This is a genomic window from Virgisporangium aurantiacum (genome assembly GCF_016863635.1).
Lineage (GTDB): Bacteria > Actinomycetota > Actinomycetes > Mycobacteriales > Micromonosporaceae > Virgisporangium > Virgisporangium aurantiacum.
Map to the genome: position 1 here is coordinate 1 of NZ_BOPG01000072.1, position 56,485 is coordinate 56,485.

Here is a 56,485-nt window from a genome sequence, read left to right on the forward strand (position 1 = left end):
GGATCTCGGCCAACCCGGAACGGGCGTGCGAATCACCGGCGGAACGAGCCTGCCAAGCCTCGTTGCCAACCAGCCAGTCGAACGACTCGGTTTGGATGGCGAGGAGGTTGGGTACCTCGAGGTGCTCGGTGATGCGGCCGAAGGAAACCCGGCGTGGAGCGAATGCGCTAGACGAACTGATGGTCTTCGCAGGGCGGGAAGCTGCCAAGATGCGTCCTTCCGAGGACCGGTGATGCTACGACCGTTTCGCGTGCATACCGACGGCCCCTGATGTGAGCAACCGTTGCTAAACGAATGCAGGCAGGGTTCTAGTCGGAAGACAGCGCAATCTAACACTGTAGCCGCGAAAGCCAGCGGTGTCCAGCCCGCGTGCACAGCGAGTTTGCCCGGACCTCTCAAGAGGCCCGCGGCACGCTCCGCAGAGCACAGAACCGCAGGTGGCGGCCCTGGTGCCTCCCCCCGCGGCAGCGGCTCCGGCTCACCGGCGGGACGCAACTCCGGGGGTCTTCCTCCGGCACCAGGTCTGGTGCCGGCCCCTCGTCGGAGGCGCTCCCGGCGGAGGCGGCTAGGCCGTCTTATCCGCGGCGTGGGTTGCTGTCCACGGTCGAGAGTAGTGCTGGTTCAGCGTGCCTAACCCGTGGTCACCCCGTCAAGGGTTACCGGCCGACCACGCCGCGCACGATCCGACTCCCGACCCACAAACTACATCAAATCGGACGGGTCGGCCAGGGTCCGCAGATGCACGAGGGGCGGGCAGCCGTACCGGCTGCCCGCCCCTGACGCGGTATGGCTACTTCAGGGTGACCTTGGCGCCCTCGGCCTCGAGCTTCTCCTTGGCCTTGTCGGCGGTCTCCTTGTTGACCTTCTCCAGGATCGCCTTCGGAGCGGCCTCGACCGTGTCCTTGGCCTCCTTCAGGCCCAGGCCGGTCAGCTCGCGCACGACCTTGATGACCTGGATCTTCTTGCCACCGTCGGACTCCAGGACGACGTCGAACTCGTCCTTCTCCTCCTCGACCGGGGCAGCGGTGGCACCGCCGCCACCGGCAGCGGCGATCGCAACCGGAGCGGCGGCCTTGACGTCGAACTGCTCCTCGAACGCCTTGATGAACTCCGAGAGCTCGATCAGCGTCATTTCCTTGAACGCGTCGAGCAGCTCGCTGCTGCTGAGCTTCGCCATGATATTTCCTCTTCTCGCGTCTGGTTCGGCTTATTCGGCCGCGGCCTCGGCACCCGCACCCTGCTTTTCCTGCAGAGCCGCGGCCAGCCTGGCCATCTGGGTGAGCGGGGCCTGGAAGGTGGCCGCCGCCTTGCTCAGGTTCGCCTTCATCGCGCCGGCGAGCTTCGCCAGCAGCACATCGCGGGACTCGAGGTCGGCGAGCTGGCGGACCTCGTCCGCCGACACCGACTTGCCCTCGAAGACACCGCCCTTGATCACCAGCAGCGGGTTTGTCTTCGCGAAGTCGCGCAGACTCTTGGCCGCCTCAACCGGGTCACCGGAGACGAAGGCGAGCGCGGTGGGACCAGTGAACAGCGTGTCGAGACCGGCGATGCCCGCCTCCGTTGCCGCACGCTTGGCCAGCGTGTTCTTCGCCACCGCGTAGGTGGTCTCGCGGCCAAGTGACCGCCTGAGCTCCTTGAGCTGCGCGACCGTGAGGCCGCGGTACTCCGTGATCAGCGCCGCCGACGAGTCGCGGAATTGATCGGTGAGCTCGGCAACGGCGGTGGCCTTGTCGGCCCGAACCGGCTTGTCCGTCATGTCCCTCCTCTCTCGTTACCTCGGGGCTGGTCTTCTCGAAAGACCCCGGACAAGAGAGACGCCCCGGCGCAGGGCGCACGGAGCATTCAGAGGCATGCGGACCGATGGGAACGCGAGCCGATGACGCTTCCGTCCATCCTGCGCGGGCCGCCCGCCTCAGCGGGACCTTCGAACAAAGTTGACCAGCGGTCTTCGGGTGGAACTTCGCGGCAAGGGTACGTGACGTGGTTGCCTGTCGCCAAATCGGTGGTCGGTTTTGGGCGGATCAACTTGCTCCGGCAGATTTTGGAGCGGTTATGCCTCCGCAAGTTGATCCGCCCAAAACCTCAGCCGACGGCGTCCGTTCGGCCAACCCCGTCACGTATGCCGGCTCAAACAGCGGAGAGGGGGAGGTCGGCATCGAGCCGACCTCCCCCTCCCGGTGGTTGCTGCCGCGTTCTTGCTCGCGGTTATGCGGGGGTTTCGTCGCCGCGGAGGTTGCGGGTCTGGTTGGGGTCGACCGGGATGCCGGGGCCCATCGTGGTGGTCAGGAAGACCTTCCGCAGGTACTTGCCCTTGGCCGCCGACGGCTTGATCCGCAGCACCTCGTCGAGCACCGCGGCGTAGTTGTCGATCAACTGCGTGTCGGTGAAGCTCGCCTTGCCGATGATCAGGTGCACGTTGGCGTGCTTGTCGTTCCGGAAGGTGATCTTGCCGCCCTTGATGTCGGACACGGCCTTGGTCACGTCCATCGTCACGGTGCCCGTCTTGGGGTTCGGCATCAGGCCGCGCGGGCCCAGAATCCGCGCGATCCGGCCGATCTTGGCCATCTGGTCGGGCGTGGCGATGGCGGCGTCGAAGTCGAGCCAGCCCTCCTGGATGCGGGCGACGAGCTCGTCGGTGCCCACGACGTCGGCACCGGCGGCCTCGGCCTCGGCGGCCTTCGCACCGGCGGCGAACACGATCACCCGGGCGGTCTTACCCGTGCCGTGCGGCAGGTTGACCGTGCCGCGCACCGTCTGGTCGGCCTTCCGCGGGTCGATGCCCAGCCGGAACGCCACCTCGACGGTGGGGTCGAACTTGACGGTGGTGGTGTCCTTGGCCAGCTTCACGGCGTCGGCCGGGCTGTAGAGGGCCGACCGGTCGATCTGCTCGGCGACCTTGCGGTAGTTCTTGCTGCGTTGCGCCATTCTTCAAGCTCCTGTGGTCACTGGCGGGCGCACGCGCGCCCTCCCACTGTGTGGTGGATCAGTCCTTGATCGTGATGCCCATCGAGCGCGCGGTACCCGAGATGATCTTCTCGGCGGCCTCGATGTCGTTGGCGTTGAGGTCGGCCATCTTCTTCTGCGCGATCTCGCGCAGCTGGTCTTTGCTGATCGCGCCGACCTTGGCCGACTGCGGCGTGCCAGAGCCCTTCTGAACGCCGGCGGCCTTGATCAGCAGCTGCGCTGCCGGCGGCGTCTTCAGGATGAACTGGAACGAGCGGTCTTCGAACACGCTGATCTGCGCGGGGACGATGTCGCCGCGCATGGACTCCGTCTGGGCGTTGTAGGCCTTGACGAACTCCATGATGTTCACGCCGTGCTGGCCCAGCGCCGGGCCGACCGGCGGTGCCGGAGTGGCCTGGCCTGCCGGCAGCTGAAGCGTGAAGGTCTTGACGAGCTTCTTCTTCGGAGGCATGGCTGTGTGACGTCTTTCCTTCTGGGCTGTTCAGCCCGGCGCGGGACGCGCCGGGCCGATGGAACTGCTGAACTCCAGGATCAGATCTTGGAGACCATGTTGAAGGTGAGCTCGACCGGGGTCTCGCGACCGAAGATCGAAACCTGCACCTTGAGCTTCTGCTGGTCGGCGTTGATCTCGGCGATCGTGCCGTGCAGCGAGGCGAACGCGCCCTCGGTGACGGTGACCGAGTCGCCCACCTCGAAGTCGAGAACCTTGATCTCGGCCTTCTTGGTGTCCTTCGCCGGCGCGGCCGGCGCGAGCCACTTGAGCACCTCGTCGAGCGACAGCGGTGCCGGCCGGTCGGCCCGGTCGGTGGCACCGACGAAGCCGGTGACCCCGGGCGTGTTGCGCACGCAGGAGTAGGACTCCGCGGTGAGCTCCATCCGGACCAGGATGTAGCCCGGGAAGACCTTGTTCTGGACCTGCTGCCGCTTGCCGCCCTTGACCTCTACCTCTTCCCGGGTGGGGACCTCCACCTGGTAGATGTAGTCCTCCATGTCGAGGCTGGTGATCCGGGTCTCGAGGTTGGTCTTGACCTTGTTCTCGTACCCCGCGTACGAGTGGATCACATACCAGTCGCCGGGGGCGAACCGCAGTGCCTGGCGCATCTCGGCGACCGGGTCGACCGGGGGCTCGTCGGACGCCGGCGGCGCCGCTTCGGGCCGTGCCGCTTCGGGCAGGGCCACCTCGACTTCGGGAAGGTCGACTTCGGGAAGGTCGGCCTCGGGGAGGGCGGCTTCCGGCAGTGTCGACTCGTCGGCGTCGTCGGCCCCGTCGGCCGTGTCAGTGTCACCCGACTCGGCGAGGTCGGCCAGCGGATCGTGGGTGGTGACGCCCGCGGCGCCGCCCGTTGGACGGTTGTCGTCGAACTCGTTGGTCTGTGTCATCTATGTCTACTCCGCCGCCGCACCACCGTCGCCGAAGACCCACAGCACACCCTTGGCGAAGACCCAGTCGAGCCCGGCGACGATCGTCAGCATCAATGCGACGAAGACCACGACCACGGCCGTGTACGTCAACAGCTCTTTCCGAGTCGGCCAGATGACCTTGCGGAGTTCGGCGACCACTTCCCGGAAAAAGTTAACAAAACGCCCAAAGATGTTCGGGCGGTCGCCCGACTTGGACTTCGTCGACTTCTTGTCGCCGGGGCGGCTGGACCGCCCCTTTGTTCCGGGCTTGGTGTTGGACTTGGCGTCTACCTTGTCCTTGCTCTTGGTCTTGGTCAGACTTGCGCCCCGGCCACGCGCGCCCGAGCGGGCGACGACCGGTTCGTCCTCGTCGTCGTCTTCATCGTCGTCTTCGTCGATGTCGAAGTCGTCGTCGTCATCATCCAGCTCGTCGTCGGCGAGATCCTCATCGACCGCGGCCTCATCGTCGAACTCGTCGAGGCGGTCGTCTTCGCCGCGCCGCTTCCTGTCGGCCAATTCAACCTCTCCGTGCCTCGCAGTGGATGTTCCGCCGGGGACCTCAGCGTGCAACGCAGGCCCGCAGGTTCGAACTTCGCGCAGGACGCGTGTAATTCATCGGCGCAGGGGCGACAGGACTCGAACCTGCAACCTGCGGTTTTGGAGACCGCTGCGCTGCCAATTGCGCCACACCCCTGTGTCGCGGACCGATCCGATCCGACCCCGGGCAGGCCGAGGAAGGGTCAATCAACCCACGGGCGACAAGTGTACGGGTTACCCCTCCAGATCCCCAACCGGGTCACCGTCAGCGATTACGGACGACCGCGCGGGCCGCTCCCAGCACCTTCTCGCCGCCGCTGATCGCCGTCACGTCGATCTTGAAATGGCCCTCGTCGGTCTCCGCCGTGACCTTCCCGGAGACCGTGACCTCGACGCCGGTGTCGTCGTCGGGAACGACCACCGGACGGGTGAACCGCACGCTCACGTCGACCACCGCGGCCGGGTCGCCGGTCCAGGTGGTGAGCGCCCGCCCCACCAGCGCCATCGTGAACATGCCGTGGGCGATGACCCCCGGCAGGCCGGCGCCGGTCGCGAGCCGGTCGCTCCAGTGGATCGGGTTGAAGTCGAGGGACGCGCCCGCGTACCGGACGAGGTTCGCCCGGGTGACCACGTACGTCTGCGCCGGAAGGCCGGCACCCACCTCCAGCGTCATCTCACGCCTCTCCACGAGCGACCAGCTTGGACCACGTGGTCACCACGGGCTCCCCGGCGGTGGTCGCGATGTCGGCCCGCAGCGCGATCGAATCGAGGCCGGCCCGGCTGGTCAACTTCTCGATCATGGTGACGCAGACCAGCTCGTCGCCGGCGCGGATCGGACGGACGTAGGCGAACCGCTGGTCGCCGTGCACCATGCGGGCGTAGTCGAAGTTCAGCCCGGGGTCGTCGCTGATCAGGCGGGTGGCCGGCATCGTGATCACGATCGGGAACGTGGGCGGGGCGATCACGTCGGGGTGCCCGAGGGCCTGTGCGGCAGCCGGGTCGTGGTACGCGGCGTCGGTGACGCCGATCGCCTCGGCGAACTCCCGGATCTTCTCCCGCCCCACCTGGTAGGGCTCGGTGGGAGGGAAGGTTCGGCCCTCGTAGGCCATGTTCAACGCCATGGCCACAAAAAGTACCGGCCGGCTCCCCGCTGTTCGCGGGTGGCCGGCCGGAACGTGATCTGCGGGTCAGCGGGTTTCGCGGTGCGCCGTGTGCTTCCCGCACTTCGGGCAGAACTTCTTCAGCTCCAGCCGGTCGGGATCGTTGCGGCGGTTCTTCTTCGTGATGTAGTTCCGGTTCTTGCATTCGACACACGCCATCGTGATCTTCGGACGGATGTCAGTCGACTTGGCCACGGTGGGGTGCCTCTCTACCTTCTAAACGGAACTGCCACGAATACGTGTAGCGGTGGCCGGACTTGAACCGGCGACACAGCGATTATGAGCCGCTTGCTCTGCCATCTGAGCTACACCGCCGAGCCCGATCATCAGAGCCCAACTTCGGGCTTGAACCCGGAGCCCCCTTACGGAATCGAACCGTAGACCTTCTCCTTACCATGGAGACGCTCTGCCGACTGAGCTAAGGGGGCGTCGTACGACCTACCCGGCGCACGCGCACGGGTAAGAGTACACGTCCTCCACCCCGGCACGAAATCGGCTTACCGGTACCTCACGGAACCGCCCGCAACCAGCGCACCTCGCCGCCCTTGGCGGGCTGCGCCTCGGTGCGCGCGGCCAGCCAGGCATGGAGCCGTTCGTCGGGCAGCGGCCGGCTGAACAGGAAGCCCTGGCCCAGGTCGCAGCCGATCTCCTCGAGCTTGGCCAGGGTCAACTCGCTCTCCACGCCCTCGGCGACCACGGCCAGGTTGAACCGGCGCGACAGGTCGACCACGGCCCGCACGATCGCCAGGTCGCCGGTGTCGGTGGCCATGCCCTGCACGAACAGCTTGTCGATCTTCACCTCGGTGATCGGCAGCCGGCGCAGCAGCGCCAGCGACGAGTACCCGGTGCCGAAGTCGTCGATCGACAGCCGCACGCCGATGAGACGCAGCCGGCGCAGCGCCTCCAGCGACCGCGTCTGGTCGCCGAGCAGCGCGTCTTCACCGATCTCCAGGGTCAGCCGGTCGGCGTCGACGCCGTACTCGTGCAGCAGGGCGGCCACCTGGTCGGGCCAGCGGGTGTCGGCGAGGTTGCGCGGCGAGACGTTCACGGAGACGCCGAGCGCGCGTCCCTCGTCGGCCCACTCCCGGCACCGGCGGAGCGCCTGCCGCAGCACCAGTTCGGTCAGCTGGGCGATCTGGCCGGTGTGCTCGGCCACCGCCACGAAGTCCTCCGGGCTGACCGGCCCGTACACCGGGTGCTCCCAGCGGGCCAGGCACTCCACCCCCACCACCCGCCGGTCGGCGAGGGCGACCTTGGGCTGGAAGTAGACCTCGACCTCGTTGTTCGACAGCCCGCGGCGCAGGTCGGCCGCGAGCCCGAGGCGGCGCACCGACCGCGACTCCAGGCCGGCGTTGTAGGTCTGCGAGCCGGCGGTGACCTTCGCCGCGTGGGTGGCGACGTCGGCCCGCTGGAGCAGGAGTTCGGGGTCGTCGCCGTGATCGGGGTGCACCGCGACGCCGACCGTGGTGTCGATGTCGACCGCCATCGTGTCGAAATGCATCGGCTCGCGCAGGCCGGTGCGGATCTCGTCGGCCAGCGCGAGCGCCGAGTCGATCCCCTTGACCCGCATGACCACGGCGAACTCGTCGCCGCCCACCCGGGCGACCAGCGCGGCCGCCGGCACGAGCGTGCGCAGCCGGTTGGCGACCTCGGTGAGCACCTCGTTGCCGGCCTTGTGCCCGAGGGACTCGTTGACGCTGCGCAGGCTGATCACGTCGAACTGGATGACGGCCACCGCCTCGCCCGGCGTGCGGGAGCTGATCACCTCGTTCAGGCCGCTGATCAGGCGCCGCCGGTTGGGCAGGCCGGTCAACGTGTCGTAGTTGGCGTCGTACCGCAGCCGGTCGACCAGCCGGGAGTTCTCCACGGCGACGCCGATGTGCGCCGCGAGCGTCTCGACCGCGCGGAGGTCGTCGGGGTTGAAATGCGACATCGTGCCCAGCCGGCCGGCCACCTCGATCGTGCCGATCACCGCGTTACCGGACCGCAACGGCACCACGATGACGTCCTTGGTGCCGAGGTCGGTCAGCTGGGTGCGCAGCTCGCGGGTGTCCTCCAGCCTGGGCAGCTTCTCGCCGATCGTCACCGGCTCGCCCGTGTCGAAGGCCCGGCGCCGCACGGCGGCGGGCGTCGGCGCCGAGTCGAGCAGGCCGCGGTAGTCGAGCGTGGCGGTGAGGAGCACCTCCGGGAACCGACCGCGCGCCGGCAGCCAGAGGGTGGCCGACTCGGCCTGCACCATGGCGCGCAGGCGCCCGAGCGCCACGTCGGCGAGGCGGCCCTCGGTGACGCTGGCAGAGGTGGCCCGGGTTATCTCGTGGATCTCGGTGAGGCTGTGATGCTGAGCCGCAAACCGCGCGTAGACGCGGTACACCATGGCCAGCCCGATGGCCAGGCCGGCGAGGAGCAGCCCGGACCACATCGTCTCGTTGAGCGCCAGCAGCGTGACCAGGCCGAGTGTGATGTTGACGCCGGTGGCGATCGCGTGCGGCACGAAGACCCGGACCAGCTGCGGCAGGTGCACCGTGCTCTGCACCAGGGCGGACACCGCCGTGAGGCCGACCGTGTTCATCACCATGTTCGACGCCACCGCCACGGCCAGCACCAGCCAGCCCCGTGGCGTGAGATCCCGCGACGTGCCGAACGCCGCGACCACCATGTTGGCGCAGGCCGTACCGGCGGCGGCCGACGCGACGTTGAAGGTGCCCTTGGTCCAGCCGAGCCGCCGCGCGTACTGGACGGCGACGGCGGCGACCACCCGGATCAGCAGAACGCCGAGCGGCGGTAAATAGAACAGGGCCAGGATGAATGGAAGTTCGGTGAGCGCGGCCGTGAAGTTCTGCCGGCGCACGGTGAGATGCAAAGGCACGAGCGCCGGAAGGAACAGGAGCACGCAGTACAGGCCCGCGACAAACGGGTCTCCGACGATCTCCGGACTTAACGGACCATCAAGATCACTCAGAACCGCGAGGGTGAGCGATGCCGCGAAGATGAACAGCGGGACTGTGACAAACCAGGCCCGCGCGGGGGATGCGGGCACGTCAGAACGAGGACGAGCCACCCACCCCTCCCGGAGAAGCCTAAATGCGGCCTAGCCGGGTCAGCGGACCACAGTGTGGTTGACCGGCGAGGTCCAATCGATGTCGGCGGCGTTCGAGGTCGCCATTGAACCGAAGATTCCGAGCGCTATGGCAGCAGCAGCGAGCCCAGCGACCACCAGCCGACGGATAGTACGTGGCTTCATACCGCAACTCCTGTGGCCAAGGTAAGTCCGTGGTAGTGGTATCCCCGATCGTGCCATAGGCAAAACCGCACAGGAAACCCCGGGCCGCGCGCCGACCGATCGATCCGCACACTTCGGCCTTTCGGTCAATTTGGTGACGGCGAACGGCGGATGTTTTCAACATCTGTGAGTACGGGCGGTGCCTGTGGGTCAGCGCGGTTCCCGAGTGACAACTTGATCACCGTATCAAGACGGGATCACCAGAAGATCGGGGCGCAGCCGGGCGAGCGACTCGCCCCGGTCGGTGAGCACCGGCCAACCACGCTCGGTAGCGAGCAGCACCACCATCGCCGCCAGGCGGTCGCCCGACGCACGGGAGACGAGACGGTCGAAAAGCGGCCCCTGCGCGACCGCGCCGTCGACCGCGACGACCATCGGCTCGGCCAGCAACGCGGCGAGCCTTGCCCGCGGGTTGAGCGCCGGCCGCCGCTGGGCGGCCGCCGCGAGAGCCGGCAACGGGACGAGCAACGTGCGACCCGTTCGCTCGGCCATCGCGCGCACGCTGGCGGCGTACTCGTTTCCCTCGACGAACGCGACCAGGGCGCTGATGTCGAGCACCCAACCGCCGATCGCCCCTGCTGGCGGCGCTTCCAGCACGCCACCACGAAGTACCAGTGAGATGACCCTGGCCCGACTCGATTGACCCGATGCCTCATTTATGGCCCGCCCGGCCCGCGTGTCCATTTCACTATTAGAACACGTGTTCGATCAGATACGGCATCCTCCGGCCGATGGAAAGGCGATGGCAATCGAGGCGGCGGGTGCGACCCGGTGGCGTCCCTACGGGGTCGGCGCCGCGCTCCTCGGTGCCGCCGTCGGCGCGGCCGCGCAGGTGGCTCTCCGGCGGCGCCGGCTCAACCGGGCCGCCCTCGACGCGGTTACGGACGGTGTTGTCATCGTCGACCGCCACGGCCGGGTGACCCGGACCAACCGGGCCGCCCGCGAACTGCTCGGGCTGCCCGACACGTCGTTGCGGGTCACCGACCTGCCGGCCGGGCTGGTGGACCCGGCGGTCGGCGAGATCACGGTGGTCGACCGCCAGCTCGGGCTCGCGTCACATCGTCTGCCCGACGGCGCCGGAACCGTCACCGTCATCTCCGACGTGACCGACCGCAAGCGCGCCGACCGGAACCTCGCCGCGCACATCGTGGCGCTCGAAGGCCAGCTCGCCCTGCTCGACCTGGCCCACGACGCCGTCCTGATCCGCGACGCCGAAGACCGGATCACCTACTGCAACCGGGCGGCCGAGACGCTGTACGGCCGCCCGCGCGCGGAGCTGCTCGGCATGCGCGCCGCCGCCCTGTTCGACCCGACCGCCGGCGACCGGAGCGAGGTCGACACCGCGCTGCTCGTCACCGGCCTGTGGACCGGCGAACTGCGCCACCGCCGGGCCGACGGCGGGACGGTCTTCGTGCACAGCCGGCAGGCGATGCGCCGGGACGCGAACGGCCGGCCGCACGCCGTCATCGAGATCAACAGCGACGTCACCGGCCACCGCCTGGCCGAGGCCAAGTTGCGGATGACCGAGGAACAGCAGCGCCTGCTCCTCGACGGCGCCCGTGACCATGCCGTCGTCAGCCTCGACCCGGATGGCGTCGTCACCAGCTGGAGCCCCAGCGCGGAACGGCTGTTCGGATTCACCGAGAGCGAGATCGTCGGGCAGCCGGCGACGGCGTTCTTCCGTCCCGAGGACGTCTCCGCCGGTCTGCTCGCCCGCATCCTCGCCGACGCCCGCGAGACCGGCCGCGTCGAGACCGCGGGACCGCGGGTGCGGCAGGACGGCTCGACGTTCTGGGCCACCACCGTGGTCACCGCGGCCGTCGCCGAGGACGGCACGCTGCGCGGGTTCGTCAACGTGATCCGCGACGACACGCCCCGGCGCGAGGTCGAGGAGCAGGCCGTCGTGCTCGACACCGAACTCCGCGAACTCGACCGGATGCGGAACGACCTCATCGCGACCGTCTCGCACGAGCTGCGCACCCCGCTCACCAGCATCCGCGGGTACACGGAGCTGCTGCTGGAGGAGGAGGCCGGCGAACTCGGCTCGATCCAGCGCCGGATGCTCGACGTGATCGACACCAACGGCGCGCGCCTGCTGTCGCTGGTGGAGGACCTGCTGTCGTTCGCGAAGGTCGACACCGGCGAGTTCGCGCTGTCTCCCGAACTGGTCGACATGGCCGACCTGCTGGCGTCCGTCGACACCACCGTGCGGCCGGCGCTGCCGACCGGGCTGCTGCTCGACCTGGTGATCTCCGCCGCGGTGCCACCGGTACCGGCCGACCCGACGCACATCAACCGGGCCGTGCTGAGCCTGCTGAGCAACGCGGTGAAGTTCTCCCCCGCCGGCGGGGTCATCACACTGACCGGCGAGTACGACGAGAACGAGGTGCGCCTGTCGGTGCGCGACACCGGCATCGGCATCCCGCCGGAGGAGCAGGCACGGCTGTTCCAGCGCTTCTTCCGCTCGACGCTGGCCCGCGAAAAGCACATTCAGGGGACCGGGCTGGGGCTCGCCCTGGTGAAGACGATCGCCGAGGCGCACGGCGGGCGGGTCACGCTGGAGTCGGAGGTCGGCAAGGGCACGTGCGTCACGCTGCACCTCCCCCGCGCTCTTCCACGTGATTGACGTCCGCGAGGACGCCGTAGTGGTCGCTGAGCCGGACGCCGTCCACCGGTGCGGTGCCGATTCTCCGCGCCGCCGTCACCTCCAGATCGGGTGACACGAACACGTAGTCGATGCGCCCGGCCGTCCAGGTGTCGCCCGGGCCGGAACCGGCGCGCTCCCACGCGTCCACAAAGATCTTTCTGATGAGGCGGATGCTCGCGCTGCCCGGCGTGGCGTTGAGATCACCGGCGACGATGGTTCTTCCGCTGCCGCGGATGCGCCGGGCCTGGCTCTCGCGGGCGGCGGCCGCGTCCGGCTCCCAGGGCGTGGTCGGTGCGACGATCCGCAGGTCGTTCGAGGTGACGACGGTGAGCGTCCACCAGTGGAAACGGGCGCCGGGTTCGCTCTCGCTGACCTCCTCGACGGTGTGCGGCCATTTCGTGGCGACGGCGGTGCCACCGTATTCGTCGGGGCTGTTCGGCAGCACCTGTTGCTGGTGGGTGGCGGTGAGGCCGGTGCCGGCGAGAAGCTGTTGTAACTGGCCGGGAAACCGGACCTCCTGCAGGGCGACGACGTCGGGGGCCAGGCGGCGGAGTTCCCGGTTGATGAGGCCGGTGCGCCGGGGGTCGCCCTCGTCGTTCTGCACGTTGAACGTGAGTATCCGCATGGGTGGCCCTTACCCGTCCGTCGATCGAAACGATCCATTCGGCGTCGTTACTGACAGTGGCCGCGCGGCCGAGGCGACCTCGGCGGTGGTCACCGTCGATCTGCCCCGCCTGGCGCCGGACGTGAACCGGGTGCTGGTGGCGGGTTCGCTGGAGAGCGGCACCTTCGACTCGGTGCCCGATCTGCGGGTTGCGGTGCTGAGCCGGGCTCAGCCGGTGGCCGAGTTCGTCGTCGAAGACGTCGAGCCGGTGACGGCGATGGTCTTCGGAGAGCTGTACCGGCGCGGCGACGTCTGGAAGTTCCGCGCGGTCGGACAGGGCTGGGCGAGCGGACTCGCCGGCCTGGCCACCGATTACGGAATCAGCGTCGAAGACGGGTCGTCGGTCGTCTCGCAGGCCGAATCGCTGCGCCATCTGCAGCAGCTGGTCACGTTCGCGTTCGCGGACGACCTGATCGAGCAGCACGAGGTCGACGAGTAGGAGTACGTCGCCGCGATCCTCACCGGAATCGTGAAGGTCAGCCGCCGGACGGCCACGGTGTCGATCCCCGCCCAACGCGACTCGCGGGCGATCCCGCACCACATCAAGGTCGAGGTCTGGCGCCGCGACGGTGGAGCCTGCGTCGACTGCAGCGCCTCCGAGTACCTGGAATTCGACCATGTCATCCCGTGGAGCCGGGGCGGTGCCTCGAGCGTCGGCAATCTGCAATTGCTGTGCCGCAAGTGCAACCTCGCCAAGGGCGCGCGGATCTAGTCTTCGATTGGGACCTCGTAGTCGAGGCCGAGGCGGTCGGCGCGCAGCACGAACCGGGTGACCTCGAACGGGCGCTTCCAGTCGTCCATGCTGGTGTGGGTCATCTCGATCACGGGGACGCCGGGCGGGATCGCGAGGCTTTCGGCTTCGGCGGGCGTAGGCATCCGGGCCGTCACCTCTTCCCGGACGACCGCCACCGGCCAGCCGAGCTCCTCGAAGCGGGCGTAGATGCTGCCGGGGCCGAGGTCCGTTGCGGTCGCGATCTCCGAGTCGCCGGCGATGGTGGCCGGTATATAGGTGACGCCGTGCTGCACCGGCTCGTCGTCGACGAAGTAGAGGTTCTCGCGCTGGACGACTTCGGTGCCCCGCCGCAGGCCGAGCCGGCGGGCGATGTCGTCGGATGCCTCGGCCCGCGTGACCGAGCGGGTCTCGGTCGCCGAGGTGCCGCCCTGGCCCGCCACCGCGATGCGGAACGGCGACAGGCCGGTCTCCTCCCGGCGCCGGCGGCTGTACCGGTCGGGGCGGAACCAGGTCCGGTGTTCTGCGCGCACGTCTTCGGTCCCCTTCACGTGCTGGTGATGCCGTCCAGGACGGTGATCAGGTTGTGGTCGAAGGTTTCCTCGGCGTTGAGGTGGGCGCCGTCGACGACGAGGCGGGCGACGGTGGGGTACCTGCCGGTTTCGAGCATCCGGGTGAGGTAGGGGCCGAGGCTGGCCTGCCAGCCCGCTTCGTCGGTGCCGGTGGTGCGGGCGGTGCGTCGCTCGGTGATCTCTCTGCGGATCGCCCCGATGAGAAAGGCGTTGAGGACGCCCAGAGCCCGCTGGAGATCGTCGAGGTTCCGCACGGCGGGGGCCTGGCTCAGCGCTGCCGCGGTCGACTCGCCCACGGCGAGGGCGTGCGGTCCGAGGTGTGGGCGTCCGCCGAGCAGGTCGGAGAACCACTCGTGATCGAGGGCGGCAGCGCGGGTCGCGTGGGAAATGGCCAGTACGGTCGCACGCCACTCCGGGTGCTTGCCGGCCTCGCCGATCCGGGCATAGATGACGTCGACCATCAGGTCGAGCAGTTCGGATCTGTTGATCACATAGTCGTAGAGCCGCATCGGACCGACGCCGAGCTCCTTGGCGATCTTGCGGATCGACAGGCCGTCGAGGCCGTGCGCGTCGGCGAGCCGGATCGCCGTGGCGGCGATCTTCTCGCGGCTCAACGGCACCGGCGCCGCCCGCGGCTGAGGTTCGGGCCGTTCCCAGACCGGCAGCGATGCGCTACCGTACGGCGTATCCATGAGGTACAGCGTACGGTAACGGAGTTGAAGATGCGAATTGCGATCGTCGGCGGCGGACTCGGCGGGCTGACGCTGGCACGGATCCTGCACCGGCGCGGCGTCGACGCGACGGTGTACGAGCGCGAGGCGAGCCGATCCGCGCGGTCGCAGGGCGGCTCGCTCGACCTGCACCCGGAGTCCGGGCAGCACGCGTTGGCCGAGGCGGGCCTCGCCGACGGGTTCCGGTCGCTGGCGCGACCCCAGGGCGAGGAACATCGCATTCTCGACCCGACCGGACGGACCCTGATACACCACGAACCGCAACCCGGCTCGTTCTCCGGACGCCCCGAGATCGACCGGAGCGCCCTTCGTGACCTTCTGCTCGACTCCCTCCCCGCCGACACGGTCGCGTGGGGACACCGGCTCGCCGCGGCGACCCCGCGACCCGGCGGCGGCTGGGAGCTGACATTCCACGGCGGTCACCGGGCCGGGTGCGACATCCTCATCGGCGCGGACGGCGCGCGCTCGGTGGTGCGGCCGCTGCTGATCGACGTCCAATTGTCTTCTGTGGCCATGCTCGTGGAGCTGACGATCGAAGACGTCGACCGGCGCCATCCCGATCTCGCCGAGCTGGTCGGCCCCGGGAACCTGTGGTGCGTCGGCGTGAGTCAGATCCTGGCGGCGCAACGCCTCGGCGACGGCAACCTACGGGTCGGGATCTCGGTGCCCGCGGGTTCTATCGGCAGCAAGCGCGCTCTGCTGGACCTGTTCGCTGACTGGAGCCCACGCCTCACCGCACTCATCGAGGCCGGCGACGGCGCACCGACACCGCGTCTCATCGAAACGATGCCCCTCGGGACGCGCTGGGCCACCCGCCCGGACGTCACCCTCATCGGCGACGCCGCGCACCTCATGCCACCCGTCGGCGAGGGCGCCAACCAGGCCATGCTCGACGCCGCCGAACTCGCCGCCGAACTCGCCGCCCACCTTGCCGCCGACCCGGGCTCGGCAATCCGGAAGTACGAGGAGGCGATGTTCGCCAGGATCCACCCGATCGCCGAGATGTCCGCACGGGTCCAGGCGATGATGCTGTCGCCGACCGCGGCGGACGACATCGTCCGCTTCTTCAGCCGGACTTAGCGTAGTCCCGGCTGAGCCAGTGCTCCGGTTCCATCCGGACGATCATCATGGTGGCCGCGACGTCTACGGTCGCTTCGAGGTAACGGTCGGCGTCTGGCCCCAGGTAGCGCTCGGCGAGGGCGCGCCGCTCCTCGGGCGTGGCCGGATCGATCGCGGACACCGGCCCCTCCACGGACACGTACCGGTACGGCGGCTGCTCGGTCTGCGCCAGCAGGCTCACCCGCCCGGCCGCACGAATCCGCTCGAGCTTGCGGGTGTCGGCTCCGGTGGAGAACCAGATCTGCCCGCCCGGCCGGTAGCCGTACCAGATCGGAACCGTCAACGGCGCCCGGCCGTCCCGGTCCGCGACACTCAGCACGCCGATCCTCGGCTCGGCCAGGAACGCCTCCCGCTCGACGGCCGTCATCGTCAATGTCACGTCGGCTCCCTTCGCCGTTCCATCTTCGCGCGCGGCCGGATCAGCCGCGCAGGGCCGAGACCGTGCCCGGTAGCGGGCGAGCGCGGCGTTCCGCGGGATCACATCCGCGACGCCGCCTGATCCTGCCGACTTTCTTGTCCGCGTGTTCTCCGCAGGTGGCTACCTGGCGGGGATCGTCCGGGTATCGAGGAAGAAGGGGAACGGCTCATCTGAGGTCAGCACCTCGCCGCTCTTGGCGACGGCGTGCTCCACGTAGTGCTCGCCGTCGAGGCGGAACAGTCGCAACCCCGGCTGGCCACGCTCCCGCTCTACCGATCCGCGCGGCTGCGTAGAGCTGCATCTTCACAGGCCGGTCGGCCGCCGCGTTTGCCAGGCGAGACGACCTCGCCGATCAAGCGACCTCCGCGGCTTCGACGACCACACCCTCGTCGTCGATGTCGGCGACGACGAGATTGGGGATGGCGATCCGGCCCGGCCAGCCGCACGTTGACGGCCTCGAAAACCCTGAGCCCCAACGGCAGCCGCTGCCGGATCCACAGCATTGGTCAGCCGGCGAGCGAGGTGCCGGTGCCGCTTGCTCGGTGCCGGGCTCACAGCAGGCTCCCATCGAGCAGTTCGATCCGGTCCATGGTCTCGCCGAGCGCGAAGTAGTCGTCTTCGCTCCACGGACCGACGTGGTCGACGACCTGAACGCTCATCGGCCTACACCTCCCGGAATCCGAAACCACTCCACGCGTGTCTGAGCCCAGCGAGCCTGAGGCCGCTGTGTCGCCCGCGAGCGCCGACACCAGAACGACAGTGGCGGGTAGAGGATTCGAACCTCTGTAGCTTTCGCGACGGATTTACAGAGCGAGCGTGGAACTGGCCGTGAGCTGCGGTTTGACGCAGCCAGGCCGCCATCTTCTCCGCGTATCTCCGGGCCTGCACCGCTCAGCGGACGAGTGAACGGGTGTCCAACTTGAACGGAAACGGGCGCTCAGAGGTCAGGACCTCGCCCTGCTTGGCCACGGCGCGCTCAACGTAGTGCCGGCCGTCGAGTTCGTTGAGGCGCAGGGTGAGCGAGTTGACCGGCTCGTGTTCGATCAGGAGATACCAGCCGATGCCGGCCGCTGCGTAGAGGTCCATCTTGAGGACCCGATCCATGGCGGCGTTGCTTGGCGAGACGATCTCGCTGATCAGCGGTAGCCGCGAGGCGTCGACGATTACCCCTTCTTGGTCCACGTCGACCACGGCGATGTCGGGGATCGCGATGCGGCCGGTGTGCAACCGGACGTTGATCGCCTCATAGACGACCAACCCGGCAGACGTTGCGGCCTCGTCGAGCGCGTTGGCGATGCGGCGGGAGAGGCGCTGGTGACTCCTGCTCCGCGCCGGGCTCACGACAAGGCTCCCATCGATCAACTCGATCCGGTCCGTCGTCTCGCCCAGCGCCAGGTACTCGTCCTCGCTCCACGGGCCGACGTGGCCGACGACCTGCACGGTCACGTCTGACACCTCCTGGGGAGCCGGACCAAAACGCGCTACATCGCGCTGCAACTCGCTACGCCGAGCCTAGCCAGCCCTGGGCGGTCGTGTCGCCCTCGACGCAGACACCCAAAAGTCATAACTCCGGCGGGGCGGGTCGATCGTAGGCCAGTGACGCACTAACGAGATCGGCCTCCGACCAGAGTAAGTCCAGGTCAGAGGCCTTGGGTACTGCGTGTGGCGGGTAGAGGATTCGAACCTCTGTAGCTTTCGCGACGGATTTACAGTCCGCTCCCATTGGCCGCTCGGGCAACCCGCCGGGTTTGCACCGGACGCCCTGCGTCCGGCAGCCACGCAAGGATAGCGGTATGACCCCGGCCCCGCGCAAACGGGTACCCTCGGCCGAGCCCATCTTGGCTGGGCCCATACGGGGAACGGGCACCGGGCGCGCATGATGGGCCGGTAGGCACATCGCCGCTCGGCGAGCGCAGCGGCCACGGCAACAAGCCAGGGCACAGCGGCCACGGCAACAAGCCACGGCGACAAGCTGAGGCGACAAGCCAAAGCGCAGCGGCCACGCGTTGCGGCGCAACCGCCAGGGCCGCGCGACACGCACAACTGCCAGGGCGCGAACCCCGGCACGAAGACCGGATCCACAACACGTACAGGAGCGCGAAACATGGCGTCCGCACCCTCGTTCGACATCGTCAGCAAGGTCGACCGGCAGGAGGTCGACAACGCGGTTCAGCAGACCGCCAAGGAGCTTTCGCAGCGGTTCGACTTCCGCGGCACGGGAGCGGAGATCAAGTGGGCCGGCGAGGAAGGGCTCACGTTGCAGGCCGAGACCGAGGACCGGGTTCTGGCCGCGCTCGAGGTCTTCAAGGAGAAGCTGATCAAGCGGCAGATCTCACTGAAGGCGCTCGATGCGGGGGAACCGCGGGCCTCGGGCAAGGTGCATCGGCTCGACTGCAAGATTATCCAGGGCATCGAATCGGACAAGGCGAAAGCTATCAGCAAGAAGATCCGCGATGAGGGGCCTAAAGGTGTCCAGGCTCAGATTCAAGGGGACCAGCTGCGCGTCACCGGCAAGAAGCGGGACGACCTGCAGGCGGTGATCGCCATGCTCAAGCAGGAGGACTTCGGCGTCGCCCTGCAGTTCACCAACTACCGGTAACAGATCTTGGGGCCTGGCCAACGGTGGCGGCCAGGCCCCAAAATACGGGCGTGCCCATCGACCTCACCAAACTGACCGCCACCGCGCCCGGCCTCGTCAACCTGTACAAGACCGCGCGGGTCAGCCTCGACAAGCACCGGCTGGGCGGCGAGCGGGCCGCCGTGTACCTCGTGATCGACCACTCGCGGTCGATGAACCGCTACTTCAAGGACGGCTCGGTGCAGGCGCTGGCCGAGCGCGTGCTCGCCCTCGCCGCGCACTTCGACGACGACGGCACCGTCCCCGTGATCTTCTTCGACACCACGGCCCGCCCGGCGGTGGAGATCGAGCTGACCAACTACACCGGCTCGATCGACCGCATCAAGGCCACCGCCGGCGCCATGGGTGCCACCGATTACGCCGCCGCCATGCGGGCAGTGATCGACCATCACCGGGGACGCGGCCCGGCCTTTGTCGTGTTCCAGACCGACGGCGCGCCCACCTCGAAGCGGGAGACCACCGAGGTCCTCTGCGCGGCCGCGAAGCTGCCCATCTTCTGGCAGTTCATCGGCTTCGGCGACGACGAGTTCGCCTACCTGCGCCGCCTCGACGACCTGCCGGTGCCGGCCAAGCGGGTCGTCGACAACGCCGGGTTCTTCCCGGCCGGGCCGGAGCCGAAGGCGGTTCCGGACGACGTCCTCTATGACAATCTGATGTCGGAGTTTCCGTCGTGGTTGGCCGCCGCGCGGGCGGCGGGGATCGTCAGGAGCTGAAGGCGACCGCGTCGAAGACGAGTTGGGGCGCGAAGCCCAGCGCCAGCGCGACCAGTCCCACCAGGGCGAGCCCCGCGGCAACGGCCCAGTGGGTGCGTGGCCACCTCGCGTCCGGCTCGGGGGCGGCGAACAGGGCGGCACCGGCCCGGACGTAGTAGGCCAGGCCCACCACGGCGTTGATCGCCACGACCACGGCCAGCCACGTCGCGTTGCTGTCGACCAGCGATCGCACCACGGCGACCTTCGCGAACAGGCCGGCGATGCCCGGCGGGAGGCCGGCGAGACCGGCCAGCGCGAGCACCAGCACCGCCGATCGCCACGGCGCGCCCCGGCCCGCCCCGGCGAAGTCGCCCAACGACCCGCCGTCACCGTCGAAGGATCGGAGGGCGATCACGGCGCCGAACGCGGCCAGCTCCAGGGCCACGAAGAACACCGCATAGGTCAGGGCGGTCGCCCCGCCGTCGGGCACGGCCAGGGCCGCCAGGATGTACCCGGCCTGCGCGATCGACGACCAGGCCAGCAAGCGGACCATCCGGCGCTGTCGCAGCGCCACCAGGTTGCCGACCGTCATCGTCAGCAGCGAGAGGACCACGACCGCCGCCACCGCCACGTCGCGCTCCGGCTCGACGGCCTGCACCACGTACACCAGGGCGACCAGGCCGCCGAGCTTCGAGGCCGTCGACAGGTACGCGGCCACCGGCAGGGGTGCGCCGTCGTACGTGGCCGGCGCCCAGGCGTGCAGCGGTACCGCCGCGACCTTGAACGCCAGGCCGGTCAGCAGCACCACGATCCCGACGAGGGCCAGTGGCCGCAGGAGCGACGGAACCGCATCCAGGCCGGCGGCGACAGCGGAGAAGTGGACGGCGCCGGTCGCCGAGTACAGGAGCGCCGCGCCGAGGAGCGAGATCGCGGTCGACACCACGCTGACGACCAGGAACGTCACCGCTGCGTCGGCCGAGGGCAGGGTGCGGCGCAGGCCGACCAGCACGTACAGCGGCAGCGTCAGCGTCTCCAGGGCCACGATCAGCGTGATCAGGTCGCCGGCGCCGGCCAGCACCACACCGCCGGTCATCGAGCAGGCCAGCAGGAAGCAGTACTCCCCCATCGGCGCGCGCACGGTGGCCGAGAACGCCACAACGGCGAAGGTCAACAGCGCGAAGACGCCCATCAGCACGGCCGAGCGCGGCGACACCACGTACGAGCACCCGGTGGAGCAGAAAGCGGACCGGGTGGACCCGGTCGCGAGCCAGAACGCACCGACAGCGGTACCGAGAGCGCCGACGGCGGCCACCGCCATCGACACCGGCCGCCGGGCGAGCACGACGTCGGCCAGCAGGACGAGGACGGCGGTGCCGGCCGCCAGGTAGGCGGGGATCAGCGCCACATGGTCAATTGACACCGGCCACCACCAGAAGCAGGTCGCGCACGGGCTTGGCCGCCGGGGTCAGCGCCAGGGCCGGTACGAGTCCGAGGGCGATCGTCAGCAGCACCAGGGGCGCCCACGAAACCATCTCGGACCGCTGCAACCCGGGCATGGTGCGAACCGATGAGCCATGGGAAACGGACCGCAACAATCGCAGGAAATAGGCCGCCGCCAGCGCGGCGCCGAGAGCGGCGAGCACCGCCGCGGCCGTCCAGCCCCGTTCGATCGCCGCGACCACCGCGAACGCCTCCCCCCAGAAGCCGGCCAGCCCGGGCAGCCCGAGCGACGCGATCGCGGCGAACCCGAGCAGCCCGGCCAGCCCCGGCGCGGTCTCCCGCAGCCCGCCCAGCCGGCCGAGGTCGCCCGTGTGCGCGCGGTCCTTGATCGCACCGGCGAGGAAGAACAGCAGGCCGGTGATCACGCCGTGGGCCAGGTTCCCGATCAGCGCCGCCTGGAAGCCGGTGGTGGTCAGCGTCGCGATGCCGAGCAGCACGAAGCCCATGTGCCCGACGGACGAGTACGCGATCAGCCGCTTCAACTCGGTCTGCGCCAGACACACGAGCCCACCGACGATGATCGCCGCGACGGCGAGAACGGCCACGCCGGGCGACGCCCAGGCGATACCGTCCGGCGTGACGCCGACGCCGATCCGCAGCAGCCCGTACGTGCCCATCTTCAGCAGCACGCCGGCCAGGATCACCGAGCCCACGGTGGGCGCCTCGGTGTGCGCGTCGGGAAGCCACGTGTGCAGCGGCCACAGCGGACTCTTCACCGCGAAGCCGATCAGCAGCAGCACGAAGGCGACCCGCGAGGTACCGGAACCGAGGCGGTAGGAGGTCAACGCGACCAGGTCGGCGGTGCCGGCCGCCGTCACCACGGTGACCAGCCCGACCAGCAGGATCACCGATCCGAACAGCGTGTACAGCACGAACTTGCGCGCCGCCGCCCGCCGCGCGGGCCCGCCCCAGCCGGCGATCAGCGCGTACATCGGCAGCAGCACGAGTTCGAAGAACACGAAGAACAGGATCAGGTCGAGGGCCAGGAACACGCCGATGATCCCGACCTCGATCACCAGCAGCAGCGCGACCAGCTGCCGGCCGTCGCGGTCGTGCGGCACGTGCCACAGCGTGTAGAGGCAGCACAGGAACGTCAGCAGCGCGGTGAGCACCACCAGCGGGTACGACACCCCGTCGACGCCCAGGTGGAACCGCAGCGACAGCGCCGGCACCCACGGCAGGTCGATCTCGTGCCACGGGTTCAGCCCGAAACCGGTGCCGACGGCACGGTCGATCGGCAGCAGCGCCGCGGCCACCAGCGCGAGGAACGCCGCCACCGCACCGGCCAGCCGCCCGAGGAGGAGAGCGGCGAGCGCGCCGAGGGCGGGCAGCGCGAGCGTCGCGATCAGGAGCCAGGTCATCGCGTCCACTCCAGTACCGCCGCCACCAGTCCGAGGAGTACCGCTCCGGCCAGCGCCGCGCCGGCCGCCCGCGGCACGCTGGCCCGGTGCATCAGCGCCAGCAACCCGCCGGCCCGCACCGCCGTCGCGCCGGAGCCGTTGACCGCGCCGTCGACCACGGCCTCGTCGCCCCGCTTCACCCACCGCGCGAGCGCCAGCACCGGCCGCGTCACCAGCGCGTCCTGCACGGCGTCCAGGTAGAAGGCCGCCGCGAGTGTGTCGCGCGCCGGCAGAAGATCCGCGGGGTCGGCCCTGGCGCCGGCGTCGCCTGGACTGAGGAGCGCAGGGAGCGGAGCGACTGGAGCGACGAGGGAAGGCGGCGCCTCCGAGGCGCCGGGGCCCGCGCCCGCGGAGGCGGGCGCATTAGGCACAGCGTCAGTTCGGCGCCACATCAGCGCCGCCAGGCCCGCGCCGGCAAGGGCAAGAAGCAACGGGACCGCGAGAGCGGCGCCGAAGTGGCCGACCTCCTCGGTTCCCGGGCCCAGGCGGTCGACGAACCCGTCGCTCAGCGCGGCGAACCCGAGCAGGGTGGCCGGCACGGCCAGCAACAGCACCGGCCAGCGCATCGCGCCCGGTGGCTCGTGCGCGTTCCGGGCCGCGTCGGTGCGGGGCGCGCCGAGGAAGACCCGCAGCCACAGCCGGGCCGCGTACCAGCCGGTCAGCAGGACGGTGACCGCGCCCGCGCCGTACACCAGCCAGCCGGCGCCACCGCCCTCGTGCGCGGCCGACGCGAGCACCGCCTCCTTGCTGAAGAAGCCCGAGAACGGGGGCAGCCCGGCGAGCGCGGCGAGGCCCGCCGTGGTGGCCAGGAACGTCGCCGGCATCGTTCCGCGCAGCCCGCCGGTGACCGCGATCAGGTTGCTGCCGACCGCGTGGATCACCGCGCCGGCGGCGAGGAACAGCAGCGCCTTGAACGCGGCGTGGGTGAACAGGTGGAACAGGGCCGTGCCGGGCGCGTGGACGGCGAGCGCGCCGGTCATGTAGCCGAGCTGGCTCACCGTCGACCAGGCGAGCACCCGCTTGATGTCGGTCTGTGCCAGGGCGGCCAGCGCGCCGAGCAGCATCGTGATCGCCGCCATCACGGCGAGCACCGTCAGCGCGGTGTCCGAGCCCTCGAACAGCGGGAACAGCTGGGCCACCACGTACACGCCGGCGGCCACCATCGTCGCCGCGTGGATCAGCGCCGAGATCGGGGTGGGGCCGGCCATCGCGTCGGGGAGCCAGGTGTGCAGCGGGAACTGGGCGCTCTTGCCGGCCACGCCGGCGAGCAGCAGCAGGGTCGCCAGGGTCAGGTCTCGCGGGTGGTAGTCGTGGGCGAGCACGACGTCGATGCGGAAGCTGCCGGCGTGGTAGCCGAGCACCGCGATCCCGAGCAGGAACCCGACATCGCCCACGCGGGTGACGAGGAACGCCTTCACCGCGGCGCCGGGCGCCTCCGGCAGCCGTCGGTCGTGCGCGATGAGCAGGTACGAGCAGATGCCCATGACCTCCCAGCCGATGAGCAGCTGGATCAGGTCGGGCGCCACGACCACGGTCATCATCGCGGCGGTGAACAGCGAGACCTGGGCGGCGTAGGGGGCGTAGCGGTCGTCGTCGTGGAGGTAGGCGACCGAGTAGACCTGCACGGCCAGCGCCACCACGCCGACGGTGACCGCCATCAGCGTCGCCGGCCCGTTGACGCGTACGCCGAAGTCGACCGACAGACCCGCGAAATCGGCCGCTCTGTACGCGTCCACGAAAGGGTTTTCGAACCGGACGGCGAGCCCGATGGCCGCGACCAACGACACGGACGCCGCGCCGATCGCGAGCGCGGCGGCCGCGCGCCGCGAGCGCAGCAGGAACCCGACGAACGCCGCGAGCAGGGGCGCGAGCGGCGCGGCGGCGGCAAGTACCGTCACGCGCTGACCTCTTCTTCCAGCGGCACCTCGTCGACGGCCACGGACTTGCGCAGGCGGTAGAGCTGCAGCACCACCGCGAGGCCGACGCCGATCTCGGCCGCGGCCAGCACGATCACGAACAGCGCGAACACCTGGCCACTGTGCGGCAGCACCGCCTGCACCGTGACGTCGGCGGTGACGAACACCAGGTTGACGCCGTTGAGCAGCAGCTCGACGGCCATCAGCACGAGGATCGCGTTGCGGCGGGCGAGCACGCCGTAGACGCCCAGGCCGATGAGGAGACTCGCGATGAGGTAGGGAATCGTGGCGTGCATCAACGCTTCCCGATGTCTGGGCGGCTGACGACGATCGCACCGACCAGCGCCGCCAGCAGGAGCACGCCCACCACCTCGAACGGCAGCACCCACGAGGTGAAGACCTGCGCGCCCAGCCGCTCGGCGGTGCCGGTGGCCGGTGACGCCACCTCCGTCCACCGGTAGGCCGACGCGAACAGCGCGGCCAGGCCGAGGCCGGCGCCGCCACCGATCAGGATGCCGGGCCAGCGGACCCGGTCGAGGTCGGTGCTGGCGCCGATCGGTGCCCGGGTGAGCATGACGGCGAACAGCAGGAGGACGACCACCGCGCCGACATACAGGAGGATCTGGACCCAGGCGAGGAGCTCGGCTCCCAGCACCAGGTAGCAGCCGGCCACCGCAGCGAGCGTGACCACCAGCCAGAGACCCGCCCGGACCAGGTGTTTCGTGGTGACGACCAGCACGCCGGAGCCGACGGCCACCGCGCCCAGCGCGACGAGCAGCAGGTCGGCCGCCGTCACTTCACGACCCGCTGTTCTTCCTTGGACGGTTCGCCGTTCGGGTCGTGCGCCGGCGGGGGCGGGATGGTCTCCGCCCACTCGTCGAGCCGCTCCTTCTCGTGCATGAGGTCGCGGATGTCGTACTCGGCGTACTCGAACTCCGGCGTCCAGAACAGGGCGTCGAACGGGCACGCCTCGATGCAGATGCCGCAGTACATGCACAGCGAGAAGTCGATCGCGAACCGGTCGAGCACGTTGCGCTGGCGGGACCGGGCCGCGCCGGGGACCTGCACCTCCTCCTTGTGGGAGTCGATGTAGATGCACCAGTCGGGACATTCCCGGGCGCACAGCATGCACACCGTGCAGTTCTCCTCGACCAGCGCGATCACCCCCCGCGAGCGGGGCGGCAGGTCCGGCTGAACGTCGGGGTACTGCCTGGTGTGTGACCGACGGGTCATCGTCTTCAGCGTGACGGCCAAGCCCTTGACAAGCCCACTGCCCGGCAACGAGTCCACGAGCTACATCCTGCTACATCCGCATGGTTGGGGTGTACCGCTACCTTCGGCGGCGTGGACGTCCTGAAGTTGATCTTCACGATCAGCGCGGGGTGCGGGGGGCTCTTCCTGATCGTGGTCCCGATCGGGGCCGCCGTCGCGCTGTCCGACGACCTTCGCAGCCGGTTGCTGCGCCGGGTGCCCGCGTGGACGGTGGTCGACCTGCTGAGCGTCAAGGCGCGGCCGCGGCGGGTGGCGGTGCGCGGCTCGACCGTGGCGGGAGATTCCGTCGTGACGGCGCCGGCGACCGGCACGCCGTGCCTGTGGTTCCGGCTGACGGTGCTCCGGGTCGACAAGGTCACCACCGACAGCGGACACCGGTGGGACGAGACGGTGGTCTGGTCACAACTCTCCGGCCACACGGTGTGGTTCCACGACGGCACGGCCCGGGTGCCGGTCGAGGTGCCGCTGCTGGAGCGGGCGCTGGACGGGAAGGGCGGTCTCGTCGAGCGGTCCCTCCGGACCCGGGTCGAGGACGGCTTTCTCCGGCTCGTGCCGCCGTCGGTGCTGCGGCGCAACCGCAACACGACGGAGATCGTGCTGGTCGAGGAGCTGGTGCGGGACGACGTCACGGCGACGCTGTTCGTCCGCCCCGTCCACCGCGACGGGCAACTCGTGCTGACCGGGGGCCGCGGGTACCGCGTCGGCGTCACCGACCTGACCCACGCCGAGGTCGTCGACCGCTACTCCGGCGAGGCGCGCGAGGGCTGGTGGACCGTGCGGTTCCTGCTGATCCTCGGGGGCGCCTTCTACCTGTGCGGCATGGCCGGGGCGCTGCTGATCAGATGACCACCTTGACGCCCACGGTGAGGACCAGTTGGAGCAGCGCCACCGGCACGAGGACCAGCCAGCACAGGCGTTGCAGCTGGTCCTCGCGGAGCCGGGGGTAGGCGACCCGCAGCCAGATGACCACGAACGACACCGCCGCCACCTTGACCAGCGTCCACAGCCAGCCGAGTTCGGCGTTCAGGAACGGGCCCTTCCAGCCGCCCAGGAACAGCACCGTGGTGAGCGCGGCGATCACCACGATGCCGACATACTCGGCCAGCAGGAAGAACGCGAACCGCAGGCCGGTGTACTCGGTCATGTAGCCGAAGACGAGTTCGGAGTCGGCGATCGGCATGTCGAACGGCGGCCGTCTGATCTCGGCCAGGCCCGCGATGAAGAAGACGGCCAGGGCCGGCGCCTGCCACAGCAGCCACCACGGGCGCCACGCGTCGACGATGCCGGGCAGACTCAGCGTGCCGGCGGCCATCGCGACGCTCGCGGCGGCCAGGACGAAGGGGAGTTCGTAGCCCAGGAGCTGGGCGGCCGCTCTCAATCCGCCGAGGAGGGCGTACTTGTTCGCGGACGCCCACGCGGCCATCAGCACCGCGACGACCCCGACGCCGACCACGGCAAGCACGAAGAACAGCCCGATGTCGAGCGGCTGGGCGACCAGGCCGCTCGGCCCGAGCGGGATCACCAGCAGCACCACCAGGTACGGCACCAACGAGATCACCGGTGCCAGCCGGAACACCTGCCGGTCGGCGTCGCGGGGGGTGATGTCCTCCTTCTGCACGAACTTCACGCCGTCGGCGATCAGTTGCGCCCAGCCGTGGAACGCACCGGCGTACATCGGGCCGAGCCGGCCCTGCATGTGCGCCATCACCTTGTGCTCGGTCTGGCCGACGAGCAGCGGCAGCGTCAGGAACGCGCCCACCACGGCGAGCACCCGGATCGCGAGCTCCAGCCAGATCGGCATGTCACTCACCGTCCGTCGGGGCCGTGCCGGGAGGCGGGGCCGGGGATTCGCCGGGAGGCGGTGCCGCGGCCCCGCCTGGAGGCGGCGGGGTTGCGGCCGGCGGCGGCGCGGCCGCGGCTGGTGGCGGGGTCCGGGGGGTCCGCGGTGGGCGGGCCGGGCGGTCGGCGGCGGGCCGTCTCGGGCGGTCCTCCTCGGGCTCCGGGGACGCGCCCGCGTTCGGCCCCCATTCGCGGGGATCGGGGACGCCCATCGGGCGCATCGGCTGCCGCTTCGCCGGACCGCCGTGGCTGCTCTCGCCCGGCTCCTTCGCGCCCGGCCACGGCTTGGCCACCCGGGTGGCGAGCACGAACTCCTTGCGCAGCGGGTGGCCCTCGAACTCCTCGGGCAACAGCAAGGGACGGTCGTCGCCGGGGTCGGTGAACGTGATGCCGAACATCTCACGCGTTTCGCGCTCGTGCCAGGCCGCGCCGGGGTACAGGTCGACGATGGACGGCGCGAGCGGCGCCGCCCGGTCGGTGAGCCGGGTGCGGATGAGCAGCCCGTGCCGCCTGGTCGTGGACCAGACGTGGATGACGAGGTCGAAGCCGCCGTCGCCCTCGTCGACGGCGCTCAGCCAGTCGAAGAAGTCGAGGCCGAGTTCGGGGTCGTCGCGGCCGGCCTGAACGGCGGCCCGCCACCGGCCGAGGGGCACGTCGACGGTGGCCCGGGCGAACGGGCCACCGCCGGACACGGTCGGCGCCGGTGATTCGTCCACCAGCGCCGCGAGCCTTGCCCCGATCTCCTCCGGCGTCATTCCGGCATCGTACTTACAGGCCCGGCAGTTTCCCGTTGCGGAACAGGTCGACGAACGTCTGGTGGTCTTCGCGGGCCTGCGCACCGTAGGCGTGGGCGAAGTCGACGAGCATGCGCCGGAAGCCCGGCTCGTCCTTGTCGACGGCCGCGACGATCGCCTCCTCCGTGGAGTAGTCGACCAGCCCGTGTGCCGACTCGTCGTCGGCGACCGAGTGCATGCGGGCGGTGGCCCGGCCCAGGTCACGGACCACCTTCTCGAGTTCGTCGGGCTCGTTGACCCCCGACCAGTCGAGGTCGGCCGCGTACGGCGAGACCTCGGCGACGATCTGGCCGACGCCGTCGAGCTCGGTGTAGCCCACCCACGGGTCGGCATGCGCCTGCAGCGCCTGCTGCGACTCGCACGTGCGGTGACCCTGGTGCTTGAAGTAGGCCTTGACCTTCTCGTCGGTGATCCAGCGGGAGACGGCCGGCACCTGCGCCTGCTTCATGTAGACGATGATGTCGTTCTCCAGCGCCTGGGTGTGCCCCTCGAGCAGCAGGTTGTACGACGGAAGGCCGGCCGAGCCGATGCCGACGCCCTTGCGCAGCACCACGTCTTTCACGTTGAACTCGTGCGGCCGGTTGAGCCGGGCCGGCGGCAGCGTGGTGAGGTACTCCTCGAACGCCGCGCAGACCTTCGCCCTCGTCTTGTCGTCGATTTCGTGAACGCCGTCGCGCATCGTGAAGCGCCGCTCGTAGTCCTCGACCTTCGTCTGCTCGGAGAGCATCTCGATGCGGGTGTTGAGGCGGGCCTCCTGCAGCACCTCGTGGATCACACCCTCGGTGTTGTCGAGCGTGAGCGAGCCGATCGCGTCGTCGCCGCGGGCGGCGACCGCCCGCACCTCCCGCAGGTAGGCGTCGGTGTAGACGCCGACCAGGTCGCCGATGGTCTCGTCGCTCAGCGCCTTGGCGAACCCGACGAGCGCGATGCTGGCGGCGAACCGCTTGAGGTCCCAGGTGAACGGGCCGACGTAGGCCTCGTCGAAATCGTTGACGTTGAACACGAGGATGCCCTCGGAGTTCATGTACGTACCGAAGTTCTCGGCGTGCAGATCGCCGTGGATCCAGACCCGGCTGGTGCGTTCGTCGAGGAACGGGTCCTTCTCGTTCGTGACGTCGGCGTAGAAGAGGCACGCGCTGCCACGGTAGAACGCGAACGCGGAGCCGGCCATTTTACGGAACTTGCGCCGGAATGCCGAGGGGTCTCGGGCCATTAACTCGCCGAATTCACTCGATAGGACGTCTTTAATGTGGTCGGCGCGAGATTTTTCCGTCACGGTTTTCGCCTCCTGTTGTCGGCCATACGGTAACCGACCAGTGCTTATGTGTGTCGTCCACCGCCAGGTCCACGGATCATGAGCAAAACCCGAACTTGCCCCAGCACGTTCCCAGACGTCTTGAATTTTGCCAGGCTCGATGGCACAAGATCCGACCAAGGGGAGGCACCATGAGTGTTGTGACGGCCGACGATGCAGACGTACACCGCGGCTCCCCTCCGAAGAGGGGGGAGTGGACGGTTGACGACCTTGCACGCACACCGGAAGACGGGGTTCGGCGCGAGCTCTTCAACGGGGAACTGATCGTGAGCCCGGCACCGATCCTCCTTCACCAGCGGGCGGCCCTGGCGATCCGCGATGCACTACAAGCCGCCTGCCCGCCCGACCTGGAGGTCTTCGTCGCACCTGTCGACTACGAGATTGCCTTGGACACGTCATTTCAGCCGGACGTGGTGGTGCTGCGGCGCGCCGACATCGACATCCTCGACGGAGTGGTGCGAAAACCGGCCGTCGTGGTGGTGGAAGTCCTGTCGAAGAGCACCCGAAAGTTTGATCTGGAGGACAAGCCGAAGGCATACGGGAACAGCGGCGTGGAGCGCCACTGGACCTTCGACCCGTTGACGGCTCATTTCGTGGCGCGGCGATGGCTCGGCGCCAAGTACGCGGAGGTGGCCGAGGCAAGGGGCGAGCAGCGGATCCGGCTCGACGAGCCGTACCCCGTCGAGATCTGTCCGGCGGAGATCATCAATGGATAACGCCTTCGTGCACGGGCCGTCGCTACTGCACCAGTACGCGGTACGGAACCTGGTGGTCGCTCTGATGAAGCACTGCCCACGTAGCCTCGAAGTGTTGCCCGGTCCGCTGGTACTGCCGCCGTTCCAGGCTCAGATAGCTCAGCCCGACGTGGTCGTCGTAAAGCGGGCGAGCCTGCCAGCGGGCGATGGACCACTCGCCACACCACCAGTACTGGTCGCCGAAGTGATCGACGATGACAGCCGCGCATGGGAACGGCAGTTCACACCGATGCTCTACGCAAAGAACGGCATCGAGCACTTCTGGCACTTCGACCTGGAGAGTTCGGAGTTCGTCGCCTACCGGATGAACGGGAACGCCGCAGAGTACAAGAAAGTCGTCACCGCCCGGAACGATGAACGGGTCGGATTCGACGCTCCCGTGCTGGTGGAGATCTGCCCGGCACGCTTGCGGTTCAAGGCTTGATCAGCGGAGCCTGCAACGACAACGGGTCCGGGCGGTGGACGCCGCCCGGGCCGCTCTGCTCGCCGGCGATCTTCTCCTGCAACCGCAGGATGCCGTGCAGCAGCGCCTCGGGGCGGGGCGGGCAGCCGGGCACGTACACGTCGACCGGGATCAACTGGTCGACGCCCTTCGTGACCGAGTACGAATCCCAGTACGGGCCGCCGGAGTTCGAGCAGGCACCGAACGAGATGACGTACTTGGGCTCGGGCATCTGGTCGTAGAGGCGCTTGATCGCCGGGGCCATCTTGTCGGTGACGGTGCCCGACACGACCATCAGGTCGGCCTGCCGCGGGCCGTGCGCGAACGGGATGACGCCCATCCGCATGAAGTCGTGCCGGCCCATCGACGTGGCGATGAACTCGATCGCGCAGCACGCCAACCCGAAGTTGAACACCCACAGCGAGTACCGCCGGCCCCAGTTCAGGACGAACTTGATCGGGTCACCGAGCACGCTCATGGGCTCACCCTAACGCTGAAGGAGATCGAGCACCGCTACCAGGAGCTTCTCCCGCACCGGGATCGGTGCTGCGTCGAGCACGGCGTTGATCGTCGCCATGCCGTTCGTGGGGCTGCCCGCGGTGAGGTCGAGGCCGACCGCGGCGGCGAGTTCGGCGACGACGTCGGGCGTCAGCGTGGCCGGGTCGAGCGTGTCCAGCCCCTCGAACGGTGCCACCGCGGGACCCTTCCGGCGGGCCGCGTCGACGGCGGCCACCAGCGCGTCGGCGAACTCCGGGACGTGCGGTTCCACCGCCGCCGTCACGGTGAGGTGGGCGGTGCGGCCGAGCCCGCCGAACGACATCTGCGGCTGGATGTGCCAGCCGGCCGCGGCGAGCTCGTCGGCCACCACGAACACGTCCACAGCAGGGTCGTCGGAGCGGAACGCGACCACCGGTGATTCCGGCGTCACCAGCAATGAGAGCCCGTCCACCGCCGAGACCGCCGACGCGAGGCCCCGCGTCGCGGCCAGCGCCTGAGCGGCGAGGGAGCGGTAGCCGTTCCGGCCGAGGCGCTGCAGAACCGCCCAGGCCGCCGCGATCGGGCCGCCCGCCCGGGTGGACGCGACCGTGGCGTTCACCAGCCCGTACCCGGGCCAGCCGGCGTAACCGAAGTACTGCGGCTCCCGAAGTGCCGCCGTCCGGTGCAGCAGTACCGACACGCCCTTCGGGCAGTACGCGTACTTGTGCAGGTCGACCGACACCGACGTGACGCCGGGAACGGAGAAGTCGAACGGCTCGCCGGCCACGCCCAGGTCGCGCCAGAACGGCAGGATCCACCCGCCGAAGCAGGCGTCGACGTGGCACCGCACGCCGCGCTCTTCCGCAAGCGCGGCGATCGCGGGCACCGGGTCGACCACGCCGTGCGGATACGCCGGCGCCGACGCCACCACCAGCACGGTGTCGGGTCCGATCGCGGCGTCCATGTCGGCGGGTGAAACGCGGAGCGTCGTCGGTGCGATGTCGACAACGTCGAGCGCCACCCGCAGGTAGGCGCCCGCCTTCGCGAACGCGGGATGTGCCGACGACGGCAGCACCATCCGCGGCGACGCCACGTCGGGCCGGGCGTCCCGGGCCGCCTTCACCGCCAGCAGCACCGACTCGGTGCCACCCGACGTGAGGCTGCCGACCCCGCCACCGAGCAGACCCGCCGCGGCCGCCACGATGTCGTTCTCCATCCGCAGCAGCGAGGGGAACGCCGTCGGGTCGAGGCCGTTCGTCGACGCCGCCAGGCCGTGCGCCTTCAGCGCAAGATCATCAAGGCCGGGGACGGCCGGGTCGTACACGTAGGCGAACAGCTTCCCGCCGTGGGTGGGCAGATCGCGGGACCGCAGTGCGGCCACCTCGGCCAGGATCTCGTCCACGGCCCGGCCGCGCTCCGGGAGACTCATGCGCGCACCACCGATTCCAGTCGTTCCTCAGTGAGGTCGTAACCGCGCAGCAGCACCAGCGCCCCGGCCACCAGCACCGCCGGCAGCACCGTGAAGCCGAGCAGTACGCCCAGGCGGGCCGACGAAGACTGCGCGATCGACCCTTCCGTATTCGATACGTACCCGAACACCGCCAGCACCAGCGCGTACAGCCCCGGACCGACGGCCAGCCCGAGCGTCTCCCCCGCCGTCCACAGCCCGGTGAACACGCCCGCCTGCCGCCGGCCGGTGCGGGCGGCGTCGTAGGCGATGCAGTCCGGCAGCATCGCGAGCCCGAACACCTGCTGGCCGGCGTACCCGACGCCGATCACGGCCGTCACCAGATAGACGACGACCACCGGGACCACCGTCGCGGCCAGCAGCACGGCGGCGCCGCCCGCGAACAGCAGCGACGCGATCCAGTAGCCGCGCAGCTTGCCCGAGCGCTGCCCGACCCGCTTCCACAGCGGCATCACCAGCAGGGCCGGGCCGACGAAGCAGGCGAACAGCACGGTCGGGCCGGTCTCCTCGTCCTTCAGCACGTGCGTCGCGAAGTACTGCACCCCGGCGAGCATCGTCGCGATCCCGGCCGCCTGTACGACAAAGCAGATCAGGAGACCGCGAAAAGCCTTGTTGGACGCGGCGACGCGCAGTTGGGCGCGCAGCGACGGTTCGCTCTCGCCCGCCATCCGGTTTTCCGCCCCGGCCGTGCCGAAGTACACGCCGAGCACGCCGATCACGATGATCACGGCGACGAACACGCCCATGAGCCGGTGCCCGGCGATCCCGTCGCCGCCGGCGTTCACCACGACCGGCGCCACCGCGCCCGACACCAGGATCGCCACGGCGAGCACCGCCACCCGCCAGGTCATCAGGCGGGTCCGCTCGGTGTAGCTGTCGGTCAGTTCGGCCGGCATCGCCACGTAGGGAACCTGGAAGAACGCGAACGCGGTCGCGGTGGCGAGGAAGGCGAGGGCCACGTACAGGGCCGCCGGGACGCCCGAGCGGAACGGCCCGGCGAAGATCGCCGCGAACAGGACGGCCAGCGTCAGCCCGCCGCCGAGCAGGAACGGCCGCCGCGTTCCGGCCCGGTCGGAGATGCGCCCGACGATCGGGTTGAACAGCACGTCCCAGGCCTTCGGCGCCAGCACGAGCACGCCGGCGAGCGCCGCCGCGATGCCCAGCGTGTCGGTGAGGTACGGCAGGAGCAGCAGCCCCGGCACGGTTCCGAACGCGCCGGTGGCCAGCGAACCCAGCGAATAGCCGGCCGGTACGCGAACGGGTAACGCAATGTCGCTCATGGTGGAGCGGATGTTAATCCTCGGGCCACCAGAGCGCGACCTTGAGATTGACGCGGTCGCCGCGCAGCGGGGTGCCCTCGTTCCGCAGGCGGCGCAGCGCCTCCTGCTCGTGGCCGGGCACCACCCGTCCGGACGCGTTCACGACGCGGTGCCACGGCACCGGCCCGCCGTAGTGCGACATCACCGCACCGACCTGCCGCGGGCCGCCCGCACCGACGTACTCGGCGATCGCGCCGTACGTCATGACGCGGCCGGGCGGGATCCGCTCCACGACGGACAGGACCGTCTCCGCAAAGTCCTCGTTCACAGGAGCACCAGATCATCCCGGTGCACCACTTCCCGCCCGTACCCCGGGCCCAGGTCGGCGGTCTGCCGGCCCAGCAGCCCGGGCAGTTCGACGGCGTCGTAGTTGACCAGGCCGCGCGCCACCGGGTGGCCGGCCGGATCGACCAGGTCGACCGGATCCCCGGCCGCGAACCGCCCGTCGACCGACACGATGCCGGCCGGCAGCAGCGACGCGCGCCGGTCGACCACCGCGCGGACGGCGCCGGCATCGAGCGTCAGGCGGCCGCGCGGCGCTGTTGCGTGGGCCAGCCAGAACAGCCGCGCGGCCGGCCGGGCCCGGATCTGGTGGAAGAGCGTGCCGACCTCCGCGCCGCTCAGGGCCGCGGCGGCCTGCGGCGCCGAGGTCAGCACCACGGGGACGCCCGAGTAGGCGGCGATCCGGGCCGCCTCGATCTTGGTGACCATGCCGCCCGTGCCGATACCCGACCGGGTCTTGCCGATGCTGATCCCGGCGAGGTCCGCGAAATCCTTGACCTCCGACAGCCGCTCGGCGCCCGGCTTGCTGGGATCGCCGGTGTACAGGCCGTCCACATCGGACAGCAGCACCAGCAGGTCGGCCCGCACCAGCGCGGCCACCAGCGCCGCCAGCCGGTCGTTGTCGCCGAACCGGATCTCCTCGGTGGCGACCGTGTCGTTCTCGTTCACGATCGGCAGGGCACCGAGGTCGAGCAGCTTCTGCAGCGTCCGGTAGGCGTTGCGGTAGTGGGCGCGCCGGGTCACGTCGTCGACCGTCAGCAGCACCTGGCCGACGACGCGGCTGTACCGGCCGAACGACTCGGTGTACGCGCGCATCAGCAGGCCCTGGCCGACGCTCGCGGCCGCCTGCTGGGTGGCCAGATCACGCGGCCGGCGGGGCAGGCCGAGCGGCGCCAGGCCGGCCGCGATCGCACCCGACGACACCAGCACCGTCTCGGCATCGGCTGCCGCGATCGCGTCGACGAGCGCGTCGACGCGGGCCGGGTCGAGACCGCCGGCCGGCGTCGTCAACGACGACGATCCGACCTTGACCACGATCCGGCGTGCCGTGGTGACCTGTGCCCGCACGGAAGCCATTCTCGTCTGCGGCCGGCTACCCGCCCACGCCGGTTCCCACTGGGTGATCGGGACCTACGTCACTGGAAGGCGCGGATCGCGGTGAGCGTGGTGTGCACGTCGAACGCGGGGCCGTCGTCGCTCGCCCAGGCGCCGTCGTGGCGCTGGGTGTTGGTGAGGCGCTGACGGGCGGACTGCAACAGCCAGTCCTCCGCGTTCATGCCGACCCGGCGCAGCGACGCGGCAAGCGACGCGGTGTCGGCCGGCGACATGTCGGGCACCCGCTCGGCGAGGATCACCTGGATCTGCGCCGACTCGTAGTACGAGCCGAGGTGGAACAGCAGGGCGCAGCCCAGCCAGCCCGCGGCCAGGTACGACGGCCACGCGCCGTTCTGGTTCAGCGTCGACTTGAACGCCTCGCCGGCCATCGCCACCTGCTGGTGGTACTCCGGCTGCTGGTCGTAGGCCGGCGGCGGCGGTGCCGAGACGGCTAGCCAGTACGCGGCGTTCACGGTCTGGTAGACGGTTGCCTCCGGATCGCCGGGCATCGCCCACGGCGGGGCGACCGCGGCGAGCGACTCGTCTTCCTGCCAGTAGCCCTCGGGATACTGGCACCGGGCGAGCCAGGCGATGGCCGCCCGGGCCACCGGCCGGTGCATTGCGTTGAGGTCAGCCAGTTCACTCAGCCGGAAGCAGGTGGCGTCGACCGACGGGACGGCCGAGCTCGACAGGGCCGGAAACCCCCCGTCGGGCAGATCGCCGAACTCGGCCTTCTCCAGTACTTCGACATTGGGCGTGGTGCCGGACCGCAGGAAGCTCAGACGGGCGCGGTCGACCGAATCGCCGTGCGCCACGACGTACCCGATGGCGGCATCAAGGTCAGCCATGGCGGCAACGCTAGCCGAGCCGGCCGCGCCTCACCTGTCACTTAACTAACATCAGTAAATCGGGAGCGACGGGTCGATCTGCTTGACCCAGCCCACGACGCCGCCCTGAACGTGCACCGCGTCCTTGAATCCGGCGTTCTTCACCGCGGCCAGCGCCTCGGCCGACCGGACGCCGGACTTGCAGTACAGCACCAGCTGGCGGTCCTGCGGCAGGTCGGCGAGCGCCGACCCGTTGAGGATGTCGCCCTTCGGGATCAGCTTCGAGCCGGGGATCGCGACGATCTCGTACTCGTTCGGCTCGCGCACGTCGATCAGCTCGATCGACTTGCCGGCGTCGAGCCAGTCCTTCAGCTCGCGCGGGGTGATCGTGGACCCCTGCGCCGCGTCGGCCGCCTCGTCGGAGACCGCGCCGCAGAAGTCGTCGTAGTCGATGAGGCCGGTGACCGTCGGGTTCTCGCCGCAGATCGCGCAGTTCGGGTCCTTCCGGACCTTGATCTTGCGGTAGCTCATCTCCAGGGCGTCGTAGACGACGAGCCTGCCGACCAGCGGCTCGCCGATGCCGGTGAGCAGCTTGATCGCCTCGGTGACCTGGATCGACCCGATCGACGCGCACAGCACGCCGAGCACGCCGCCCTCGGCGCACGACGGCACCATGCCGGGCGGCGGGGGCTCCGGGTAGAGGCAGCGGTAGCACGGGCCGTGCTCGGCCCAGAACACGCTGGCCTGCCCGTCGAACCGGTAGATCGAGCCCCACACGTACGGCTTCTTCAGGAACACCGCCGCGTCGTTGACCATGTAGCGGGTCGCGAAGTTGTCGGTGCCGTCGACGATCAGGTCGTACCGGGCGAAGATCTCCATGACGTTGTCGTTGGTCAACGCCTCGTTGTGGATGATCACGTTGACCAGCGGGTTGATCTCGCGGATCGACTCCGCGGCCGACTCGGCCTTCGGCTTACCGATGTCGCTCTGCCCGTGGATGATCTGGCGCTGCAGGTTCGACTCGTCGACCGTGTCGAACTCCACGATGCCGAGCGTGCCGACACCGGCGGCGGCGAGGTACATCAGCGCCGGCGACCCGAGCCCGCCGGCGCCCACACAGAGCACCTTGGCGTTCTTCAGCCGTTTCTGCCCGGCCATTCCCACGTCGGGAATGATCAGGTGACGCGAGTAGCGACGGACCTCGTCGATGGTGAGTTCGGCGGCTGGCTCGACCAGCGGCGGCAACGACATGGTGCCCATTGTGCCTCTTGGTTCCGGCAGGCGGCGGTGACGTTCACTTCACCGCGCGTCCGGAATATCTTTTGCCGTTGATGTAGGGCCAGGCGTTCGCCACGCAGCCGTTCAGGCCATAGGTCTGCTGCTGCATCACCGGCGCCGGGCGGCCCCGGCCCGGGCAGGCCTCGTGGCCGCGCCCGAGTTGGTGACCGACCTCGTGGTTCACCAGGTACCGGCGGTACTCGTCGAGCGGGGCGCCGTAGTTCGGGATGGCGGTCAGCCAGCGGGCCAGGTTCAGCACCACCCGTCCGGGGAGCCGGCAGGACGAGTACCCCTCGGTCTTCAGTCCGCCGGTCGCGCAGATCGCCTCCGACGTCGCCGGGGTCGCCAGCAGCACGGTGAAGTCGGCGTCGTCGTCGCCGGACACCAGCTGCAGGCGCAGGGAGCCGTTCGCGGTCCAGCTGCGCGGGTCGCCGAGCACCGACTCGATGATCATGGCGACGTCCAGCGGCTCCTGCCCGGAGCCGACCTCGACCGTCACCTTGTAGCGGTGCAGCGGCCCGGCCGTGCCGCGAACCGGACCGGTCGCGGACGCCGTTGCGAACCGGCCGGTGCCCGTGCGGGGCACGGTCGCTGCAGCCGTTTTGTCGCCGGGAGAGGCGACGGGCCGGCCGGCGGCCTGCGTCGCCGGTGGCGCTGTTTCGGACGGGGACGGTGGTGCGGTCGGTCGGAGCGTGCCGGGTGCGACCAGGTACGGGTCAACGGGACCGGGGACGCCGTCGGGCGTGAACCCCGAGCCGAACCGGGATCCGATGGCGGCGCCCGCGCCGAGCAGCACCGCCGCGGCGATCGCGAATCGAAGCAGAATCGACCCCATGATGTTCCAGCATGGCTTGCTTTGCCCCTATTTGGGGGTGATTGCCGGCGACCGCTGATCGTCGAGCATGCCCAGGATCGCGCGGGCCACGATCTGCGGACGCTCGATCTGGGCCACGTGACCGGCATCGTCGAGCATGAGCAGGCGGCTGTCCGGGATCACCTTCGCGACCTGGGCCGGCACCCGGGTGTCGACCAGTTGATCGTGGCTGCCGCCGATCACCAGCGTGGGCGCCGTGATCCTCTTCGCGATGCGCCACAGCGACCCCGCGCCGGGCAGGTAGGCGCGCAGGAAGCTGGTGACCAGCCCGCGCAGGCACCCGACGTACGCGGCCGGGTAGTGCGGCACCGAGTACCGCAACTCGATCTCCTTCCGCGCGTCGATCCGGCGCTGCTCCGGCAGCCCCTCGGGGTCGGCGAAACAGGCCTTGACCACCATCGCGAACATGTCGTCGACCGACATCGTCGACATGTGCCGGGCGGCGAGACGGTGCGCGTACGGCAGCAGCACGAACGGCGCGAACCGGCCCTGTGCCGACCGGCGCGGGTCGAGGAACGGCATGGCCGGCGACACCAGCGTGAGCGTGCGGACGAGGTCGGGACGCAGCCCGGCGACCCGCACCGACACCGACCCGCCGAGCGAGTTGCCCACCAGGTGCACCGGGCCCCGATCGGACCACTCGAGATACCGGATCACCCGGTTGGCCAGCGCGGCGATCGTGTACCGGCGGCCGGGGTCGCTCAGCCCGAAGCCGGGCAGGTCGATCGCCTCGCCGTCCCAGCGGTCGGCCATGAAGTGCGCGAGGTCGATCCAGTTGTTGGCCGAGCCGCCCAGTCCGTGGACGTAGAGCGCGGGTTCCGCGGCTTCGCCGCGCGACGGCGTGCGCCGGACGAACGTCTGCGTGCCGTCGATCGTCACCGGGTTGCCCGGCCACGGCTCGGGCAGCGTTTCCGGGACGTTCAACTCCGATTCAGGTGCCAGCAGCGCGCGCTTCACCAATCAACTGTGCACGATGAGGCCTGTCGCGATCTACCTATGGCAGAAGTGCGTCAAGACGACGGTTCGCGGCCGCGAGCGTCGCCCGGACGACGGCCTGCCGCACGTCACCCGCGACGATGGCCGAACCGCTCAACTGCTCCGCGAACCCGCCCGAGACGATGAGCATGACCACCAGGGCGATCTCGCAGTTGCCCAGCGGCACCACGGTGGCGTGCTCGATGTAGCAACGGCCCACCCGGGTACCGCTGTCGGGGTCGGTGAGCAGCGCGTCGAGGGCACCCGCCGTGGCAGTGGCGCACAGCCGCAGGATGTACCCGTCGACGGCCGGGCCGATTTCGTGACCGACCGCACCGGTGCCGCCGGCCGAGAGCCGCACCTGCACCTCGGCGTCGAGGCCATGGCTGTTGACCTCGACCTGCTCCAGCCGCACCCGGCCACCGGAGCCGGCAAACTGGAACGCGGGCGCGGTGGGCAGGCCCAGTTCGGGTGCCGGCTCGCCGGCTTCGGGCGTGTCTTCGTCGTCGTCCTCAGTGTCGTCGTCGGTTGCGGTCGGGTCGCTGAACACCGGGGCCATCGGCATGCCGACCAGGGACTGGTGCTCGTCGGCTTCGGGCTGCGGCGGCTCAGCGACCTCGACGTGCTGGGACGGCCTGGCCTGGCCCGGCCGGATCGCCTCGAGCCAGTCCTCGAAGCTCAGCTCCGGCTCGATGTCGGCGAGCCGGGTACGCAGCGGCCGGCTGTCGGCGGGGCGGCTGCCGCCCGGGCGACTTCCGACCCGCGGAGCGGGCAGCCCGCGCCGGGTCGGCACCGAGGCGACCCGCACGATGTCGGACGAGGTCGGCGGCTCGCCGACGCGGGGCAGACCGGCCAGCCGCGCCGGAACCGGGTCGCTGGTCGGCGTCAACTCCGGCGGCTCCACCAACTCGTCGGAGTCCGCCAACTCGGGCGGCTCTGTGTGCGTCATCTCTGCTTGTGCATCGATGGCCGGGACCTCTTCGACGGCATTGCCCGCGATGGCGCTGTTCTGTTCTGCGGGCATGGCATCGACCTCCTCGGCGGCCGGCGGCCGGGTTGGTTCGGCCGAAACGCCCATCTGTTCCTTCAGCAGGCGGGCGACGGCGCGGCTGACCTCGGCGGGGTCGGCATCATCGGAGAGGTCGAGCCGGAGCGTGTGCCGGCCGTCGATGTTGACGATCTCCGCTTCGCGGACACCGACCACACCCTGAACGGCGTCGATCACAGCGGGGAAGTCGAACCCGTCCCGGCGTTCCTCGCTGACTTCCTCTTCGCGGAGGTAGTCGCGGATCCGGGAAAGATCGGCCGGTGCGTCGACCGGGGCATCGAGGCCGTCGTCGCCGGGGACCGGGGGAACGTCGGGCTCCGCGGGGACGCGCTGGGGCAGGTCGGCGAGTTGGGGGTTGTCGAAGGCGCCCGCGCTGGGGATGGGTGGGGGTGGCGGCGGGAGGGGACTGCTTTCCGGGGCGGCCTGCCAACCCACGGAGGGTGAGGTGCCGGCGGACCAGGCCTCGTCGGACCACGGTCCGCTGGCCCATCGGGGATCCGGCGCGGGCGAGACGGGCGGGATCAGCGGAGCCGGCACGAAGGACTGCGGGATCAGCGGGGCGGGGACGATCGGCTGGTCCTCGGCGGGTTGTTCCTGGGACTCCGGGTCCCCCGGTTGTGCGGTCTGTTGGGGTTCCGGCTGGGCCGGTGCTGCCTCGTCGTGCCGGTTGGACGCGGCCGGCGGTGCGCTGGTCGGCCGGGCCGGCGGCGAACTGATCGGCCGGGCGGGCGGTGAACTGGTCGGCCGGACGGATCGCGCGGACCGGCCGAAGCGCGGGGGGTCGATGGTCGCGCCGTGGCTGCCGCTGTTGCGGTGCATCGGCCGAAACTGGGTGGGCTGTTCCGCACTGGTCGGCGTCGACGGCTCGTCGGGCGCCGCCCGCCGGGATGTCGGCGGGTCGCCCCGGTACGACGTTTCGCCCGCGCCGAAGGCGGTGGTCGGCTCCCCGGGCATCGCCCGGTACGACGTCTCGCCCGCACCGAAGGCGGTGGTCGGGTCGCCGGGCATCGCCCGGTACGAGGCGGACGGATCAGCGGGGCCGCCGAAGGCGGTCGTCGGCTCGGCCGGCGTCGCGCGGTACGGCGGTGGCGGTTCGGCTGGCGTCGCGCGGTACGGCGGTGGTGGTTCGGCCGACTGCCAGGGCGGTGGCTGCGCGGCCGGGCCGCCGAAGGTGGTGGTCGGGTCGGCCGGCGGTTGCTGGTAGGCCTGGCCCGGTTGCTGGTAGGCCTGGCCGGTTTGCTGGTGAGGGTGGCCGGGTTGCTGGAAGGGCTCACCCGGTTGCTGGAAGGGCTGCACCGGGCCGCCGAAGGTGGGGGTGTTCGGCGGCGGCCGGTAAGCGGTGGTCGGGTCGGCGTGGTTGCCGAATGCGGCGTTCGGGTCGGCCGGCGTCGGCGGATGATACTGGGCGGCCGGCTGTTGCGGGGCGTAGGGATCCACCGGGGCCGGGTATTGAGCGGCGGGTTGCTGCGGGATGGCGGCCGGCTGTTGCGGGATGTACGGGTCCGCCGGCGGCGGGAAATGGCCGGCGGGGGTGTACGGGTCCGCCGGCGTCGGGTACTGCGCGGCGGGATCGAGGGGTGGCGGCGTCGCGAAGGGGATCCGCGGCGGCATCGGAGGGGCGGCGCCGGCTTGCGGGGTCGGCGAGCCGGCCGGTTGGCCGCTCACCGGCGGCGCGAAATCGGGCGTCGCCCCGAACGGCGGAACGGAATTGGGGGTCCCGAACGGCGGCGCGGCCCCCGACGACTGCGGCGGGCCAGGAGCTCCAAACGACGGCGCGGCCCCCGTCGACTGCGGAGGGCCGGGAGTCCCAAACGACGGCGCGGCCCCCGACGACTGCGGCGGGCCGGGAGTCCCAAACGACGGCGCGGCCGCCGACGGTTGCGGCGGCGCGGGAGCCCCGAACGGTGACGCGGGATCGGCCGACCCGAACGACGGCCCGGCCCCCGACGGTTGCGGCGGCGCGGCCGACCCGAAAGGCGGCGCGGGATCGGCCGACCCGAACGACCCTTGTGGAGGCACGGGCGAGCCGAACGGCGGCGTCGCCCCCGTCGGCGGTTGCGGGGGCGCGGGATCGGGCGTCACGGCGAACGGTGGAGCGGACGCCACCGGCGGCACGGGCGCGTCCGGCGCGCCGTAGGGAGCCGGCGAGCGGGGGGCGGCACCGGGGCTGTGGTGGCCGAACTCCGGGCCGGTGTTGCGGTGTTCGGGCTGCCAGGCCTGCCGGGGTTGCTCGGGCGGGCGATACTCCGGCGGGCCGGACTCGACCGGGCCGAACTGGGCTTCCGCGTGTCCGTGCTGGGGGCCCTCGTCCTGGCGTTGGCGAAACCGGAACGGGCGCTGATAGCGGATCCGCTCGTCGTGGACCTGCCGGTCGGTGCGGCGCGGGGGCGGCTCGGGCCGGTCGTCGTCGTCAGCGGGCGGGCTCGGGAGATGATGAGCCGACTCTTCGCGGGGCGGTTCTTCGTGACGGGCCTGAGGTTGCTGCGGAATGAAAGGTACCCGGTTCACGTCTGCCGGGTCGGTGGCGAACGGTGGGCCGGGGACCTCGGCGCGGCCGCGGGCGATGGTGGGCTCGTCGGTTTCTGAATTGTCTTCGGGTTGTGGACCGGCGACCCGGCGGCGCCATTGGGAGACCATTTCTTCGAGCACCGGATCGGCACCGTTCGACCCGTTTCGGGCGGCTGCCCGGGCGAGCGCGCCGTTGCCGACGTGGTTGTGCCCGTCGGGTGCCCGCTCTCGATCATCCACCGTGCGCTCCTTGGTCGCCTGCCGTGAGGCTACCGTGTGCATGGAGAGCGGGTAAGTTGCTACAGCGGCCAACTGGTGCGCTGGCCGATCGGGAGGGTGACATGGGTTCTGCGACAAGCGGCGCACAGGCGCCCGGCAGACCGGTTCGATTGCCCCGGTCGGCGCGCCGCAAGCAATTGCTCGCGGCAGCTCAGCAGGTATTTGTGGCGCAGGGCTATCACGCCGCCGCGATGGACGAGATCGCCGAGAAGGCCGGGGTGTCGAAGCCGGTCCTCTACCAGCACTTCCCGGGGAAGCTGGAACTCTATCTGGCGCTGCTCGACACGCACTGCGACGCGATGTTGGCGCGGATGCACGAGGCGATGGCCGCGACGACCGACAACAAGCAGCGGGTCCGGAACGCGATGGCGGCCTACTTCGACTTCATCGACCACGAAAGTGAGGCGTTCCGCCTCGTCTTCGAGTCCGACCTGCGCAACGACGACGCGGTCCGTGAGCGGGTCGACCGGGTCGAGAGCGGCTGCATCGCGGTCATCACCGACACGATCATGGCCGACACCGGCGTCAGCCGGGCGCGGGCCGAGCTACTGGCCGCCGGGCTGGTGGGCGCGGCCGAGACCGCCGCCCGGTTCTGGCTCTCCGGTGGCCGTCAGGTCGACAAGGCCGAGGCCGAGCGACTGGTCGCGACGCTGGCCTGGCGCGGCATCGCCAGCTTCCCGTTGTACGGCGAACAGCCGTAACCGGTCGATACCGCGCTAACCTGCTACCGGCAGTTCAATAAGCAAATTACCGCAGCACATAGGAGGAGACCTTGGAGGTCAAGATCGGCGTCCAGTACGCAGCGCGCGAGCTCGTGCTGGAAAGCGGAGAGACGCCGGCAGAGGTCGAGAAGGCCGTGACCGAGGCGCTCTCCGACGAAAGTGGGGTCCTCAACCTCGTCGACGAGAAGGGCCGCCGGGTGATCGTGCCCATCAGCAAGGTCGCATACGTCGAGATCGCCGAGGCGGTGACCCGGAAGGTCGGCTTCACGGTGAGCTGACCTACCCAGGATCGACGCACGGGCGGTTCCCTCTCGGGAGCCGCCCGTTCTCGTTGTCCCGCTCTAGTTGTTCAGCCCCACCGAGGTCATGCGGGCGGAGTGGGCGGAGGTCAGCCGCTTGAACAGGCTCGCGGCCTGATCGCCGACGCCCACCATGACCAGCGCGACCAGGCCGGCGTGCGCCATGGCCACCGCCTGTGCCTGCGACAACGCCTCGCCGGAGAGCCGCCGGGCCCACATCGACAGCCGGTTGGCGACCTTCGGGTCGGCGGCGATCGCCGCCCGGATCTCCTCGGCCGAGAACTCCTCGAACCGCGATTCGTGCAGGACGTCGAGCACCAGTTCCCGATCGGGTGACTGGAGGAATCCGGCGATCTCCCGGTAGAAGTCGTCGGCCAGTCCTTCACCGATGTAGGCCTTGGTGAGCGCCTCCAGCCAGTCGTTCGGCTCGGTCTTGGCGTGGTAGTCCTGCAGCGGACCGACGAACGGCGTCATCGCCTCCTCCGGGTCGGTGCCCAGCTCACGGAGCCGGTCGGCGAGCCGGCGGAAGTTGTCGATCTCCCGGCCGGCCATCTCGCTGAGGATGGCGCGGCGGGTGAGGTCAGGTGCCAGGCGGGCGTCGGCGGCCATCCGATCGAAGGCGACGAGTTCGGCGTAGGCGAGCAGGCCGAGCAGTTCGATCACGGCGGGTTCGGTCTGCTCGGGCGGGGGTTGGGTGTCGGCCACGTGCGCAGGTTACCGCCCGTCCCTCCCGGCCACCCGGGAGAGCGTTTTCTCCGCCGGCCCGTCGGGCGCGGCAATGCCACGTTGATCGGCTTGGCCAGGTATCATGTTCAGAAATGCTCGTACCGCGCCTGGCTCAGAGGTGAGCTCAGCGCGGTGCCGCGCGAGAGGGCCCGCATCCGGCGGGAACCCCGCGCCTGTCACCATCCGGGCCGCGCCCGCGGCCCTCCGGCGCAGTGCCGCCCGCATGTGCTGCACAGGGCAGTGCTACGAGGTGGTGCCGCGTGAAGCAGCGCTTCACAGCGCGCGCCGGCGAAAACCGAGCGCACCGATACTGGTCGGGCGCTCCCGCGAGAGAGACGTCCCGACAACTCCATGACGATTGAACCGACCGAAGCCGCCGAAGCGTTGGCGGCTGACGCTCCCGTCCGTTCCGACGATCCCACCTTCGCCGAACTCGGCGTCCGTCCCGAGACCGTGGCCGCCCTGGCCGCGGCCGGTATCGAGCGCGCGTTCGCGATTCAGCAGTACGCCGTGCCCATCGGCATGCGCGGCGCCGACCTCATCGGCCAGGCGCCGACCGGCACCGGCAAGACCCTCGGCTTCGGCATTCCGCTCCTCGAACGGGTGATCTCGCCCGCCGAGGGGGCCACCGGCCGGCCGCAGGCGCTCGTCGTCGTGCCGACCCGTGAGCTCGGCCTGCAGGTCGCGCGCGACATCGCCGCCGCCGGCGCCACCCGCGGCGTGCGGGTGCTGCCCGTGTACGGCGGGGTGGCGTACGAGCCGCAGACCGCGGCGCTGGTCCGCGGCGTCGAGATCGTGGTCGGCACCCCCGGCCGCCTGCTCGACCTCGCCAAGGGCAAGCAGCTCAAGTTCGACGGCATCCAGATGCTGGTGCTCGACGAGGCCGACCGCATGCTCGACCTGGGCTTCCTCGAAGACGTCGAGAAGATCCTGGCGATGCTGCCGGCCCAGCGGCAGACCATGCTGTTCTCGGCCACCATGCCCGACCCGATCGTGGCGCTGGCCAGGCGTTTCATGCACCAGCCGATGACGGTGCACGCCGGTCACGACGTCAACACCGGCCCGTCGCCGCTCACCGAGCAACTGGCGTACCGCACCCACTCGCTGAACAAGGTCGAGGTGGTCGCGCGCATCCTGCAGGCACGCGAGCGCGGGCTCACCATGATCTTCACCCGCACCAAGCGGGCCGCCGACCGGCTCCAGGAGGAGCTCGACTTCCGCGGCTTCGCCGTGGCCGCCGTCCACGGCGACCTGGGCCAGGGCTCCCGCGAGCGGGCCCTGCGCGCGTTCCGGGCCGGCAAGATCGACATCCTGGTCGCCACCGACGTGGCCGCCCGCGGGCTCGACGTCACCGGCGTCACCCACGTGATCAACTACGACTGCCCCGAAGACGCCGACACGTACGTGCACCGCATCGGGCGCACCGGCCGGGCCGGCGCCACGGGCGTGGCGGTCACGTTCGTCGACTGGGAAGACCTGCCCCGCTGGCAGCTCATCGACAAGTCGCTCCAGCTCGACAAGGCCGAGCCGCCGGAGACCTATCACACGTCGTCGTGGCTGTTCACCGACCTCGACATCCCCGAAGACGCCGGCGCCACCCTGCCCACCGCCGATCGCACCCGCGCCGGGCTCTCCGCGGAAATTCTGGAAGATGTCGAGGGCAAGGCCGGTCGCGGACGTCGCCGTCCCCGCGCAGTTCGTTCCGGGACGCGGAGAGCAGCCCCCGAATCCGAAGGATCTCCGGCAACCGGAGAGGGCGGTGGGCGTAAAAGAAGAAGGCGGAAGATCGACGGCGGCGAGCCCGAGGCCGCAACCACCGGTAGCGCCTCCGCCGCAACCACCGACAGCGGCCGCGCCCCGGCGACCGACAGGCGCCGCGCCGCAGCGACCGACAACGCCGCGGCCTCAGCCACCGGCAGCGCCGGGGCCTCAGCGACCGATAGCGCCGCGGCCTCAGCGACCGGCAGCGCCCTGGCCTCGGCGGGCGGCAGCGCCGCGGCCGAAGCCGGCGGCGAGGCGTCGGCGCCCCGCGCCCGGCGGAGGCGGCGGCGCGTGACACCCCCGCCGCAGGGGTGACCGGCGCGTTTGATCCCCGGCGGGTCGGGCGCGAGCTCGCCCGCCGGCGCCGCACGCACGGCGGCCGCAACTGGCCGGAGTCCTTCGCCGACCGCCTGACCGAGCCGCTGCCCGGCCTGCCCAAGGTGCTGCGGATGATGCGTGAGCGTCGCCCCTCTCCCGCGGATGCCCCGCGTATTCCGGTGTCGTCCGGCCCGTTCGTGCCCATGACGGTCGGTGTGACCTGGATCGGGCATGCCACGTACGTGGTGCAGATCGGTGGAAAGGTGATCCTGACCGACCCGGTGTGGTCGAGGCGGATCCCCGGTGTCGCGCCCAGGCTGACCCCGCCCGGCCTGCCGTGGGAGGCGCTGCCCCGGATCGACGCCGTGGTGATCAGCCACAACCACTACGACCACCTCGACGCGCCGACGATCCGGCGCCTCCCCCGCGACACGCCGATGTTCGTGCCGGGGATGCTCGGGGCGTGGTTCCGCTCGCGCGGCTTCCGCCGGGTGCACGAGATGGACTGGTGGGAGTCACTGTCGCTCGGGTCGGTGTCCGTGGAGTTCGTGCCCGCCCACCACTGGAGCCGCCGCGGGCTGACGGATACGTGTAAGACGCTGTGGGGTGGCTGGGTCCTCTCGTCCGGTGACTCCAAGATCTACTTTGCGGGTGACACGGGGTACGGGCACTGGTTCCGCGAGATCGGCTCCCGCCATCCGGACGTCGACCTGGCCCTGCTGCCGGTCGGGGCGTACGAGCCCCGCTGGTTCATGCGGCCCATGCACTGCAACCCGGCCGAGGCGGTGCAGGCCTGTATCGATCTCGGTTCCCCCCGAATGGCGACGATGCACTGGGGGACGTTCGTGTTGTCGGCGGAGCCGTTGCTGGCCCCGTTGGAGGGGGCTTCGCGCGCGTGGGCCGAGGCGGGTCGTGCGCCGGACGATCTGTGGACGCTGGCGGTGGGCGAGTCGCGGTCGCTCTGAATCATTTATGTTGTTCTGATCTTTTATGTTCTGGCGGCTCTCTCTGTTCTGGCGGGCTCTCTCCGCGTTCTGGCGGGCTCTCTCCGTTCTGGCGGGCTCTCTCTGTTCTGGCAGGCTTGAGCGGTGCCCGAAGCTCTCGATACCGCCCTCCTCCGTGTCCGTGATCTTCTGCTCGACCCGGACCACCTGGTCCGCGCCGTGGCGGCCGGCCGCCGACGCGGGCTGCCGCCGGGGCTGGTGCGGGCGGAGGTCCGGCCGGTGACCCTGAAGTCGGGCCGCCGCGTCCAGGTGATGACGAACGACGGCAGCCGGCCGTCGGTCCGCAACATGGAGCCCGGCGACGAACTCACCGCCGCTGTGGACTCCCTGCTGGCGGAGCCGTTCGGCAACTGGCACGTCGAGACGACCACCGAGACGGTCCAGCTCCGGGTCACCAAGCGTGGCGAGGCGCAGGTTCACTCTGTTGCGTCTTCTGCGTCTCTTCGGTCTTCTGCGTCTCTTCGGTCTTCTGCCTCTCCCTCGTCTTCTGCCTCTCCGCCGTCTTCTGCCTCTCTTTCGCCTTCTGTGTCTCCCCCGCCTTCAGCCTCTCTTTCGGTTTCCGAGCCTCATGACCGTGTCAAGGCCCATCTGATCGCGCCCGACGATCCGCTGTTCACGGCCGTCGGGGCGAACGCCGCCAAGCGCCGCCAGGTCGACGCGTTCCTCCGCGCCCTGAAAGCCACCCTCAACCCACCGTCGTCACCGCTGCGGCTGGTCGACCTCGGCTGCGGCAACGCCTACCTGACGTTCGCCGCGTACCGCTACCTGTCGGGGCTGGGCCTGGACGTGACGGTCACCGGTGTCGACGTCCGAGCCGACCAACGCGACCGCAACTCCCGACTCGCCGCGGAACTGGGCTGGGCGGACCGGGTCCAGTTCGTGGCCGGCACGATCCTCGACGCCCCGGTTGACGGAGCCGACCTGGTTCTTGCCTTGCACGCTTGCGACACGGCCACCGACGAGGCGTTGGCGCGGGCCGTCGGCTGGGGGGCACGGTGGGTTCTGGCCGCGCCCTGCTGTCATCACGACATTGCCGCTCAGCTCAAATCGCCGTCGCCGTACGGGCAGTTGACCAGGTACGGAATCCTGCGGGAGCGTTTCGCGGACGTCTTGACTGATACGTTGCGGGCTTCTTTGTTGCGGTTGCACGGGTATCGGGTCGACGTGGTCGAGTTTGTGGATTCTGCGCATACGCCGCGGAATTTGCTGCTCAGGGGGTCGTTTACTGGGGCGGTTCCAACGGGTGATCAGGTTGCGGAGTATGAGGAGTTGACGAGGTACTGGGGGGTGGCGCCTCGGCTGGAGACGCTTCTTGGCTCATCTATTGTTGGCACGTCGGCCTAGGAGTATGACTGCTCCTACGACGATGACGAGTCCCGCGACAAGGATGGCGAATCCGATCACCGGGCCGGTGGTGTTGTTCGACGGTGGGCTCGACTTCGCTTTCTCGGATGGGGTGGGGGCCGAACTGAGACTGGCTCGATTCGGCGGGACGTCGGCGGTGAGTGCTGCTACGGGGTTGACTATTCCGAAGCCGTACTCTTTGTCCCGACCTGGGTCGCCTTTGTCGATTGCGGTTGCGGTCATTCGGTGAATTACTTCGGTGGCGTTGAGATCGGGAAATTTCGACCGGACTAGAGCAGCGACGCCAGCGATGATCGCCGTCGCAGGACTTGTTCCTGTGATCTTGGAGTATCCGCCACCAGGAGCGGTGGACACGACATCTATCGCGGGCGCGGCGAGCATCGCCTCAGGACCTGATACCGAGATCGCGGCATGATTGCCGTTACGATCAATACCAACTACCACAAGAACACCCGGGTATTTCGCCGGGACCTGTACGCCTACATCTGGATAGTTTCCGGCACCAGCTACCACGACGATGTCAGCTTCCTGAGCGCGCCTCACGGCCATTTCCAGCGCACGGTCATCGCTTGTAGTCAACGCCAAACAGATTATCTTGACGCCTCTAGTCATCGCCTCATCGATCGCAGCGGCTACAGTCAATGGTCGCTGATTCGGAATCTTCACTGGAATAACGACTGAACCTGATGCGATTCCCAGGGCTCCGTCTGATGGGGTTCGCCCCCTTGCAGCCACGAGTCCAGCCATTGAGGTTCCGTGCCCGTCCTGATCTGACCGCCCATCTCCAGCGCTGTTGACCTCCAAGCCAGTTCCGATCGCGTTTCCAAGGTCAGGATGCGATGCATCGACTCCACTATCTATCACAGCAACAGCGACGCCCTCTCCTCGCGAAGCAAGTTGCGCGTCTCGCATGCCGAGAAAGGACAGATGCCACTGCGCATCACGTACGTTATCAGCGACAGCGATGCCGGGAATCAATATCTGTGCGCCAACAATGAGTACGAGCCCGAGCGAGAACAAGCCAATCCGTGAAATCACCGATCGATTCCGATCACGCCCGGACCGAGCTCGAAAGGTGTCTCCGGACTCGGTTCAATGACGGGACTAACACCTTGCAGCACGTCCCACTGCAGCGTAAGCGCCGCGGTTGATTCCCGATGACTTTCGGAGGCAGCTCCGGCACGCCCCGTGAGCGGAAGCGCCGAGGCAGACGACATTGGCCGGCCGGGCTCGATAACTCCGCCAATGGGATTCACCTTTCCCTGCCCACGGCCCGAGCCGATAGCCACCGGAGCAGTTGGGGATGCTCCGCCTACAACGCCGGGCGATCCGGCATGGAGGCCACTGGGCCGCGCTAGCCGCCCAGCCTCCCCGACCGATTGCGCACGAGCGACCAGACCCCCTCCGACCGCGCCCAAGCCGGGGTTTGGTATTCCGACCTCTGGCGCGGGCGAGAGTCCCGAGGCCACCCCGGACGTCGCTGGACCAACCGATCCCGGCAGCTTGGACGCAACCGATCCGCCCGCAAGGCCCACTTGGTCGTCAATCGCATCCAATGAACTGACTGATTGAGCAGCCACCCATGAGGTTGATGAACTCGCTCCTAGCTGCGCGGTGGAAGCACTCCCCGAACCGATGCCGCCCTGGGAGCTCGGGTTCCAAGTCTCCTGCTCCCCAGTCCCTCGTTCCCGTGTTGGGGCAAGATCGACGAATCGGCGGGAGGATTCCAGAACTTCCTGGTCGTTTTTGGACATTCGTGCGCGGGCCTGCGCGTTCAACGCGTCCGGCGAATCAGGGCTCCCAGCCGATGACCGCCTGGCCTTCTCGGCCGTCGGCGAGTTTTCGTACGAATCCCAGGCTTGCATGAGCTGGGCCATGTCGGCCTTTGCCGAGGACAGGCTCGTCAGGACGCCGGCGATCGCGGTGTAGTTGGTAGCGGCGTCGGCGCTGGCGTTCTCGATCGCGGTGCGTAGTTCGGTGATGTAGGCGACGAAGGCTTGGGCGGCCGGGCTGCGGCCCGGGGGCCAGGCGTACGCGAGTTCGTCGGCGCAGGCTTTGAGGCGGCCGGCGTGGTGAAGTAGGAGGTCGTGGGTTCGGCGCCAGGCGTTCACCTGCTGCCATGCGGTTTGAGTGTCGGCGGCTTGGGCGGATGCCCACATTTGGGGCACGCTCTTGCCGGCCCAGTGTGACTCACTCAAAGTGCACCTGCCCGGGGCCGGTGGCGAGTGGATCGGCTTTGCCGGTGGCGGCCCGGTCGGCGGCGGAGACCGCGGCAGCGGCTGCCAGCCTTGCCTGGTCGAGGGCGCCTTGGACTTCCGCGAGGTTGGCGGCCGACAGGGCATCGGTGCCGCGGTAGCGGGCGGCTACGGCGCGGGCGGCCTCGATCAGGATCTGTGTGGCGTTGGCGTAGCCGGCCAGTTGGTTGACCGCCGCCTGTAGGCAGGTGGTGTAGCGCGTGCGGGCGGCTTGAACGTCGGGGCTTTCGTGGCCCATCCCGAAGTAGCTGCCGGTTTGGTAGATGCGCATCAGGCCGATGGCCTGCGGTTCGAAGTTTGCCTGGAGTTCGCCTTCTACGGAGCCGGCGAACGTGTCCAGACCGCTGACGTCAACGTCGATCGCCGTCAGTCCCGGGACGGAGCTGACCGGATCGTCGATCTCTGGCATGCGAGCCTCCCCAGATCCGCGGCGACCAATGTAGCGGATTCAACGGCCGACCGTAACTAGGTGATTGCTAGCTGTGGATAACTCTTGTGCGTACGCGGCGCATCACGGTGGCGATGCCGGGATCTCGGACCTCGATGTCGGCCAATGGGCGGACGGGAAGGTAGCGACCGGCCACGCCGACGGTGATCGACGCGGGCAGGCGGTCGGCCACTTCCACGCGTAACTCGTTGGGACCCAGCAACCAGCGCATCGGGCCGGGCAGGCGGGGGTGGACGGGCGCACCGTAGTAATCCAGGAGGCTTTCGTTCCACCGGTCGCACTGGTGGGATTCGAAGACGCCGGCCAGCCGGTCGAGGTCGGGTTCGGCGACGGCCAGGTCGAGCCGGTACACCCGCAGGGGTGCGCCCTGGAGGAACGCGCCCAGGCGGCCGGACACCACCCACGGGACCGGGGCCAGTTCGTCGAAGGCCCGACGGAACGTGTCGACCACGGCCAGCCGGTCGTCGTCGGAAAGGGATCGCACCTCGTCGATCTCTTCGTCGAGTGCGCGCAACCCGGTGCCGGTGGGTTCCACGTCGAGAATCACCTTCAGGTCGAAGATCGCGAAAAGGCGTTCGATGGCGTCGGTGGTGGGTGCGACTATTCCGCGCTCGACCTGGGATATCCATTGCTGGCTGGCTCCCAGGTGTTGCGCCGCACGGGCCTGGCTCATTTGCCGTTGTGCGCGTTCATGATTGAACATCCAGCCGACCCTGGATGCCAGGCTCCCCCTCGACATGCGAAGAATCCTGCACCGCCTCCAACCCACCACACCAGAGGCAATTCAAACCTGTGGATAACAACGCACCACTTGTAAGAGAAGGTCAAAGCGTGAATTCGGCCGTTCGCACCACGCCGGCGATTGAAAAATCGAAGAAGGCGCGATACGTTCCCGGTCCGGGCAGCGTGACCCAGAACCGCACCGAACCACCCCGCAGCGCGTCCTCCGGATGCACGTGCACGAACGCCAGGTCGCCGGCCCGCACCAGCACGAGATGCCCGTACGCGCCGAGGTATCTGTCCAAGGGTCCCGAAGCAGACACCGTAAATGTCAGAGGTTCGGTCCCGCCCGGCCGAACACGACCGTCGAGCGTCACCGAAACACCCGAGATGTCCGCGACGGAGCCGGCGGGAGGCAGCGGCGCCGGCGAGAACGCACCACCCACCAGGAGAAATGCCGCGGCGGTCGCGTCGACTCCGTCGGCGGCGGTGAAGTCGGCGAACACCCGCCAGGTCCCCGGCGCGGTCAGCGTCAACGGCACCGACCAGACGCCGTCGGGGCCGAGCGTCGGGTGCAGGTGCTGGTATCCGGTGAGGTCCGAGCGGACGACCACCACGTGCATCCGCTTGTCGTGCTTGACCGCGAACTCCGTCACCGGGTCGCCGAACGCTCCCGCGATCCGGAACCGCAGGTCCCGAGAAACACCCAACGAAAAGTCGGAAGATTCAAGAGCCAAAGAGTATTCGGGACCGGCGTGGGCATGGGAGGGCGGCGGAGAAGAGGAAGACGACGGTACCGACGCCGTGCCGATGAAGTATCCGCCGATGAGCGCGGCCAGCACGCCGACCACGAACACCGCTCCGCGCCGCGCGACCGGATCCATTACCCGCTCAGCGCCAGCGCGAACGGCAGCACCATCGGCGCGCCCGCCTGCCGTAGCGCCCGCGCGCACATCGCCATCGTCCAGCCGCTGTCGACGTAGTCGTCGACCAGAAGCACCGGTCCCTCGAACGACCCGAACGCGGGCAGCGCGATCGAGTCGTACAGGCCCCGCACCCGCTGGGCGCTGTTGACGCTCGACGCCAGCGGCGCCATGACCTCCACCGACCCCAGCACGGGCAGCCGCCCCACCGAACCGATCCGCGACGCCAGCGACGAAACCAACGACGGCCGCGACCGCGACGCGATGAAAACGACACCGGAGGGACGGGACGGCCAGGCGTTGGCACCGCGCGCCCACTCGGCGAGGGCGGAGACGACCCCGGCGAACACCTCGTCGGACACCGGCGCGTCGGCGTTGACCGCCCGCCGCAACCGGTCTCCCCAGCCGAGGTCGGAGAGGCGCCCGACGGCCCGGCCCGGCGCGGCCTGCTGCCCCGGCGGGATCCGGCCCGACAGCGGCACGCCCACCGCGCCGAGGCCGGTCGGCCACATCTTGCGGGCCGCGATCTCGACGCCCGTCCGGCCGAGGTGGGCGGACGCGACATCGAGGGCAGCGGACGACACGTCGACCGGATACCACGGAGAAACACACCCGTCGCACCGGCCACAAGCGGCCGCGCCCGGATCGTCGAGGCAGCGCCGCAGATACTCCATCCGGCATCCGACGGACCCGCGGGCATAGGACCGCATCGAGTCCTGCTCCGCGACCCGCGCCGCGTCGATCCGCGCGTACCGGGTGCTGTCGTGCTCCCACGGAACCCCGGTGGCGACCCAGCCGCCCCGCACCCGTCGGACCGCGCCGTCGACGTCGAGCACCTTGAGCATCAGTTCGAGCCGGCTGCGCTTCAGCTCGACCCGGGCCTCCAGCGCCGGCGTCGACAACGGCGTGTCCGACAGCGCGGAGAGAACAGAGAACACCTGATCAGCGGGCGGGAACGCCAACGACGCGAAGTATCGCCAGATCGCCTCGTCCTCCGGCCCCGGCAATAACAGGACGTCGGCCGAGGCGACGGCCCGCCCCGCGCGCCCGACCTGCTGGTAGTACGCGATCGGCGACGCCGGCGCGCCCAGATGGATCACGAACCCCAGGTCGGGCTTGTCGAACCCCATCCCGAGCGCCGACGTCGCCACCAGCGCCTTGATGCGGTTGTTCAGCAGGTCGTCTTCGGCGGCCCGGCGTTCGGCGTCGTCGGTCTGTCCGCTGTAGGCGGCTACGGCGATGCCCCGGCCCCGCAGGAAGCTCGCGGTGTCGAGGGCGGCGGCCACGGTCAGGGTGTAGATGATCCCCGAGCCGGGAAGGTCGCCGAGGTGGTCGGCCAGCCAACCCAGGCGATGGGCGGGTGACGGCAGTCGCAGGACGCCCAGCCGCAACGACTCCCGGTCGAGCGCCCCGCGCAGCACCAGCGCGTCACCCAACTGCTCGGCCACGTCGGCGGTCACCCGGGAGTTCGCCGTGGCGGTGGTCGCCAGCACCGGCGTGTCGGGCGACAGCCCGGCCAGCAGCGACCGCAGCCGCCGGTAGTCGGGACGGAAGTCGTGCCCCCAGTCCGACACGCAGTGCGCCTCGTCGACGACGAGCAGCCCCACCGACGACGCCAACTTCGGCAGCACGTTGTCGCGGAAGTCCGGATTGTTCAGCCGTTCCGGGCTGATCAGCAGCACGTCGACCGATCCGGCGGCGACCGACGCCTGAATGTCGTCCCACTCGTCCAGGTTCGCCGAGTTGATCGTCCGGGCGTGGATACCCGCACGTTCAGCAGCGGAGACCTGGTTCCGCATCAGCGCCAGCAACGGCGAGACGATCACCGTCGGTCCGGAACCGCGCGCACGGAGCAGAGCGGTGGCGATGAAGTAGACGGCCGACTTACCCCACCCGGTCTTCTGGACGCACAGCACCCGCCGCCGATCGGACACCAGCGCGTCGATCGCCGTCCACTGGTCCGGTCGCAACGAGGCGGACGGCCCCGCCAGCTTGTGCAGTACGTCCGAAGCAGTGTCACGGAGTGAAGTCACGAAGACGAGTGTGCCCGAAGCGCCACCGTCGGCGCGTCGGCAAGCACCGAGAGCACGTCGCGGGCCGACACCGGACCGCCGACGACGCGGCGGTTGCCCGGCACCAGTTCGACCCCGGTGTACAACTCGATCGTGTCGTGGCGGCCGAGCGCGTACCGCTGACCCTCGTACAGGCGCACCGACTGCGGGGCGTCGCCCGGCCCCGCCCGGTGCCACACGACGGTGCCGTTCTCGCCGGCGCCGGTGATCACCAGGCCGCCGTCGATGATGTCGAGCCGGAGGTGCCGGTCGGCGATCCACGAGGACGCCGACTCGTGCAGCCACAGCCTCAGGGAGATGTCGGCGTCGCGTCCCACGTGGACGGGCGCGGCGGCGGTGACCGGGAACCGGAGCCGCACCGCGTCTTCGATCACGACGGCCACCGGGTACTCGGCCGGCCGGGATCCGTTGTCGGTGAGGGGACGCTCGTGCCGCGGGCACGACGGCACGCCCTTCAGCAGCCGCGGCACCGGCTCACCGATCTCCCGGTCGGGGCCGAAGCTCGGGCACATGTCCTCCGCGCACCGCCACGACCGGGCCAGCAGCGTCGCGCCGAGGCTGCTCGGCTCGGCGGCCGGCTCGATCGCCCGGGTGCTCACGCGGGTCTCCGCCTGGCGGGCGCGCGGCTGGAAGACCCGCTCGCCCTTCTCGGGTGT

56 protein-coding genes, 4 tRNA genes and 3 pseudogenes (1 of these 63 cut by a window edge) are annotated in these 56,485 nt (G+C 69.8%); 15 read left to right on the forward strand and 48 right to left on the reverse strand.

Going from position 1 to position 56,485, the window contains the following annotated elements:
- The 15 genes from Vau01_RS46915 to Vau01_RS46985 form a co-directional block, all read right to left on the reverse strand.
- Positions 1-208, reverse strand: a 208-nt coding sequence (locus Vau01_RS46915; protein WP_204007141.1) for a hypothetical protein, incomplete at its 3' end; no start/stop codon positions are given.
- 582 nt (positions 209-790) lie between these two features.
- Entirely contained in the window at positions 791-1,177 is a 387-nt protein-coding gene (gene rplL / locus Vau01_RS46920) for a 50S ribosomal protein L7/L12 (protein ID WP_204007143.1), read from the reverse strand.
- A gap of 30 nt (positions 1,178-1,207) precedes the next feature.
- Positions 1,208-1,756 (reverse strand): 50S ribosomal protein L10, encoded by a 549-nt coding sequence (gene rplJ / locus Vau01_RS46925; RefSeq protein ID WP_204007145.1) that lies wholly within the window; start codon positions 1,754-1,756, stop codon positions 1,208-1,210.
- 449 nt (positions 1,757-2,205) lie between these two features.
- On the reverse strand, positions 2,206-2,925 hold the full coding sequence (gene rplA / locus Vau01_RS46930; RefSeq protein WP_204007147.1) for a 50S ribosomal protein L1: 720 nt from the start codon (positions 2,923-2,925) through the stop codon (positions 2,206-2,208).
- Positions 2,926-2,983: 58 nt separating this feature from the next.
- Positions 2,984-3,415, reverse strand: coding sequence for a 50S ribosomal protein L11 (gene rplK / locus Vau01_RS46935; protein ID WP_204007149.1), 432 nt, complete (start codon positions 3,413-3,415; stop codon positions 2,984-2,986).
- Positions 3,416-3,495: 80 nt separating this feature from the next.
- Positions 3,496-4,344 (reverse strand): transcription termination/antitermination protein NusG, encoded by an 849-nt coding sequence (nusG, locus tag Vau01_RS46940; RefSeq protein ID WP_239152439.1) that lies wholly within the window; start codon positions 4,342-4,344, stop codon positions 3,496-3,498.
- A gap of 6 nt (positions 4,345-4,350) precedes the next feature.
- The gene (gene secE / locus Vau01_RS46945; protein WP_204007151.1) at positions 4,351-4,881 is read right to left on the reverse strand and encodes a preprotein translocase subunit SecE; all 531 of its coding nucleotides are present in this window, start codon (positions 4,879-4,881) and stop codon (positions 4,351-4,353) included.
- A gap of 105 nt (positions 4,882-4,986) precedes the next feature.
- Positions 4,987-5,059: transfer RNA gene (locus Vau01_RS46950), tRNA-Trp, on the reverse strand.
- Positions 5,060-5,167: 108 nt separating this feature from the next.
- Positions 5,168-5,575 carry a MaoC family dehydratase gene (locus tag Vau01_RS46955; protein ID WP_204007360.1) on the reverse strand — a complete coding sequence of 136 codons (408 nt, stop codon included), beginning with the start codon at positions 5,573-5,575 and terminating at the stop codon, positions 5,168-5,170.
- A gap of 1 nt (position 5,576) precedes the next feature.
- Positions 5,577-6,023: an FAS1-like dehydratase domain-containing protein gene (locus Vau01_RS46960; RefSeq protein WP_204007154.1), complete on the reverse strand. Its 447-nt coding sequence runs from the start codon at positions 6,021-6,023 to the stop codon at positions 5,577-5,579.
- A 66-nt stretch (positions 6,024-6,089) separates the two neighbouring features.
- Positions 6,090-6,257, reverse strand: coding sequence for a 50S ribosomal protein L33 (gene rpmG, locus Vau01_RS46965; RefSeq protein WP_204007156.1), 168 nt, complete (start codon positions 6,255-6,257; stop codon positions 6,090-6,092).
- A gap of 47 nt (positions 6,258-6,304) precedes the next feature.
- Positions 6,305-6,377: transfer RNA gene (locus tag Vau01_RS46970), tRNA-Met, on the reverse strand.
- Positions 6,378-6,417: 40 nt separating this feature from the next.
- A tRNA-Thr gene (locus tag Vau01_RS46975) sits at positions 6,418-6,490 on the reverse strand.
- Positions 6,491-6,570: 80 nt separating this feature from the next.
- Positions 6,571-9,099: a putative bifunctional diguanylate cyclase/phosphodiesterase gene (locus Vau01_RS46980; protein ID WP_204007158.1), complete on the reverse strand. Its 2,529-nt coding sequence runs from the start codon at positions 9,097-9,099 to the stop codon at positions 6,571-6,573.
- 429 nt (positions 9,100-9,528) lie between these two features.
- Positions 9,529-9,939, reverse strand: coding sequence for a hypothetical protein (locus Vau01_RS46985; protein WP_204007160.1), 411 nt, complete (start codon positions 9,937-9,939; stop codon positions 9,529-9,531).
- Between the two features lie 145 nt (positions 9,940-10,084).
- Here Vau01_RS46985 and Vau01_RS46990 point away from each other — a divergent pair, with 145 nt between their 5' ends.
- Positions 10,085-11,968 (forward strand): PAS domain S-box protein, encoded by a 1,884-nt coding sequence (locus Vau01_RS46990; protein WP_204007162.1) that lies wholly within the window; start codon positions 10,085-10,087, stop codon positions 11,966-11,968.
- On the opposite strand, the gene Vau01_RS46995 is transcribed toward Vau01_RS46990, so the two are convergent.
- Positions 11,931-12,614, reverse strand: a complete 684-nt coding sequence (locus tag Vau01_RS46995) for an endonuclease/exonuclease/phosphatase family protein (protein ID WP_204007164.1) — start codon at positions 12,612-12,614, stop codon at positions 11,931-11,933. The two genes, Vau01_RS46990 and Vau01_RS46995, sit on opposite strands and share 38 nt — an antisense overlap.
- Between Vau01_RS46995 and Vau01_RS47000 the strand changes: the two genes are divergently transcribed.
- Together Vau01_RS47000 and Vau01_RS47005 are read left to right on the forward strand one after the other, a co-directional pair.
- Positions 12,613-13,092 carry a TerD family protein gene (locus Vau01_RS47000; protein WP_275424028.1) on the forward strand — a complete coding sequence of 160 codons (480 nt, stop codon included), beginning with the start codon at positions 12,613-12,615 and terminating at the stop codon, positions 13,090-13,092. The two genes, Vau01_RS46995 and Vau01_RS47000, sit on opposite strands and share 2 nt — an antisense overlap.
- 30 nt (positions 13,093-13,122) lie before the next feature.
- Complete coding sequence (locus tag Vau01_RS47005; protein WP_204007169.1) at positions 13,123-13,365, forward strand: HNH endonuclease; 243 nt, start codon at positions 13,123-13,125, stop codon at positions 13,363-13,365.
- Here Vau01_RS47005 and Vau01_RS47010 read toward each other — a convergent pair.
- Both Vau01_RS47010 and Vau01_RS47015 read right to left on the reverse strand, forming a co-directional pair.
- Positions 13,362-13,934, reverse strand: a complete 573-nt coding sequence (locus Vau01_RS47010; protein ID WP_204007171.1) for a GntR family transcriptional regulator — start codon at positions 13,932-13,934, stop codon at positions 13,362-13,364. The genes Vau01_RS47005 and Vau01_RS47010 overlap by 4 nt on opposite strands.
- Positions 13,931-14,647 (reverse strand): TetR/AcrR family transcriptional regulator, encoded by a 717-nt coding sequence (locus Vau01_RS47015; RefSeq protein WP_239152441.1) that lies wholly within the window; start codon positions 14,645-14,647, stop codon positions 13,931-13,933. The genes Vau01_RS47010 and Vau01_RS47015 overlap by 4 nt, the downstream gene beginning before the upstream one ends.
- A 30-nt stretch (positions 14,648-14,677) precedes the next feature.
- Between Vau01_RS47015 and Vau01_RS47020 the strand changes: the two genes are divergently transcribed.
- Positions 14,678-15,766, forward strand: coding sequence for an FAD-dependent oxidoreductase (locus tag Vau01_RS47020; RefSeq protein WP_204007173.1), 1,089 nt, complete (start codon positions 14,678-14,680; stop codon positions 15,764-15,766).
- On the opposite strand, the gene Vau01_RS47025 is transcribed toward Vau01_RS47020, so the two are convergent.
- From Vau01_RS47025 to Vau01_RS47040, 4 genes are all read right to left on the reverse strand, one after another.
- Entirely contained in the window at positions 15,753-16,184 is a 432-nt protein-coding gene (locus tag Vau01_RS47025; protein ID WP_239152443.1) for a pyridoxamine 5'-phosphate oxidase family protein, read from the reverse strand. The genes Vau01_RS47020 and Vau01_RS47025 overlap by 14 nt on opposite strands.
- A 159-nt stretch (positions 16,185-16,343) precedes the next feature.
- Entirely contained in the window at positions 16,344-16,469 is a 126-nt protein-coding gene (locus tag Vau01_RS64850) for a hypothetical protein (RefSeq protein ID WP_275424029.1), read from the reverse strand.
- 645 nt (positions 16,470-17,114) lie between these two features.
- Entirely contained in the window at positions 17,115-17,669 is a 555-nt protein-coding gene (locus tag Vau01_RS47035; protein WP_204007175.1) for a Uma2 family endonuclease, read from the reverse strand.
- A 217-nt stretch (positions 17,670-17,886) separates the two neighbouring features.
- Positions 17,887-17,967, reverse strand: a tRNA-Tyr gene (locus Vau01_RS47040).
- A gap of 360 nt (positions 17,968-18,327) precedes the next feature.
- On the opposite strand from Vau01_RS47040, the gene Vau01_RS47045 reads away from it, so the two are divergent.
- Both Vau01_RS47045 and Vau01_RS47050 read left to right on the forward strand, forming a co-directional pair.
- Positions 18,328-18,822, forward strand: coding sequence for a YajQ family cyclic di-GMP-binding protein (locus tag Vau01_RS47045; protein ID WP_204007177.1), 495 nt, complete (start codon positions 18,328-18,330; stop codon positions 18,820-18,822).
- A 50-nt stretch (positions 18,823-18,872) separates the two neighbouring features.
- Positions 18,873-19,574: a VWA domain-containing protein gene (locus Vau01_RS47050; RefSeq protein ID WP_204007179.1), complete on the forward strand. Its 702-nt coding sequence runs from the start codon at positions 18,873-18,875 to the stop codon at positions 19,572-19,574.
- Here the strand turns inward: Vau01_RS47050 and Vau01_RS47055 are convergent.
- The 6 genes and pseudogenes from Vau01_RS47055 to Vau01_RS47080 all read right to left on the reverse strand — a co-directional run.
- The gene (locus Vau01_RS47055) at positions 19,564-20,973 is read right to left on the reverse strand and encodes an NADH-quinone oxidoreductase subunit N (RefSeq protein WP_204007181.1); all 1,410 of its coding nucleotides are present in this window, start codon (positions 20,971-20,973) and stop codon (positions 19,564-19,566) included. The genes Vau01_RS47050 and Vau01_RS47055 overlap by 11 nt on opposite strands.
- Entirely contained in the window at positions 20,963-22,414 is a 1,452-nt protein-coding gene (locus Vau01_RS47060; protein WP_204007183.1) for a complex I subunit 4 family protein, read from the reverse strand. The genes Vau01_RS47055 and Vau01_RS47060 overlap by 11 nt, the downstream gene beginning before the upstream one ends.
- 419 nt (positions 22,415-22,833) lie before the next feature.
- Positions 22,834-24,351: pseudogene (locus tag Vau01_RS47065) on the reverse strand (NADH-quinone oxidoreductase subunit 5 family protein); the annotation flags it as partial.
- Positions 24,348-24,665, reverse strand: a complete 318-nt coding sequence (gene nuoK / locus Vau01_RS47070) for an NADH-quinone oxidoreductase subunit NuoK (protein ID WP_204007187.1) — start codon at positions 24,663-24,665, stop codon at positions 24,348-24,350. The gene nuoK and the pseudogene Vau01_RS47065, both read right to left, overlap by 4 nt.
- A 5-nt stretch (positions 24,666-24,670) precedes the next feature.
- A pseudogene (locus Vau01_RS47075) lies at positions 24,671-25,165 on the reverse strand (NADH-quinone oxidoreductase subunit J family protein); the annotation flags it as partial.
- A gap of 14 nt (positions 25,166-25,179) precedes the next feature.
- A pseudogene (locus Vau01_RS47080) lies at positions 25,180-25,659 on the reverse strand (NuoI/complex I 23 kDa subunit family protein); the annotation flags it as partial.
- Positions 25,660-25,713: 54 nt separating this feature from the next.
- Here Vau01_RS47080 and Vau01_RS47085 point away from each other — a divergent pair.
- Positions 25,714-26,487 (forward strand): hypothetical protein, encoded by a 774-nt coding sequence (locus Vau01_RS47085; RefSeq protein ID WP_204007193.1) that lies wholly within the window; start codon positions 25,714-25,716, stop codon positions 26,485-26,487.
- On the opposite strand, the gene nuoH is transcribed toward Vau01_RS47085, so the two are convergent.
- The 3 genes from nuoH to Vau01_RS47100 are packed head-to-tail and all read right to left on the reverse strand — an operon-like array spanning position 26,480 to position 29,550.
- Positions 26,480-27,442, reverse strand: a complete 963-nt coding sequence (gene nuoH / locus Vau01_RS47090) for an NADH-quinone oxidoreductase subunit NuoH (protein ID WP_204007195.1) — start codon at positions 27,440-27,442, stop codon at positions 26,480-26,482. The two genes, Vau01_RS47085 and nuoH, sit on opposite strands and share 8 nt — an antisense overlap.
- Position 27,443: 1 nt before the next feature.
- Positions 27,444-28,235: an NADH-quinone oxidoreductase subunit C gene (locus tag Vau01_RS47095; RefSeq protein WP_204007197.1), complete on the reverse strand. Its 792-nt coding sequence runs from the start codon at positions 28,233-28,235 to the stop codon at positions 27,444-27,446.
- Between the two features lie 13 nt (positions 28,236-28,248).
- Complete coding sequence (locus Vau01_RS47100) at positions 28,249-29,550, reverse strand: DUF2252 domain-containing protein (RefSeq protein WP_239152445.1); 1,302 nt, start codon at positions 29,548-29,550, stop codon at positions 28,249-28,251.
- 170 nt (positions 29,551-29,720) lie between these two features.
- Between Vau01_RS47100 and Vau01_RS47105 the strand changes: the two genes are divergently transcribed.
- Together Vau01_RS47105 and Vau01_RS47110 are read left to right on the forward strand one after the other, a co-directional pair.
- Positions 29,721-30,305, forward strand: coding sequence for a Uma2 family endonuclease (locus tag Vau01_RS47105; protein WP_204007201.1), 585 nt, complete (start codon positions 29,721-29,723; stop codon positions 30,303-30,305).
- Positions 30,298-30,768 carry a Uma2 family endonuclease gene (locus tag Vau01_RS47110; RefSeq protein WP_204007203.1) on the forward strand — a complete coding sequence of 157 codons (471 nt, stop codon included), beginning with the start codon at positions 30,298-30,300 and terminating at the stop codon, positions 30,766-30,768. The genes Vau01_RS47105 and Vau01_RS47110 overlap by 8 nt, the downstream gene beginning before the upstream one ends.
- On the opposite strand, the gene Vau01_RS47115 is transcribed toward Vau01_RS47110, so the two are convergent.
- The 10 genes from Vau01_RS47115 to Vau01_RS47160 form a co-directional block, all read right to left on the reverse strand.
- Positions 30,758-31,264: an NADH-quinone oxidoreductase subunit B gene (locus Vau01_RS47115; protein ID WP_204007205.1), complete on the reverse strand. Its 507-nt coding sequence runs from the start codon at positions 31,262-31,264 to the stop codon at positions 30,758-30,760. The two genes, Vau01_RS47110 and Vau01_RS47115, sit on opposite strands and share 11 nt — an antisense overlap.
- Positions 31,265-31,273: 9 nt before the next feature.
- On the reverse strand, positions 31,274-32,692 hold the full coding sequence (locus Vau01_RS47120) for a pyridoxal phosphate-dependent decarboxylase family protein (protein ID WP_204007207.1): 1,419 nt from the start codon (positions 32,690-32,692) through the stop codon (positions 31,274-31,276).
- Complete coding sequence (locus Vau01_RS47125; RefSeq protein ID WP_204007209.1) at positions 32,689-34,011, reverse strand: MFS transporter; 1,323 nt, start codon at positions 34,009-34,011, stop codon at positions 32,689-32,691. The genes Vau01_RS47120 and Vau01_RS47125 overlap by 4 nt, the downstream gene beginning before the upstream one ends.
- Before the next feature lie 13 nt (positions 34,012-34,024).
- Positions 34,025-34,255: an MGMT family protein gene (locus tag Vau01_RS47130; RefSeq protein WP_239152481.1), complete on the reverse strand. Its 231-nt coding sequence runs from the start codon at positions 34,253-34,255 to the stop codon at positions 34,025-34,027.
- A 59-nt stretch (positions 34,256-34,314) separates the two neighbouring features.
- Positions 34,315-35,400, reverse strand: coding sequence for a glutamate 5-kinase (gene proB, locus Vau01_RS47135; protein WP_204007213.1), 1,086 nt, complete (start codon positions 35,398-35,400; stop codon positions 34,315-34,317).
- 68 nt (positions 35,401-35,468) lie between these two features.
- Entirely contained in the window at positions 35,469-36,275 is an 807-nt protein-coding gene (locus tag Vau01_RS47140; protein WP_204007215.1) for a prenyltransferase/squalene oxidase repeat-containing protein, read from the reverse strand.
- Between the two features lie 51 nt (positions 36,276-36,326).
- Entirely contained in the window at positions 36,327-37,514 is a 1,188-nt protein-coding gene (moeZ, locus tag Vau01_RS47145; protein ID WP_239152447.1) for an adenylyltransferase/sulfurtransferase MoeZ, read from the reverse strand.
- 34 nt (positions 37,515-37,548) lie between these two features.
- A complete protein-coding gene (locus tag Vau01_RS47150; RefSeq protein WP_204007219.1) occupies positions 37,549-38,367 on the reverse strand; it encodes a DUF3152 domain-containing protein in 819 nt (272 codons plus the stop codon).
- A 27-nt stretch (positions 38,368-38,394) separates the two neighbouring features.
- Complete coding sequence (locus Vau01_RS47155; RefSeq protein ID WP_204007221.1) at positions 38,395-39,363, reverse strand: alpha/beta fold hydrolase; 969 nt, start codon at positions 39,361-39,363, stop codon at positions 38,395-38,397.
- Between the two features lie 37 nt (positions 39,364-39,400).
- Complete coding sequence (locus Vau01_RS47160; RefSeq protein ID WP_204007223.1) at positions 39,401-42,094, reverse strand: hypothetical protein; 2,694 nt, start codon at positions 42,092-42,094, stop codon at positions 39,401-39,403.
- A gap of 534 nt (positions 42,095-42,628) precedes the next feature.
- Here Vau01_RS47160 and Vau01_RS47165 point away from each other — a divergent pair.
- From Vau01_RS47165 to Vau01_RS47175, 3 genes are all read left to right on the forward strand, one after another.
- Positions 42,629-43,015 (forward strand): hypothetical protein, encoded by a 387-nt coding sequence (locus Vau01_RS47165; RefSeq protein ID WP_204007225.1) that lies wholly within the window; start codon positions 42,629-42,631, stop codon positions 43,013-43,015.
- A gap of 263 nt (positions 43,016-43,278) precedes the next feature.
- Positions 43,279-43,917 (forward strand): TetR/AcrR family transcriptional regulator, encoded by a 639-nt coding sequence (locus Vau01_RS47170; RefSeq protein ID WP_204007227.1) that lies wholly within the window; start codon positions 43,279-43,281, stop codon positions 43,915-43,917.
- A gap of 71 nt (positions 43,918-43,988) precedes the next feature.
- Positions 43,989-44,216, forward strand: a complete 228-nt coding sequence (locus Vau01_RS47175) for a DUF3107 domain-containing protein (RefSeq protein WP_204007229.1) — start codon at positions 43,989-43,991, stop codon at positions 44,214-44,216.
- 63 nt (positions 44,217-44,279) lie between these two features.
- Here Vau01_RS47175 and Vau01_RS47180 read toward each other — a convergent pair whose 3' ends face one another.
- A complete protein-coding gene (locus Vau01_RS47180; protein ID WP_204007231.1) occupies positions 44,280-44,942 on the reverse strand; it encodes a ferritin-like fold-containing protein in 663 nt (220 codons plus the stop codon).
- A gap of 372 nt (positions 44,943-45,314) precedes the next feature.
- Between Vau01_RS47180 and Vau01_RS47185 the strand changes: the two genes are divergently transcribed.
- The 3 genes from Vau01_RS47185 (at position 45,315) to Vau01_RS47195 (ending at position 49,390) form a co-directional block, all read left to right on the forward strand.
- Entirely contained in the window at positions 45,315-47,039 is a 1,725-nt protein-coding gene (locus Vau01_RS47185) for a DEAD/DEAH box helicase (protein ID WP_239152449.1), read from the forward strand.
- Positions 47,036-48,007 carry an MBL fold metallo-hydrolase gene (locus tag Vau01_RS47190; protein WP_239152451.1) on the forward strand — a complete coding sequence of 324 codons (972 nt, stop codon included), beginning with the start codon at positions 47,036-47,038 and terminating at the stop codon, positions 48,005-48,007. The genes Vau01_RS47185 and Vau01_RS47190 overlap by 4 nt, the downstream gene beginning before the upstream one ends.
- A gap of 123 nt (positions 48,008-48,130) precedes the next feature.
- Entirely contained in the window at positions 48,131-49,390 is a 1,260-nt protein-coding gene (locus tag Vau01_RS47195) for a class I SAM-dependent methyltransferase (RefSeq protein WP_239152453.1), read from the forward strand.
- Here the strand turns inward: Vau01_RS47195 and Vau01_RS47200 are convergent.
- From Vau01_RS47200 to Vau01_RS47225, 6 genes are all read right to left on the reverse strand, one after another.
- Positions 49,364-50,431: a S8 family serine peptidase gene (locus Vau01_RS47200; protein ID WP_204007233.1), complete on the reverse strand. Its 1,068-nt coding sequence runs from the start codon at positions 50,429-50,431 to the stop codon at positions 49,364-49,366. The genes Vau01_RS47195 and Vau01_RS47200 overlap by 27 nt on opposite strands.
- Positions 50,432-51,601: 1,170 nt before the next feature.
- A complete protein-coding gene (locus Vau01_RS47205; protein ID WP_204007236.1) occupies positions 51,602-52,075 on the reverse strand; it encodes a hypothetical protein in 474 nt (157 codons plus the stop codon).
- 67 nt (positions 52,076-52,142) lie between these two features.
- Positions 52,143-52,817 (reverse strand): helix-turn-helix transcriptional regulator, encoded by a 675-nt coding sequence (locus tag Vau01_RS47210; protein ID WP_204007238.1) that lies wholly within the window; start codon positions 52,815-52,817, stop codon positions 52,143-52,145.
- A gap of 121 nt (positions 52,818-52,938) precedes the next feature.
- On the reverse strand, positions 52,939-53,787 hold the full coding sequence (locus Vau01_RS47215) for a DUF8832 domain-containing protein (protein ID WP_239152455.1): 849 nt from the start codon (positions 53,785-53,787) through the stop codon (positions 52,939-52,941).
- Entirely contained in the window at positions 53,718-55,790 is a 2,073-nt protein-coding gene (locus Vau01_RS47220) for a RecQ family ATP-dependent DNA helicase (RefSeq protein WP_204007239.1), read from the reverse strand. The genes Vau01_RS47215 and Vau01_RS47220 overlap by 70 nt, the downstream gene beginning before the upstream one ends.
- Positions 55,787-56,485 carry the 3' portion of a hypothetical protein gene (locus tag Vau01_RS47225; RefSeq protein ID WP_204007240.1) on the reverse strand. It continues 540 nt past the right edge of the window, so 699 of the gene's 1,239 nt are visible here — the last part of the coding sequence; its start codon lies beyond the right edge, outside the window; it ends in the stop codon at positions 55,787-55,789. Before Vau01_RS47225 ends, Vau01_RS47220 begins: the two co-directional genes overlap by 4 nt.

Excerpts from the sequence above, each read along its gene's own strand:
- rplL (WP_204007143.1), bottom strand. The coding sequence starts at position 1,177 with ATGGCGAAGCTCAGCAGCAGCGAGCTGCTCGACGCGTTCAAGGAAATG.
- rplJ (WP_204007145.1), bottom strand. The coding sequence starts at position 1,756 with ATGACGGACAAGCCGGTTCGGGCCGACAAGGCCACCGCCGTTGCCGAG.
- rplA (WP_204007147.1), bottom strand. The coding sequence starts at position 2,925 with ATGGCGCAACGCAGCAAGAACTACCGCAAGGTCGCCGAGCAGATCGAC.
- rplK (WP_204007149.1), bottom strand. The coding sequence starts at position 3,415 with ATGCCTCCGAAGAAGAAGCTCGTCAAGACCTTCACGCTTCAGCTGCCG.
- nusG (WP_239152439.1), bottom strand. The coding sequence starts at position 4,344 with ATGACACAGACCAACGAGTTCGACGACAACCGTCCAACGGGCGGCGCC.
- Vau01_RS46955 (WP_204007360.1), bottom strand. The coding sequence starts at position 5,575 with ATGACGCTGGAGGTGGGTGCCGGCCTTCCGGCGCAGACGTACGTGGTC.
- Vau01_RS46960 (WP_204007154.1), bottom strand. The coding sequence starts at position 6,023 with ATGGCGTTGAACATGGCCTACGAGGGCCGAACCTTCCCTCCCACCGAG.
- Vau01_RS46990 (WP_204007162.1), top strand. The coding sequence starts at position 10,085 with ATGGCAATCGAGGCGGCGGGTGCGACCCGGTGGCGTCCCTACGGGGTC.
- Vau01_RS47000 (WP_275424028.1), top strand. The coding sequence starts at position 12,613 with ATGGGTGGCCCTTACCCGTCCGTCGATCGAAACGATCCATTCGGCGTC.
- Vau01_RS46995 (WP_204007164.1), bottom strand. The coding sequence starts at position 12,614 with ATGCGGATACTCACGTTCAACGTGCAGAACGACGAGGGCGACCCCCGG.
- Vau01_RS47015 (WP_239152441.1), bottom strand. The coding sequence starts at position 14,647 with ATGGATACGCCGTACGGTAGCGCATCGCTGCCGGTCTGGGAACGGCCC.
- Vau01_RS47020 (WP_204007173.1), top strand. The coding sequence starts at position 14,678 with ATGCGAATTGCGATCGTCGGCGGCGGACTCGGCGGGCTGACGCTGGCA.
- Vau01_RS47045 (WP_204007177.1), top strand. The coding sequence starts at position 18,328 with ATGGCGTCCGCACCCTCGTTCGACATCGTCAGCAAGGTCGACCGGCAG.
- Vau01_RS47060 (WP_204007183.1), bottom strand. The coding sequence starts at position 22,414 with ATGACCTGGCTCCTGATCGCGACGCTCGCGCTGCCCGCCCTCGGCGCG.
- nuoK (WP_204007187.1), bottom strand. The coding sequence starts at position 24,665 with ATGCACGCCACGATTCCCTACCTCATCGCGAGTCTCCTCATCGGCCTG.
- nuoH (WP_204007195.1), bottom strand. The coding sequence starts at position 27,442 with ATGCCGATCTGGCTGGAGCTCGCGATCCGGGTGCTCGCCGTGGTGGGC.
- Vau01_RS47095 (WP_204007197.1), bottom strand. The coding sequence starts at position 28,235 with ATGACGCCGGAGGAGATCGGGGCAAGGCTCGCGGCGCTGGTGGACGAA.
- Vau01_RS47105 (WP_204007201.1), top strand. The coding sequence starts at position 29,721 with ATGAGTGTTGTGACGGCCGACGATGCAGACGTACACCGCGGCTCCCCT.
- Vau01_RS47110 (WP_204007203.1), top strand. The coding sequence starts at position 30,298 with ATGGATAACGCCTTCGTGCACGGGCCGTCGCTACTGCACCAGTACGCG.
- Vau01_RS47115 (WP_204007205.1), bottom strand. The coding sequence starts at position 31,264 with ATGAGCGTGCTCGGTGACCCGATCAAGTTCGTCCTGAACTGGGGCCGG.
- Vau01_RS47120 (WP_204007207.1), bottom strand. The coding sequence starts at position 32,692 with ATGAGTCTCCCGGAGCGCGGCCGGGCCGTGGACGAGATCCTGGCCGAG.
- Vau01_RS47125 (WP_204007209.1), bottom strand. The coding sequence starts at position 34,011 with ATGAGCGACATTGCGTTACCCGTTCGCGTACCGGCCGGCTATTCGCTG.
- Vau01_RS47130 (WP_239152481.1), bottom strand. The coding sequence starts at position 34,255 with ATGACGTACGGCGCGATCGCCGAGTACGTCGGTGCGGGCGGCCCGCGG.
- Vau01_RS47140 (WP_204007215.1), bottom strand. The coding sequence starts at position 36,275 with ATGGCTGACCTTGATGCCGCCATCGGGTACGTCGTGGCGCACGGCGAT.
- moeZ (WP_239152447.1), bottom strand. The coding sequence starts at position 37,514 with ATGGGCACCATGTCGTTGCCGCCGCTGGTCGAGCCAGCCGCCGAACTC.
- Vau01_RS47150 (WP_204007219.1), bottom strand. The coding sequence starts at position 38,367 with ATGGGGTCGATTCTGCTTCGATTCGCGATCGCCGCGGCGGTGCTGCTC.
- Vau01_RS47170 (WP_204007227.1), top strand. The coding sequence starts at position 43,279 with ATGGGTTCTGCGACAAGCGGCGCACAGGCGCCCGGCAGACCGGTTCGA.
- Vau01_RS47185 (WP_239152449.1), top strand. The coding sequence starts at position 45,315 with ATGACGATTGAACCGACCGAAGCCGCCGAAGCGTTGGCGGCTGACGCT.
- Vau01_RS47205 (WP_204007236.1), bottom strand. The coding sequence starts at position 52,075 with ATGCCAGAGATCGACGATCCGGTCAGCTCCGTCCCGGGACTGACGGCG.
- Vau01_RS47210 (WP_204007238.1), bottom strand. The coding sequence starts at position 52,817 with ATGTTCAATCATGAACGCGCACAACGGCAAATGAGCCAGGCCCGTGCG.